This is a genomic window from Flavobacterium cryophilum, from assembly GCF_048286555.1.
Taxonomy (GTDB): domain Bacteria; phylum Bacteroidota; class Bacteroidia; order Flavobacteriales; family Flavobacteriaceae; genus Flavobacterium.
In genome coordinates this window covers 115,344-173,014 of sequence record NZ_JBLVPZ010000003.1, presented here as the reverse complement: position 1 = coordinate 173,014, position 57,671 = coordinate 115,344, and the positions used below count along the sequence as shown (strand labels likewise).

At 33.8% G+C, this 57,671-nt stretch carries 50 protein-coding genes (1 of these 50 only partly in view); 37 read left to right on the top strand and 13 right to left on the bottom strand.

Features of this window, described 5'->3' with window-relative positions; translation table 11 throughout:
• The first annotated feature begins 78 nt into the window (after positions 1-78).
• The gene (locus ACNQGJ_RS07535; protein WP_417971651.1) at positions 79-2,055 is read left to right on the top strand and encodes an alpha-ketoacid dehydrogenase subunit alpha/beta; all 1,977 of its coding nucleotides are present in this window, start codon (positions 79-81) and stop codon (positions 2,053-2,055) included.
• A 276-nt stretch (positions 2,056-2,331) separates the two neighbouring features.
• Here ACNQGJ_RS07535 and ACNQGJ_RS07530 read toward each other — a convergent pair whose 3' ends face one another.
• On the bottom strand, positions 2,332-3,876 hold the full coding sequence (locus ACNQGJ_RS07530; RefSeq protein ID WP_417971649.1) for a hypothetical protein: 1,545 nt from the start codon (positions 3,874-3,876) through the stop codon (positions 2,332-2,334).
• A gap of 154 nt (positions 3,877-4,030) precedes the next feature.
• Here ACNQGJ_RS07530 and ACNQGJ_RS07525 point away from each other — a divergent pair, with 154 nt between their 5' ends.
• The 15 genes from ACNQGJ_RS07525 (at position 4,031) to ACNQGJ_RS07455 (ending at position 21,953) form a co-directional block, all read left to right on the top strand.
• Entirely contained in the window at positions 4,031-5,206 is a 1,176-nt protein-coding gene (locus ACNQGJ_RS07525; protein WP_417971647.1) for a 2-isopropylmalate synthase, read from the top strand.
• Positions 5,207-5,244: 38 nt separating this feature from the next.
• Positions 5,245-6,360 carry a 3-isopropylmalate dehydrogenase gene (gene leuB / locus ACNQGJ_RS07520; protein WP_417971645.1) on the top strand — a complete coding sequence of 372 codons (1,116 nt, stop codon included), beginning with the start codon at positions 5,245-5,247 and terminating at the stop codon, positions 6,358-6,360.
• A 39-nt stretch (positions 6,361-6,399) separates the two neighbouring features.
• Positions 6,400-8,073 (top strand): dihydroxy-acid dehydratase, encoded by a 1,674-nt coding sequence (gene ilvD / locus ACNQGJ_RS07515; RefSeq protein WP_417971643.1) that lies wholly within the window; start codon positions 6,400-6,402, stop codon positions 8,071-8,073.
• Between the two features lie 78 nt (positions 8,074-8,151).
• On the top strand, positions 8,152-9,846 hold the full coding sequence (ilvB, locus tag ACNQGJ_RS07510; RefSeq protein ID WP_417971641.1) for a biosynthetic-type acetolactate synthase large subunit: 1,695 nt from the start codon (positions 8,152-8,154) through the stop codon (positions 9,844-9,846).
• Between the two features lie 61 nt (positions 9,847-9,907).
• Complete coding sequence (gene ilvN / locus ACNQGJ_RS07505; RefSeq protein WP_417971639.1) at positions 9,908-10,441, top strand: acetolactate synthase small subunit; 534 nt, start codon at positions 9,908-9,910, stop codon at positions 10,439-10,441.
• Positions 10,442-10,498: 57 nt separating this feature from the next.
• The gene (gene ilvC / locus ACNQGJ_RS07500; protein ID WP_417971637.1) at positions 10,499-11,968 is read left to right on the top strand and encodes a ketol-acid reductoisomerase; all 1,470 of its coding nucleotides are present in this window, start codon (positions 10,499-10,501) and stop codon (positions 11,966-11,968) included.
• A 523-nt stretch (positions 11,969-12,491) separates the two neighbouring features.
• Positions 12,492-14,399, top strand: coding sequence for an acetate--CoA ligase (acs, locus tag ACNQGJ_RS07495; protein WP_417971635.1), 1,908 nt, complete (start codon positions 12,492-12,494; stop codon positions 14,397-14,399).
• 234 nt (positions 14,400-14,633) lie between these two features.
• Positions 14,634-15,908: a mechanosensitive ion channel family protein gene (locus ACNQGJ_RS07490; RefSeq protein ID WP_417971633.1), complete on the top strand. Its 1,275-nt coding sequence runs from the start codon at positions 14,634-14,636 to the stop codon at positions 15,906-15,908.
• A gap of 265 nt (positions 15,909-16,173) precedes the next feature.
• Positions 16,174-17,304 (top strand): NAD(P)/FAD-dependent oxidoreductase, encoded by a 1,131-nt coding sequence (locus ACNQGJ_RS07485; protein WP_417971631.1) that lies wholly within the window; start codon positions 16,174-16,176, stop codon positions 17,302-17,304.
• The gene (locus ACNQGJ_RS07480; protein ID WP_417971629.1) at positions 17,305-18,051 is read left to right on the top strand and encodes a methyltransferase domain-containing protein; all 747 of its coding nucleotides are present in this window, start codon (positions 17,305-17,307) and stop codon (positions 18,049-18,051) included.
• Between the two features lie 50 nt (positions 18,052-18,101).
• Positions 18,102-19,154 (top strand): type III polyketide synthase, encoded by a 1,053-nt coding sequence (locus ACNQGJ_RS07475; protein ID WP_417971627.1) that lies wholly within the window; start codon positions 18,102-18,104, stop codon positions 19,152-19,154.
• Between the two features lie 89 nt (positions 19,155-19,243).
• Positions 19,244-19,717, top strand: coding sequence for a 3-hydroxyacyl-ACP dehydratase FabZ family protein (locus ACNQGJ_RS07470; RefSeq protein WP_417971625.1), 474 nt, complete (start codon positions 19,244-19,246; stop codon positions 19,715-19,717).
• Between the two features lie 59 nt (positions 19,718-19,776).
• Entirely contained in the window at positions 19,777-21,069 is a 1,293-nt protein-coding gene (locus tag ACNQGJ_RS07465; RefSeq protein WP_417971623.1) for a beta-ketoacyl-[acyl-carrier-protein] synthase family protein, read from the top strand.
• Between the two features lie 105 nt (positions 21,070-21,174).
• Positions 21,175-21,432, top strand: coding sequence for an acyl carrier protein (locus tag ACNQGJ_RS07460; protein ID WP_417971621.1), 258 nt, complete (start codon positions 21,175-21,177; stop codon positions 21,430-21,432).
• Between the two features lie 29 nt (positions 21,433-21,461).
• Positions 21,462-21,953, top strand: a complete 492-nt coding sequence (locus ACNQGJ_RS07455) for a 4'-phosphopantetheinyl transferase family protein (protein WP_417971619.1) — start codon at positions 21,462-21,464, stop codon at positions 21,951-21,953.
• Positions 21,954-21,961: 8 nt separating this feature from the next.
• Here the strand turns inward: ACNQGJ_RS07455 and ACNQGJ_RS07450 are convergent, their stop codons facing one another.
• Positions 21,962-22,558, bottom strand: a complete 597-nt coding sequence (locus tag ACNQGJ_RS07450) for a 3'-5' exonuclease (RefSeq protein WP_417971617.1) — start codon at positions 22,556-22,558, stop codon at positions 21,962-21,964.
• Between the two features lie 2 nt (positions 22,559-22,560).
• Positions 22,561-24,477 (bottom strand): DUF294 nucleotidyltransferase-like domain-containing protein, encoded by a 1,917-nt coding sequence (locus ACNQGJ_RS07445; protein WP_417971615.1) that lies wholly within the window; start codon positions 24,475-24,477, stop codon positions 22,561-22,563.
• Between the two features lie 184 nt (positions 24,478-24,661).
• Here ACNQGJ_RS07445 and ACNQGJ_RS07440 point away from each other — a divergent pair, with 184 nt between their 5' ends.
• Positions 24,662-25,168 (top strand): DUF2911 domain-containing protein, encoded by a 507-nt coding sequence (locus ACNQGJ_RS07440; RefSeq protein ID WP_417971613.1) that lies wholly within the window; start codon positions 24,662-24,664, stop codon positions 25,166-25,168.
• 215 nt (positions 25,169-25,383) lie between these two features.
• Here the strand turns inward: ACNQGJ_RS07440 and ACNQGJ_RS07435 are convergent, their stop codons facing one another.
• Entirely contained in the window at positions 25,384-25,851 is a 468-nt protein-coding gene (locus ACNQGJ_RS07435) for an Lrp/AsnC family transcriptional regulator (RefSeq protein WP_417971907.1), read from the bottom strand.
• A 58-nt stretch (positions 25,852-25,909) separates the two neighbouring features.
• On the opposite strand from ACNQGJ_RS07435, the gene ACNQGJ_RS07430 reads away from it, so the two are divergent.
• Both ACNQGJ_RS07430 and ACNQGJ_RS07425 read left to right on the top strand, forming a co-directional pair.
• Entirely contained in the window at positions 25,910-26,629 is a 720-nt protein-coding gene (locus ACNQGJ_RS07430; protein WP_417971611.1) for a sulfite exporter TauE/SafE family protein, read from the top strand.
• A gap of 360 nt (positions 26,630-26,989) precedes the next feature.
• Complete coding sequence (locus tag ACNQGJ_RS07425; protein WP_417971905.1) at positions 26,990-28,219, top strand: multidrug effflux MFS transporter; 1,230 nt, start codon at positions 26,990-26,992, stop codon at positions 28,217-28,219.
• Here ACNQGJ_RS07425 and ACNQGJ_RS07420 read toward each other — a convergent pair whose 3' ends face one another.
• The 4 genes from ACNQGJ_RS07420 to ACNQGJ_RS07405 form a co-directional block, all read right to left on the bottom strand.
• Positions 28,220-29,512, bottom strand: a complete 1,293-nt coding sequence (locus tag ACNQGJ_RS07420; RefSeq protein ID WP_417971609.1) for an NAD(P)/FAD-dependent oxidoreductase — start codon at positions 29,510-29,512, stop codon at positions 28,220-28,222.
• A 94-nt stretch (positions 29,513-29,606) separates the two neighbouring features.
• Entirely contained in the window at positions 29,607-30,944 is a 1,338-nt protein-coding gene (locus ACNQGJ_RS07415; protein WP_417971607.1) for a DEAD/DEAH box helicase, read from the bottom strand.
• Between the two features lie 140 nt (positions 30,945-31,084).
• On the bottom strand, positions 31,085-32,629 hold the full coding sequence (locus ACNQGJ_RS07410; protein WP_417971605.1) for a DEAD/DEAH box helicase: 1,545 nt from the start codon (positions 32,627-32,629) through the stop codon (positions 31,085-31,087).
• Between the two features lie 110 nt (positions 32,630-32,739).
• Positions 32,740-33,264: a DUF6155 family protein gene (locus ACNQGJ_RS07405; protein WP_417971603.1), complete on the bottom strand. Its 525-nt coding sequence runs from the start codon at positions 33,262-33,264 to the stop codon at positions 32,740-32,742.
• Positions 33,265-33,411: 147 nt separating this feature from the next.
• Here ACNQGJ_RS07405 and ACNQGJ_RS07400 point away from each other — a divergent pair, with 147 nt between their 5' ends.
• The 18 genes from ACNQGJ_RS07400 (at position 33,412) to ACNQGJ_RS07315 (ending at position 52,033) form a co-directional block, all read left to right on the top strand.
• A complete protein-coding gene (locus ACNQGJ_RS07400; protein ID WP_417971601.1) occupies positions 33,412-33,696 on the top strand; it encodes a DUF3817 domain-containing protein in 285 nt (94 codons plus the stop codon).
• A complete protein-coding gene (locus ACNQGJ_RS07395) occupies positions 33,689-34,942 on the top strand; it encodes a mechanosensitive ion channel family protein (protein WP_417971599.1) in 1,254 nt (417 codons plus the stop codon). The genes ACNQGJ_RS07400 and ACNQGJ_RS07395 overlap by 8 nt, the downstream gene beginning before the upstream one ends.
• A 374-nt stretch (positions 34,943-35,316) precedes the next feature.
• Positions 35,317-35,718: a glyoxalase gene (locus ACNQGJ_RS07390; protein WP_417971597.1), complete on the top strand. Its 402-nt coding sequence runs from the start codon at positions 35,317-35,319 to the stop codon at positions 35,716-35,718.
• A 283-nt stretch (positions 35,719-36,001) separates the two neighbouring features.
• A complete protein-coding gene (locus ACNQGJ_RS07385; protein WP_417971595.1) occupies positions 36,002-36,715 on the top strand; it encodes an esterase family protein in 714 nt (237 codons plus the stop codon).
• Positions 36,716-36,733: 18 nt separating this feature from the next.
• Entirely contained in the window at positions 36,734-37,681 is a 948-nt protein-coding gene (locus ACNQGJ_RS07380) for an ATP-grasp domain-containing protein (RefSeq protein WP_417971593.1), read from the top strand.
• A 277-nt stretch (positions 37,682-37,958) separates the two neighbouring features.
• Positions 37,959-39,065, top strand: coding sequence for a carboxylate-amine ligase (locus tag ACNQGJ_RS07375; RefSeq protein ID WP_417971591.1), 1,107 nt, complete (start codon positions 37,959-37,961; stop codon positions 39,063-39,065).
• 40 nt (positions 39,066-39,105) lie between these two features.
• Positions 39,106-39,936, top strand: coding sequence for a type 1 glutamine amidotransferase (locus ACNQGJ_RS07370; RefSeq protein ID WP_417971589.1), 831 nt, complete (start codon positions 39,106-39,108; stop codon positions 39,934-39,936).
• A 15-nt stretch (positions 39,937-39,951) separates the two neighbouring features.
• Positions 39,952-41,142 (top strand): hypothetical protein, encoded by a 1,191-nt coding sequence (locus tag ACNQGJ_RS07365; RefSeq protein WP_417971587.1) that lies wholly within the window; start codon positions 39,952-39,954, stop codon positions 41,140-41,142.
• Between the two features lie 487 nt (positions 41,143-41,629).
• On the top strand, positions 41,630-42,190 hold the full coding sequence (locus ACNQGJ_RS07360; protein WP_417971585.1) for a gluconate 2-dehydrogenase subunit 3 family protein: 561 nt from the start codon (positions 41,630-41,632) through the stop codon (positions 42,188-42,190).
• Positions 42,191-42,245: 55 nt separating this feature from the next.
• Entirely contained in the window at positions 42,246-43,949 is a 1,704-nt protein-coding gene (locus ACNQGJ_RS07355) for a GMC oxidoreductase (RefSeq protein ID WP_417971583.1), read from the top strand.
• A 10-nt stretch (positions 43,950-43,959) separates the two neighbouring features.
• On the top strand, positions 43,960-45,123 hold the full coding sequence (locus ACNQGJ_RS07350; RefSeq protein ID WP_417971581.1) for a Gfo/Idh/MocA family protein: 1,164 nt from the start codon (positions 43,960-43,962) through the stop codon (positions 45,121-45,123).
• Positions 45,124-45,162: 39 nt separating this feature from the next.
• On the top strand, positions 45,163-46,215 hold the full coding sequence (locus ACNQGJ_RS07345; protein ID WP_417971579.1) for a sugar phosphate isomerase/epimerase family protein: 1,053 nt from the start codon (positions 45,163-45,165) through the stop codon (positions 46,213-46,215).
• A 13-nt stretch (positions 46,216-46,228) separates the two neighbouring features.
• Positions 46,229-46,609: a c-type cytochrome gene (locus ACNQGJ_RS07340; RefSeq protein ID WP_417971577.1), complete on the top strand. Its 381-nt coding sequence runs from the start codon at positions 46,229-46,231 to the stop codon at positions 46,607-46,609.
• Positions 46,610-46,713: 104 nt separating this feature from the next.
• Positions 46,714-48,171 (top strand): Gfo/Idh/MocA family protein, encoded by a 1,458-nt coding sequence (locus tag ACNQGJ_RS07335; protein WP_417971575.1) that lies wholly within the window; start codon positions 46,714-46,716, stop codon positions 48,169-48,171.
• A 32-nt stretch (positions 48,172-48,203) separates the two neighbouring features.
• Entirely contained in the window at positions 48,204-48,941 is a 738-nt protein-coding gene (locus ACNQGJ_RS07330; protein ID WP_417971573.1) for a 3-keto-disaccharide hydrolase, read from the top strand.
• Between the two features lie 55 nt (positions 48,942-48,996).
• Positions 48,997-50,235, top strand: a complete 1,239-nt coding sequence (locus ACNQGJ_RS07325) for a nucleoside permease (protein ID WP_417971571.1) — start codon at positions 48,997-48,999, stop codon at positions 50,233-50,235.
• A 9-nt stretch (positions 50,236-50,244) separates the two neighbouring features.
• Entirely contained in the window at positions 50,245-51,138 is an 894-nt protein-coding gene (locus tag ACNQGJ_RS07320) for a hydroxypyruvate isomerase family protein (RefSeq protein WP_417971569.1), read from the top strand.
• 19 nt (positions 51,139-51,157) lie between these two features.
• Positions 51,158-52,033, top strand: a complete 876-nt coding sequence (locus ACNQGJ_RS07315) for a sugar phosphate isomerase/epimerase family protein (RefSeq protein ID WP_417971567.1) — start codon at positions 51,158-51,160, stop codon at positions 52,031-52,033.
• A 199-nt stretch (positions 52,034-52,232) separates the two neighbouring features.
• Here the strand turns inward: ACNQGJ_RS07315 and ACNQGJ_RS07310 are convergent, their stop codons facing one another.
• The 5 genes from ACNQGJ_RS07310 to ACNQGJ_RS07290 all read right to left on the bottom strand — a co-directional run.
• Positions 52,233-53,888, bottom strand: a complete 1,656-nt coding sequence (locus ACNQGJ_RS07310) for a M1 family metallopeptidase (RefSeq protein ID WP_417971565.1) — start codon at positions 53,886-53,888, stop codon at positions 52,233-52,235.
• Positions 53,889-53,939: 51 nt separating this feature from the next.
• On the bottom strand, positions 53,940-54,620 hold the full coding sequence (locus tag ACNQGJ_RS07305) for an alkaline phosphatase D family protein (protein ID WP_417971563.1): 681 nt from the start codon (positions 54,618-54,620) through the stop codon (positions 53,940-53,942).
• 54 nt (positions 54,621-54,674) lie between these two features.
• A complete protein-coding gene (locus tag ACNQGJ_RS07300; protein ID WP_417971561.1) occupies positions 54,675-54,986 on the bottom strand; it encodes a metallophosphoesterase family protein in 312 nt (103 codons plus the stop codon).
• A 144-nt stretch (positions 54,987-55,130) separates the two neighbouring features.
• Positions 55,131-56,345: an ATP-grasp domain-containing protein gene (locus tag ACNQGJ_RS07295; protein WP_417971559.1), complete on the bottom strand. Its 1,215-nt coding sequence runs from the start codon at positions 56,343-56,345 to the stop codon at positions 55,131-55,133.
• Between the two features lie 3 nt (positions 56,346-56,348).
• Positions 56,349-57,671, bottom strand: the 3' portion of a protein-coding gene (locus ACNQGJ_RS07290) for a leucyl aminopeptidase family protein (RefSeq protein WP_417971557.1). It continues 111 nt past the right edge of the window; 1,323 of the gene's 1,434 nt are visible here — the last part of the coding sequence; its start codon lies off the right edge, out of view; the stop codon is at positions 56,349-56,351.

Sequence of the window (57,671 nt, the reverse complement as noted above, 5' to 3'; positions counted from 1 at the left end):
CAAAATAAAAAAATATAACAAAATATAACTAAACTGTTATATTTTTTTATCTTTGAACCATCCATTAAATCCGAAAAAATGACCTTTGACCGAAAAAATCTTACTGATGATCAATTATTAGATTTGTACAAACGAATACTTAAACCTAGACTGATAGAAGAAAAAATGTTAATTCTTATTCGTCAGGGAAAAGTGTCCAAATGGTTCTCTGGAATCGGTCAAGAGGCAATTTCTGTTGGTGTCACAGCAGTTTTAGATTCGGATGAGTTCATTTTGCCTATGCACAGGAATCTTGGTGTTTTTACCGGAAGAGACATTCCGTTGTACCGTCTTTTTTCGCAGTGGCAAGGCAAAGCCAATGGTTTTACTAAAGGACGTGATCGAAGTTTCCATTTTGGAACACAGCAATATAAGATTATAGGAATGATTTCGCATTTAGGACCACAATTAGGCGTCGCTGACGGAATCGCGCTGGCCAATAAACTTAAGAAAAACGGAAAAGTCACAGCTGTTTTTACGGGCGAAGGCGCAACAAGCGAAGGCGATTTTCATGAAGCGTTAAATATTGCTTCTGTTTGGGAATTACCGGTTATGTTCGTCATAGAAAATAATGGTTATGGACTTTCGACACCGACCAATGAGCAATACCGTTGCGAAAACCTAGCTGATAAAGGAAAAGGATATGGAATGGAAAGTCATATTATTGATGGAAATAACATTCTCGAAATCTTTAATTTATTATCTGAACTGAAAGCTTCGATGAAAGATAATCCACGTCCGGTATTATTGGAATTCAAAACCTTCAGAATGCGCGGGCATGAAGAGGCGAGTGGGACCAAATACGTTCCGCAAGAGTTAATGGATATGTGGGCAATTAAAGATCCGGTAGAAAATTATAGAAAATATTTGGCTGAAAACGGAGTTCTTACTGCAGATTTTGACGCGACTTTACGTGCTGAAATCAAAGCAGCTATTGATGAAGGTTTAGCTGTTGCCAATGCAGAACCGGAGATCGAAGCGTCTTTAAGTGAAGAACTAAATGATGTTTACAAACCATATGTTTTTGAGCAAGTTAATTCGTCCGGAAAAAAAGAAAATATTCGATTTATAGATGCGATTTCTCATAGTTTGAGACAATCGATGGAACGCCATGAAAACTCAGTAATCATGGGTCAGGATATTGCAGAATATGGCGGTGCTTTCAAAATAACGGATGGTTTTGTAGCGCAGTTTGGAAAAGAACGAGTTATCAATACACCCATTTGTGAAAGTGCAGTAGTATCGGCAGGAATGGGATTGTCTATTAACGGATACAAAGCGATTGTGGAAATGCAGTTTGCCGATTTTGTGTCTACAGGATTCAATCCAATTGTGAATTTATTAGCTAAATCACATTACCGTTGGTTAGAAAAAGCAGACGTGGTTGTTAGAATGCCATGCGGCGGAGGAACACAAGCGGGACCTTTTCATTCGCAAACTAATGAAGCTTGGTTTACCAAAACACCAGGTTTAAAAGTAGTTTACCCGGCATTTCCTTATGATGCCAAAGGACTTTTGAATACTGCTATAAACGATCCGAATCCGGTATTATTCTTTGAGCACAAACAATTGTACAGAAGTATTTATCAAGATGTACCAACCGATTATTACACCATTCCATTAGGAAAAGCAGCTTTATTGAAAGAAGGGAATCAGGTTACGATTATTTCATTTGGAGCAGCGGTCCATTGGGCTTTGGATACTTTAGCACAAAATCCTGAAATTTCGGCTGATTTGTTGGATTTGAGAACTTTACAACCTTTGGATACCGAAACTATTTTTGCTTCTGTGAAGAAAACGGGAAAAGTAATCATATATCAGGAAGATTCTATGTTTGGTGGAATAGCCAGTGATATTTCGGCAATGGTAATGGAAAATTGTTTCAAATATCTTGATGCTCCCGTAAAACGTGTGGCAAGTTTAGACACGCCGATTCCGTTTACAAAAGCGTTAGAAGATCAGTATTTACCTAAAGGCAGGTTTCTAACTGATTTAAAACAACTTTTGGCATATTAGATATTTAAATCTTAAATTAGGTTATTTTTGGCGTTTTAACTCTAAAAGTAACCTAATATCCAGTAGATAATTATAAATATTATAATTGTCCCAATACAGCCTCCGCCTAATTTTTTGGCTCCGTAACCTGCTAGTAAAGTTTTGAAAAATCCGTTCATAAGTTCATGATTTAAGTACTCATAAATTTAAACTTTATTTTTGGAACGGCAAATTTTATTTTAATCAAGAAAAACTAGAGGTGTCTTATGATCAGATCTTTAATTAATCTTTAAAATCTTATCGGTTGATCAATTTTGCTTTTTCCTTAATAATATCGCTGATTTTCCGGTTTTCAATTTTGCTTTCCAGCCATGAGATTATATCTAAGTATAAGAAGGCTCTTTTTTCATAAGTATTTTTTTCCAATTCTATAAATCGAATTCTCATTTTAACAAATTCTTTCTTGATATCTGTTGGATAAATGGAGTTTAAATTTTTCAAAAACTTAATAATTTCTTTTTGCACTTCATGCAAATCATTCATTTTCAGGAGAAACTTGTACGTGTTTTTCAACTGGTTTTCCAGATAATAATCTTTACCTAATTCATAATGAGCAATTAAACACAATATTCGGGCAAAGCACATCAAATCTTCTCGCATAGAAAGATTTTTATTATGTATGATTTTTTCTAAATAGAAAATACAATCCGCATATTTTTCGTTCCCAAAATAAATAGACGCAAATTTATAATAAAACAACATCTCATGATGTTCATCAAGATGGTCCGTATGAATTTTTAGTTTATTTACGACTTCAGGAATTAAGTATTCGCTTTCGGCAAAGGTACCTTCCAGAATATGGTAATTCAATTTATTATTATAGACATATAAGAATGATAATGACGCAATATTATCATTTACAGGAAAATGAGGGTCTTTTATAGTGTTTTCCAGCAGTAACAAATACTTTTTGAATTTTGATTTGTATTTTAACATGTAAAAGGATTCCAACAAATAATGGTTTCCTTTTAGGAAAAATACAGGATTCAAGTAAATCATACTAGGATTATCATAAAAAAGGGTTACCCATTTCAAAGAATATTTATAGCATGATAGAAAATCTTGCACTAAAAAACTTCGCCAAAGATTGGCATTGTAAAACCAATATTTCTCTCGGAAACCAAATTTTTTCTCATCAAATTTAGATATATGTTTCGTAAAATAATCATCAATATAAGTGTATTCCGCGTCACTTTTTACATAACCCGTTTTTAGCATGATACCATACAATTGCAGCGATAAATTAGACAATTTACTGGAAATGGTATTGCGATAATTCAGTTCTTTGGCTTGAACAACTAACTCATCAGCACGTCCTTGAATACTACGAGTAATATACTGTGATTCGATTAATTTTTCGAACTCTACAATTTCGTAAGCCATTAATTTCTCGTCATTTTCTAAAGCGAGAATCTTTGTTTTATCCAAGATCTTTAAACTCTGCTTGTACAACCCCTTATTATAAAGAATCGCTGCAAAATCAATTTGTTCTCGAAGTTGATACCTAATGTTTTGACTAGGAATATTCAAACGAATACTCACTAAAATTTGTTTGTACAAGTATGATTTTAAATTCGATAATTGTACTTTTTTGATAATACCACTCTTCAGAATGAGTTTTTCATCGTAGACTTCTGATTTGTCTAAAATGTTAAATAATTCGATAAATTTTGTATTGGAATTAGTTTCCAATCTGCTCGCGAAAATCTTGAATTGTCTTTTTTCAGATTTTGAAAGTGATTTTATTAATACAAATAAGAAATCTTTTTGATGGTTAGCCATTGTAAAATATAGTAGCTTAATGTGTTATTTTTCAGTAGCTTACAAAGTTATTGTTTGTTTTATAAGCAGTATATTTCATTAAATTGAGTTTTATATTAAAGTAATGAACGATATTTTTGTTATCAAGATGTGAAATTACATTAAATAAATTAAAATGAATAGAGAGAAAGTTCAAATTTTTGATACCACTTTAAGAGATGGCGAACAGGTTCCAGGATGTAAATTAGATACCAATCAAAAACTCGTTATAGCAAACCGACTGGATGAAATGGGTGTTGATATTATCGAAGCTGGTTTTCCTGTTTCTAGTCCTGGTGATTTTTTGTCTGTTTCAGAAATAAGTAAGGTTGTTAAAAATGCAATTGTCTGCGGATTAACAAGAGCAGTGAAAAATGATATTGACATAGCCGCTCAAGCTTTAAAATATGCAAAAAGACCTCGTATACATACTGGAATTGGAACTTCTGATTCGCACATAATATACAAACTAAACACAACTAGAGAAGATATTATTGCCCGAGCAAAATTTGCCGTTTCACATGCTAAATCGTATGTAGAAGATGTAGAATTTTATGCGGAGGATGCAGGAAGAACGGACAATGAATTTTTGGCGCGAGTCTGTGAAGCGGCAATAAAATCAGGAGCTACTGTACTTAATGTACCGGACACAACAGGATATTGTTTACCGGAAGAATATGGTGCGAAAATTAAGTATCTAAAAGAAAATGTCAAAGGGATTGAAAATGTAATTCTGTCTTGTCATTGTCATAATGATTTAGGGATGGCTACCGCTAATTCTATTGCAGGAGCAGTAAATGGAGCCAGACAAATTGAATGTACCATAAACGGAATAGGAGAAAGAGCGGGAAATACTGCTCTTGAAGAAGTGGTGATGATTTTCAAACAACATCCTTATTTGAATTTGGATACCAATATCAATACCCGTCAGTTAAATGAAATGAGCCGATTGGTTTCTGAAAGTATGGCAATGATGGTGCAACCCAATAAAGCGATTGTTGGCGCAAATGCTTTTGCACACAGTTCAGGAATTCATCAAGATGGAGTGATAAAAAATAGAGCAACTTATGAAATCATGGACCCTTTAGATGTTGGTGTCAATGAATCTTCTATAGTTCTTACGGCCAGAAGTGGTAGAGCAGCATTGGCCTATAGAGCCAAAAAGGTAGGGTATGAACTTACAAAAGTGCAATTAGATATTGTTTATGGAGAATTTTTAAAGTTTGCTGATATCAAAAAAGAGGTTCTTGATGATGATATTCATCAAATAATTGAAGCCTGTAAAATGAATAGGGAATTAATCCTTAACTAAAATATTTTGATTTTTAATAAAATCTAAATCCTACGATTATGAATTTAAAAATAGCAGTACTTTCAGGCGACGGAATAGGGCCGGAGGTAATTTCACAAGCAAAAAAAGCATTATATGCAATTGGTGTCGTTTTCGATCATGAGTTTGTCTTTGAAGATGCACTTATTGGTGCTGTTGCTATCGAAAAAACAGGAAATCCGCTTCCGGAACAAACTTTGAACCTTTGTTTAAATACAGATGCGATATTGTTTGGTGCAGTTGATGAATCAAAATATGATAACAACGCTGATCCTAAATTAAGTCCTATCCAAGGGTTATTAAAATTGAGGCAAGCACTGGGATTGTATGCCAATATTAGACCTATAAAAACTTACAATGACTTATTAGATTTATCTCCTTTGAAAAGAAAAATAATTGAAGGTGCTGATTTTATTATTTTCAGAGAAATTTCGGGAGGATCTTATTTCAGTGAAAAAAAGATTAATGAGGCAGGAACGTTAGCATCTGATTTATGTGAATATTCCGAAGAGGAGATTATTAGAATCAGTCATTTAGCTTTTAGAACTGCTCAAAAAAGACAAAAAAAAGTGACTTTGGTTGACAAAGCCAGTATTCTTGAAACCTCAAGATTATGGCGAAAAGTAGTAACCGAAATTGCAGAAGGATATCCGGAGGTAATTTTAGATTTTCTTTTTGTTGATGCTGCTGCAATGCAAATAATTATAAATCCAAAACAATTTGATGTCATTCTAACCGAAAATTTATTTGGGGATATTTTATCTGATGAGGCAAGTGTAATTACGGGTGCAATAGGATTATTACCATCCGCATCTTTAGGAAATTCAAATGCGCTTTTTGAGCCTATTCATGGTTCCTACTCTGAAATAACAAGAAAAAATATTGCTAACCCTATTGCTTCAATACTATCGGCGGCGATGCTTTTGGAACATTTTGGCCTTCATATAGAATCACAAAAAGTATATGAAGCGGTACATAAAGCAGTTGAATTAAATGTCGTCACGGCAGATCTTAATCCGTATTCAAAATTTGGAACAAATGAAGTGGGAGACTTTATTTCAAATTACATTTTAAGTAAAGATGACTTATATTTTAAAAGTGACAATGTCTATATAGGGCAGTCCACAATTGTTTAAACTTTGAAATAAAATAATTTACACACAAACAATCATATAATGGAATTAAATAAATACAGCAAAACTATAACACAAGATCAAACGCAACCAGCAGCACAAGCAATGTTGTACGGAATTGGATTAACGGAAGATGATTTAAAAAAAGCACAGGTAGGAATTGTAAGTATGGGTTACGAAGGAAATACGTGCAACATGCATTTAAATGATCTTGCGAAAGAAGTTAAAAAGGGGGTTTGGGATGCCGATTTAGTCGGTTTGATTTTTAATACAATTGGTGTTAGTGACGGTATTTCGAATGGTACAGAAGGAATGCGTTTTTCTTTGGTTTCAAGAGATGTTATTGCGGATTCTATCGAGACAGTGATGGGAGCTCAGTGGTATGATAGTTTAATTGCAATTCCTGGTTGTGATAAAAATATGCCGGGAGCTCTAATTGCTATGGGAAGAGTAAATCGTCCCGCAATTATGGTCTATGGTGGATCTATACATTCTGGAAAATGGAAAGAAGAATCTTTGAATATTGTTTCTGCTTTTGAAGCGTTAGGAAAAAAATTCAGCAATACCATAACGGAAGAAGATTTTAAAGGAGTTATACAAAATTCTTGCCCAGGACCCGGTGCCTGCGGAGGTATGTACACGGCAAATACAATGTCATCAGCAATTGAAGCATTAGGAATGAGTTTACCCTACAGTTCATCAAATCCAGCTTTGAGTGCTGAAAAAAAACAAGAATGTTCTGATGCTGGCAAAGCAATCAGAGTTTTATTGGAAAGAGATATCAAACCAAAAGATATTATGACTGCTAAAGCTTTTGAAAATGCGATCACAATGGTAGCCGTTTTAGGAGGTTCAACTAATGCGGTCATGCATTTAATCGCGATGGCTCATTCAGTTGATATCGAAATTACATTAGCAGATTTTCAAGCTATAAGTAATAAAACGCCGGTTTTAGCAGATTTGAAACCAAGCGGAAAATACATGATGGAAGATTTACACGCTGTTGGCGGAGTTCCTGCCGTCATGAAATATTTATTAAAAGAAGGTTTCCTTCACGGGGATTGTTTAACAGTAACGGGAAAAACAGTAGCTGAAAATTTAGCTTCAGTTCCTGATTTGAATGATGGACAAGAAGTGATTCATGAAATCCAAAAAGCGTTGAAACCAACTGGAAATATCCAAATATTATATGGTAATCTCGCAGAAGAAGGTTGTGTAGCTAAAATAAGTGGCAACGAAGGAGAGTTTTTTGAAGGTGAAGCAATTGTTTTCGAAAGTGAATTTGAAGTTATTCCTGGTATTCAAAGTGGTTTGGTACATCCTGGAAACGTTGTCGTCATTAGAAATTGCGGTCCAAAAGGAGGCCCTGGAATGCCAGAAATGCTAAAACCAACTTCCGCAATCATGGGAGCTGGATTAGGAAAATCAGTGGCTCTTATTACAGATGGCCGTTTTTCAGGAGGAACACATGGCTTCGTAGTAGGCCATATTACTCCGGAAGCGTATGATGGCGGTGGAATTGCACTAGTGAAGAACGGAGATGTAATAACGATTGATGCAAAACACAATACCATCAATCTGAAAATTTCAGACGATGAATTTGCAGCCAGAAAAGCAAGTTGGGTTCAACCCGCATTAAGGGCTACTAAAGGTGTTTTGTTAAAATATGCGAGATCGGTCTCAAGCGCTTCAACAGGCTGTGTAACCGATAAATAATTTTAAAAAAGTAGAGGTAGAAACAAAAATGATATTTTAAATATTTGTTTCTAATGCTAAAAAATAATAAACGTACCCATGGGAACAAATAAAATATCCGGCGCCGAAGCCGTTATAAGATGTCTTTTAGAGGAAGGAGTAAATTTGGTTTATGGTTATCCCGGTGGAGCTATAATGCCAGTTTACGACGAATTATATAAATTTAAAGATCAATTGCACCACGTTTTAGTGCGTCACGAACAAGGCGCAACGCATGCAGCGCAGGGTTTTGCACGTGCAACAGGAAAAGTGGGAGTTGCGATTGCAACTTCGGGTCCTGGAGCAACAAATTTAGTCACCGGAATTGCCGATGCACAAATTGATTCGACTCCTATGGTTTGTATCACGGGACAGGTAGGAAAACATTTATTGGGTTCTGATGCGTTTCAAGAAACAGATATTATTGGAATTTCAACGCCGGTAACAAAATGGAATTACCAAATTACGGAAGCTTCAGAAATTCCTGAAATCATGGCTAAAGCTTTTTATATTGCTAAATCGGGTCGTCCAGGTCCTGTATTAATTGACATTACAAAAAATGCTCAGTTTGACGAAATTGAATTCAGCTATAAAAAATGCACCAGTATTAGAAGTTACAACCCAAAACCTATTTTAAATTTTGAAAAGATTAAGGAAGCGGCAGAGATAATCAATACTGCAAAAAAACCATTTATCATATTTGGACAAGGAATTATTCTTAGCGAAGCGGAAGCCGAGTTAAAAGCCTTAGTTGAAAAATCAGGAATTCCGGCGGCATGGACCATTTTAGGACTTTCGGCATTGCCGACAGATCATACACTGAATGTAGGTATGGTGGGAATGCACGGAAATTACGGCCCTAATGTTTTGACTAATGAATGTGATGTTTTAATTGCGCTTGGAATGCGTTTTGACGACCGTGTTACGGGAAATTTAGCTACTTATGCTAAGCAAGCCAAAGTAATTCATTTTGAAATTGATCCTTCTGAGATAGACAAGAATGTGAAAACTACCGTGGCAGTTTTGGCCGATTTAAAAGAATCTTTAACCGCTTTACTTCCTTTGATCGAAAGTAACACGCATGAATCTTGGCACAATGAATTCAAAGCTAAATATGAAATTGAATTAGAAGCAGTAATTAATGACGAGTTAAAACCCAAAAAAGAAGGCATTTCTATGGGCGAAACTATTGAAATGATTAACAAACATTCTAAAGGAGATGCGATTATGGTTTCGGATGTAGGACAACACCAAATGTTTGCATGCCGTTATGCCAAATTCAATTCGACAAAAAGTAATGTGACTTCAGGAGGTTTAGGAACTATGGGATTTGCTTTACCAGCAGCCATTGGAGCCAAAATGGGAATGCCAAATCGAGAAGTCGTTGCTATTATTGGTGATGGTGGTTTTCAAATGACCATTCAGGAATTAGGAACTATTTTTCAAACCAAAGTTCCCGTGAAAATTGTAGTGCTAAACAACGAATTTTTAGGAATGGTACGTCAGTGGCAACAATTGTTTTTTGACAAAAGATACGCTTCTACGGAAATGACCAACCCTAATTTTATCGCCATTGCCGAAGGCTATTATATCAAAGCTAAAAAAGTAACGAAACGAGAAGATTTAGATGCGGCCGTTGAAGAAATGATGGCTTCAAAAGAATCCTATTTTCTTGAAGTTATGGTAGAAAAAGAAAATAATGTATTCCCAATGATTCCAACAGGAGCATCAGTTTCAGACATTCGTTTGTGCTAAAATAGTTATTATGGATAATCGTTTATTTGATTGAACGGTTAACCAATTAAACAACAAAAAAATGGAAAATAAAACATTCACCATTTCTGTTTATTCAGAAAACAACGTGGGCTTACTAAACAGAATATCTGGAATATTTTTAAAACGCCATATTAATATATTGAGTTTAAATGTATCCGAATCTGAAATTGAAAATGTTTCTAGGTTTATCATTGTAGTGAACACCACTGAAAAATGGGTGCAGAATATAGTAGGTCAAATCGAAAAACAAATCGAGGTTATCAAAGCCTTTTATCATATTGATGAAGAAACTATTTTCTTAGAAAATGCATTATTCAAAATTCAGTCGAGTTTACTCTTTGATGAAAAACAAATTCAAAATATAATTAAAGAAAGCCACGCTGAAATAGTTACGGTTGCGAGAGATTTTTTTGTAATTTCAAAATCGGGACAACGTGCTGAAATAGAGTCGTTGTACGAAAAATTAAAACCTTTTGGAATCATGCAATTTGTGCGTTCCGGAAGAATATCAGTTTCCAAAGCAAAAATGGAGATTTCAACCTTATTAGAAGAACTTAAACAAGAACCAGTTTAATTTTCAATTAGTAAACCTTATCAATTATTAAATTTTACAATCATTAAAAAATAAAAAATGGCAAATTATTTCAATTCATTACCACTTCGATTACAATTAGAACAATTAGGCGTTTGTGAATTCATGGATCAATCTGAATTTGTAAACGGAATTAAAGCTTTAGCAGGAAAAAAAGTAGTCATTGTCGGTTGCGGAGCACAAGGTTTGAACCAAGGTTTGAACATGAGAGATTCTGGTTTAGATATTTCTTATGCATTGCGTGCCGATGCAATTTCAGAAAAGAGAGCTTCGTTTAAAAATGCTTCTGATAACGGATTTAAAGTGGGAACGTATGAAGAATTAATTCCAACGGCTGATTTGGTATGTAACCTTACTCCAGATAAGCAACATACCGCCGTAGTTACAGCGATTATGCCTTTGATGAAAAACGGGTCAACTTTGGCTTATTCGCACGGTTTTAATATTGTAGAGGAGGGAATGCAAATCCGTAAAGACATCACTGTAATTATGTGTGCGCCAAAATGTCCCGGATCCGAAGTGCGTGAAGAATATAAAAGAGGTTTTGGCGTACCCACCTTAATTGCGGTTCACCCAGAAAATAATCCTAACGGAGCAGGTTTTGAACAAGCAAAAGCATATGCGGTTGCTACTGGTGGTCACAAAGCAGGAGTTTTGAACTCTTCTTTTGTAGCCGAAGTAAAATCAGATTTGATGGGAGAACAAACCATTCTATGTGGGATGTTACAAACGGGGTCTATTCTATGTTTTGACAAAATGGTTGAAAAAGGAATCGAACCAGCGTATGCTTCAAAATTAATTCAATTTGGTTGGGAAACGGTAACGGAAGCCTTGAAACATGGAGGAATTACAAACATGATGGACCGTCTTTCAAATCCTGCAAAAATTGAAGCGTATGAATTAGCCGATGAATTAAAAGACATCATGCGTCCGTTGTTTCAAAAACACATGGATGATATTATTTCAGGTGAATTTTCAAGAAATATGATGATTGACTGGGCAAATGATGACATTAATTTATTGACTTGGAGAGCAGAAACAGCCGAAACTAACTTTGAAAAAACAGCGCCAACAGCAGCACATATCTCAGAACAAGAGTATTTTGACAACGGTGTGTTAATGATTGCGATGGTAAAAGCAGGTGTAGAACTGGCTTTTGAAACAATGACTCAAACAGGAATTATAGAAGAATCGGCTTATTACGAATCCTTACATGAATTGCCTTTAATTGCGAATACTGTAGCCAGAAAAAAATTATACGAAATGAACAGAATTATCTCGGATACTGCAGAATATGGTTGCTATTTATTTGACCATGCTTGTAAACCGTTATTGACTGCCTTTATGAAAACAGTAGACACGAATGTAATAGGAAAACCTTTTTCAACTTCAAATGGAGTTGATAATGCAGTACTTATTGCTGTAAATAATAGTATTCGTCAACATCCAATTGAAGAAGTAGGAGCATGGTTGAGAGAATCAATGACTGCCATGAAAAAAATAGGATAATTAAATAGGAATTACCACACAAAACGGTGTGTACGAATAAACACATATCATTTGATTTATAATATTTTGAATTAGTTAAAATTTATTAAAAAAAAATAAATGGATATGGATGTTTACTCATTCACTTAATTTTGAACGAGCTTAAAGTTAAGTGAAGTAATCCCTATGAAGCAGAATGGAAGTAGGAACATTTCCATTATTATTGTTAACTAAATCATGTGAAAATTCAGTAGTAAAATTATGTACTTGAACGGTAATGATCTCGGTGCACAATTGTTCAAAAATTATTATTGATAGAACTGAAATAATTATTGATACGTTTTATTGATAAAATAAAGGTGCGGCCGATTTGATTGGTCTCGCCTTTTTGTATTTTCTGTTTTTGCTAAAAACAACAAAAATCAGACAAATTACTAGTAAAAGTGCTTTAACACTTAGGAATCTATTTTTTTTATCACGTATTTATAATTTAAATAATTATAAGAATACCGAGAGATTTAATACTTTTATAAAAAATTAAAACATGAGCTACTACAAAATTGAAAATCTAGAACAATATTTTAAACATTACAATAAATCTGTTCGTGAACCTAGAAAATTTTGGGGTAAAATTGCAGAAGAAAATTTCACTTGGTACCAGCAATGGGATAAAGTTGTTGAGTTTGATATGGCTGAAGCCGATATAAAATGGTTTACGGACGCAAAATTAAATATTGTTAAAAATTGTATTGACAGACATCTTGCTAAAAGAGGAGAGAAAACGGCGATTATTTTTGAACCTAATGATCCTTCGGAAAAAGCATTGCATATTACCTATAATGAACTGCACCAACGAGTTTGTAAAATGGCAAACGTATTGCGTGATCAAGGTATAAAAAAAGGAGATAGAGTTTGTATTTATTTGCCAATGATTCCGGATCTTGCTGTTTCAATACTAGCTTGTGCTAGAATTGGCGCGATACATTCCGTTATTTTTGCAGGATTTTCAGCTACAGCTGTAGCCACTCGTATCATCGACAGTGAATGTAAAATGGTTATTACATCTGATGGTGGTTACCGTGGTAACAAAACCATTGCATTAAAAGAGATTGTTGATGAAGCCTTAGAAAAATGTACATGTGTCGAAAAAGTTTTAGTTGCGAAAAGAATTCACTCTGATATTAATATGAAAGAAGAGCGTGACCAATGGTTGCAACCGCTTTTGGATCAAGCATCAGATAATAATGTAGCTGAAATTATGGATGCCGAAGATCCATTGTTTATATTGTACACTTCAGGTTCAACCGGCAAACCAAAAGGAATGGTGCATACCACGGCAGGCTATATGGTGTACACCGCCTATACTTTTAAGAATGTCTTCAATTATGAAGAAAATGATGTTTTTTGGTGTACCGCCGATATTGGGTGGATTACCGGACATTCCTATATACTTTACGGTCCATTACTAAACGGAGCAACAACAGTGATTTTTGAAGGAGTTCCTTCTTACCCTGACTTTAGTCGTTTTTGGGAAGTAATCGAAAAACATAAAGTAACACAGTTTTACACTGCGCCAACTGCAATTCGAGCTTTGGCAAAAGAAAATGTAGAATTTGTACAAAAATATCCATTGAAGTCACTTAAAGTAATTGGATCCGTTGGTGAACCAATTAATGAAGAAGCTTGGCACTGGTACAATGACCACGTTGGGGATAAAAGATGTCCTATTGTAGATACTTGGTGGCAAACGGAAACCGGCGGTATTATGATTTCGCCTTTGGCATTTGTTACACCAACGAAACCTACATACGCAACTTTACCGCTACCCGGAATCCAGCCTGTATTAATGGATGAAAAACGAAATGAAATAGAAGGAAATCAAGTAGTTGGAAATTTATGTATTAAATTTCCATGGCCAGGAATTGCCAGAACTATTTGGGGAGATCATCAACGGTATAAAGACACTTATTTTTCTACTTTTCCAGGTAAATTTTTTACAGGTGATGGTGCTTTGCGTGACGAGGTAGGGTATTACAGAATAACGGGCAGAACAGATGATGTCGTAATTGTTTCGGGTCATAACCTTGGAACGGCACCCATTGAAGATGCCATAAATGAACATCCAGCGGTAGCAGAATCAGCAATTGTTGGGTTTCCACATGACGTAAAAGGAAATGCTTTATATGGTTTTGTAATACTTAAAGAAACTGGCGTAACAAGAAACAGAGAAAATCTGGTTAAAGAAATTAATCAACACATATCAGATCATATTGGACCAATTGCCAAATTAGATAAAATTCAGTTTGTTTCTGGTTTGCCAAAAACACGCTCCGGTAAAATTATGCGACGAATCCTCAGAAAAATTGCTGAAGGAGATTATTCTAATTTTGGAGATATATCAACGCTTTTAAATCCTGAGATTGTAGAGGAGATAAAAGAAGGAAAATTATAACATATCATTTATAAAAAAGTGTCACTCAAAACATCTTTTTATAAAATAGAGCATCTTACACTAAAACCTTTCAAGATTTAAAATTTGAAAGGTTTTTTTTATTTTAAAAATTTCTTTATTAGGCGGGTGTATTTACAGTTACTTGCGTCAGATGTTAATGTAAACACAATGCGGGCTTAGTTTTTGACAGCTTAGAATAGGAAAGCTATATTTACATATTAAGCTTAATTTCCTATGATTCAAATTGAAAAAAGATACAACATTGCGCTCTGGTTGGATAAATGGTTTATTGAAGATTTTGGTTTAGATCCATTGTTGGCTTTATATTTAAAACTTTTGACACTTATTTTAATATTGTTTATACTAAGCTTTTTTTCTTGGTATTTATCAAAAATACTCATCGTTAGGTTTGTTCATAAAATTTTTTTAAAAACAAAAGTAGTTTGGGACGATGTGCTTATCGAAAAAAAAGTTTTTGAAAAAATCTCCTATTTAGTACCTGCTTTTATCGTTGTTTTTGTTGCTCCATACATCTTTGGAGATTTTCCAAAAGTAATTGCCTTTGTAATTATTCTATCAAATATCTTTATCATTATAGTAATAATCCGCATTGCTACTGCTGTATTAACGGTTTTTGACGAAATTGTATCCAATACCTTAATATTAAAAGACAAACCTATTACCAGTTACATTCAGGTACTAAAAATTGTTGTCTATTTTATTGGAGGAATTCTGGTTTTATCTTTAATTTTAGGAAAAAGTCCGTTCTATTTTCTCGGTGCAATGGGTGCCATGACCGCTATATTACTTTTAATTTTCAAGGATACCATTTTGGGGTTTGTTGCCAGTATTCAGATGTCCGTTTACGATATGGTTCGGGTAGGAGACTGGATTTCGATGCCAAAATATGATGCAGACGGTGATGTAATGTCAATCAATTTAAATACTGTAAAAGTTCAAAATTGGGATAAAACGATTACTACCATACCTACTTATGCTTTTATTACAGACTCTTTCAAAAACTGGCGCGGTATGAGTGATTCTGGCGGGAGACGAATAAAAAGAGCTATTTATTTAAAAGTCAGCAGTTTTCAGTTTTGCGATGAGAAAATGCTTTCGCAATTCAAAAAATATAAACTAATCCAAGATTATATCATTGCAAAAGAAAATGACGTTCAAAAATCCAATTCGAAAATACTGGACAATGAAATCGTTTCCGTAAACATTCGTAGGTTGACTAACATAGGTGTATTTAGAATATATGCCGAAAAATACATCACGGCTCATCCTGATATCAATAAAGAAATGATAATAATGGTGCGCCAGTTAGAAACAACATCGAAAGGTTTGCCACTAGAAATTTACTGCTTTAGTTCTGAAAAAGAATGGTTGCAGTATGAGAATATAATATCCGATATATTTGATCATTTACTAACGATTACTTCTGAATTTGAATTAGAGGTTTTTGAAGAACCCACAGGAAATGACTTTCGAAATTTCAACAGATAATTTATAGCAACATCTTTAAAAGCGGTGACTATCTGTGACTAATACAAATTCAGTATTTGAGCATTGAATTACACGAATTCCTTCTTTTATTGGTTACGTAAACAAGGAAAACATTCGCTTTAATATCTTTCACATAAAGTTGCGCGTTTGCATCCTATAACTTTAGTCTGATTTGCGAATAATTATTAAAAATTAAATAAATATGCCTGTTTTTTATGATTTGTTATAACAGTAATGTCAAACAAATCCATAAATTTACTTACATATGAAAAATAAAGAAGTAATAATTATTGGTGGTGGGTTAGCTGGATTGACTTCGGCTATACATTTATCTAAATTAGGACTTCAAGTGACAGTTATTGAAAAAAATAGTTATCCAAAACATAAAGTCTGTGGCGAATACATTTCGAACGAAGTTGTACCATATCTCAATTGGTTGGATTTAAACATAGCAGAATTAAATCCGACACATATTACAAAACTTGAATTTTCTTCCGCTAACGGAAAAACAATAAAAAGTATTTTACCTCTTGGAGGTTTTGGAATCAGTCGTTTTACTTTAGACGAACATTTGTATAAAAAAGCATTAGATAATGGTTGTACGATAGTGCAAGACCAAGTAGAAAATATTCTTTTTGAGGATAATAAATTTATAATAACGACTACAAATTCGGCGATCTTACGATCCGAAATGGTGCTTGGCGCTTTTGGAAAACGTTCCAATATTGACCAAAAAATGAATCGGGAATTTACGCATAAAAAATCATTTTGGTTGGCTGTAAAAGCGCATTATTCGGGAAATTTTCCAAATGATTGCGTTGGTCTGCATAATTTTAAAGGAGGATATTGTGGCGTTTCTAAAGTTGAAAAAGACATAATTAACATCTGTTATTTAGCAGATTACAAAACCTTTAAACAGTATAAAAACATTACCGAATATCAAAATAATATTGTTTCTCAAAACCCACATTTACGATCAATTTTCGATAACAGCACCTTACTTTTTGAAAAACCTTTGACCATTAGCCAAATTTCTTTCGAAAAAAAACAAGCCGTTGAAAATCATATTTTAATGATTGGCGATACTGCCGGATTAATTCATCCTTTATGTGGGAATGGAATGGCGATGGCAGTTCATGGTGCCAAAATTGCTTCCGAATTAGTGGAGCGCTATTATACCAATAAAATTAAATCCCGAACGGAGTTAGAAGAAAAATACATACAGGAATGGAATTTTAATTTCAAGAAAAGGCTTAAAATGGGTCGATTGTTATCGCATCTTTTGCAAAAGCAAAAACTTTCAACAGCATTGATACGTATTTTAATTATATTTCCATTTTTATTGACTGCGATTATAAAAAAAACGCACGGAACCCCAATAACATTAAATTCATAGATGTTGCTAAATACCAAATACAGAACCGATAAGATTGAAACTATGGATGATTTTGACATGGAAGGAGAAATCTTGCGTGATGCATTAGATAAAATAGCCAAAATCAATCAACTTTTAGGTGGGAACCAGTTAACTTTACAAGGCGTTCAGGATTTGATGCACAACATTTCAAAATCAATTGAGATTGTTATTGTAGATGTGGGTTGCGGCAATGGAGACATGTTGCGAACTTTGGCTGAATTTGGAATAAAAAACAAGCTGAAATTTCAATTAATAGGTATTGATGCGAACAGTTTTACAGTTAATCATGCGCAAAAATTATCTAAAAATTATCCCAATATTAGCTACCGTTGTGAAGATATATTTGACACACCATTTAATGAAATAAAGTACGATATTGTATTGTGTACCTTGACGTTACATCATTTTAAAGAAGATGATATTATTTATTTATTAAATGTATTTCATACAAATTCAACGATTGGAATTGTTATTAATGATTTACACCGAAACGCAATAGCCTATCGGTTATTTCAGGCATTGTGTTTTGTGTTTCAATTGAATGAGATGTCTCGAGAAGACGGATTAACTTCAATTTTAAGAGGTTTTAAAAAAGAAGAGCTTATGAACTTTTCTAAAAAATTGAGTTTTAAAAACGATAAAATTAATTGGAAATGGGCCTTTAGATACCAATGGATTATAAAAAAAGACCAGGCAGCAATAGAACTAAAGATAAAAGAGGCATAAAGTTTAAAGCTATTATCTATCTGCCTTTCATCTAACAGTCTAAAAAAAATATGAGTGTAAAAATCAAAACCGTAACCAAACAGTTACCAAAATATTCCAGAACTACTGAAGAAATCATTCCTTTTTTAGATGCATGGCTCGTAGGCCAAGACGAACGTTTCATTAGAAAAGTAAAGAAAATTTTTGAAGGCGCAGCGGTTGATAAACGGTATTCCATCATGGATCCGATCGAAGTGTTTACCAAAACCTCATTTCAGGAAAGAAACGATATCTACGTTCGTGAAGTGATCGATTTAGGTGAAAAAGTTTTAGAAAAAGCCTTGAAAAAAGCAAATTGGAACCCTGAAGATTTAGATTATATAATAACCGTAAGTTGCACTGGGATCATGATTCCGTCTTTGGATGCGTATTTGATTAATACATTAAAATTGCGCCAGGATATCGTGCGACTTCCAGTAACTGAAATGGGTTGTGCCGCTGGAATTTCCGGAATTATCTACGCTAAAAATTTCTTGCAGGCCAATCCCGGGAAACGTGCTGCTGTTGTTGCAGTTGAAAGTCCAACGGCAACCTTTCAATTGAATGATTTTTCGATGGCAAATATCGTAAGTGCCGCAATTTTTGGTGATGGTGCGGCGTGTGTTTTACTATCTTCACATGTAGATGATGAGGGTCCGGAAATTTTGGCAGAAGAGATGTATCATTTCTATGATAATATCCACATGATGGGTTTTAAACTTACGAATTCTGGATTGCAGATGGTATTGGACATTGAAGTTCCAGAAACGATTGCTTCTCATTTTCCCGATATTATACATCCATTTTTAGAAAAAAACAATTTAAAAATGGAGGATATTGATCATTTGATTTTTCATCCTGGAGGAAAGAAAATTGTACAAACTGTTGAAAGTTTGTTTTCTATTTTGGGTAAAAATATAGACGATACAAAAGAAGTTTTGCGTTTGTATGGAAATATGTCCAGTGCGACAGTTTTATATGTTTTAGAACGAATAATGGACAATCAGCCTAGAAAAGGAGAGAAAGGATTAATGCTGAGCTTTGGTCCTGGTTTTTCGGCGCAAAGAGTATTGTTGCAGTTTTAAACTAATTCAACACAGATGTCACAGATTTGCACAGATTATGTGATGTCTGTATATTTTTTTATAAGTCTGTGAAATATGTATTCAAGAATATGACTAAACAGGAAATAATATCAAAATTACCGTATTCAAAACCGTTTTTGTTTGTGGACGAAATTCTCCAAATCAATGAAAATGGAGTAGAAGGAACCTACACTTTTGATGCAAACCTTGATTTTTATAAAGGACATTTTAAAGATAATCCGGTGACTCCAGGAGTTATTTTAACAGAAGTTATGGCGCAAATTGGATTGGTATGCTTCGGTATTTTTTTATTAGATGATTCGTTTAATAGAAATACTTCAATTGCTTTTACTTCAATGGATATAGAATTTTTGAAACCTGTTTTTCCTAATGAAAGAGTGAGCGTAATCTCAGAAAAATTATACTTTAGATTTGGAAAATTAAAATGCAAAGTAAAAATGATTAATCAGCTACAGGAAACCGTTTGTATGGGAACAATAGCAGGAATGATGGTTTCCTCAGCCGAAACCTCCGCAGTAGCGAGCGTGCCAAAATTAGACTAAAATACCGTATGGATTTAAACTTGTTTTAATTGCCAATGGATTTTATTAAACATCAAAATATGAACAAACGGGTTGTAATTACTGGTCTTGGTGTTGTTGCTCCAAATGGAGTAGGACTTGATGCGTTTACACATGCTATTAAAAACGGAATTTCGGGAATCAAGCACGACGCTGAGTTGGAACGATTACAATTTTCTTGTCAAATAGCGGGAAAACCAGCGATTTCTACTGCATTAGCTTTACAATATTTCTCGGAATTAGAGTTACGCAACTTTAATTCTACTGGGATTTTATACGGTGTGATTGCAGGAATAGATGCATGGAAAGATGCTGGTTTATCAATGGAAATTAAGGAAGAGCCGGATTGGGTTAGTGGAACTATTTTTGGCGCTGGAACTTCGGGAATTGATAAATTTCGTGAAAGTATTTATAAAATAGATGATTTTCAAACCCGCAGATTAGGTAGTACCGCCGTGGGTCAAACGATGAATAGTGGTGTGAGCGCTTACCTGGGCGGAAAATTAGGACTGGGAAATCAAGTCTCTACTAATTCATCCGCATGTACCACCGGAACGGAGAGTATTTTAATGGGATACGAAAGGATTAAATCAGGACAAGCAAAACGTATTTTAGCAGGAAGTACAAGTGATTCAGGGCCTTATATTTGGGGTGGTTTTGATGCTATGAAAGTATGTACTTTCAAGCATAATGAAAATCCAGAACAAGGCTCAAGGCCGATGTCAGCTAGTGCTTCAGGATTTGTTCCAGGAAGTGGAGCTGGAGCTTTGCTTTTGGAAGATTTAGAAACTGCGATGTCGCGTGGCGCTAAAATCTATGCCGAAGTTTTGGGTGGAAATGTAAATTCTGGCGGACAACGTGGGTTAGGAACGATGACTGCGCCAAATCCTATTGCTGTCCAGAAATGCATAACTGATGCCATTGCAAATGCAGGAATTACTGCTGCTGAAATTGATGCAATTAATGGCCATTTGACAGCAACAACAAAAGATAGTTTAGAAATTAAGAATTGGAGTGAAGCTCTGAGACGAAAAGGAAACGAATTTCCATACATAAACTCCTTAAAATCAATGGTAGGTCATTGTTTATCAGCAGCGGGAAGTATTGAATGTGTGGCTTCGGTATTGCAATTGCATCTGGGATTTATTTTTCCCAATATCAATTGTGCCGATTTACATCCTGAAATCACAGCGATAATTGATGAGTCAAGAATACCACAACAATTGATTAAAAAGGAATTAAATACCGTTGTAAAAGCCAGTTTTGGTTTTGGAGATGTGAATGCATGCGTGATATTCAAGAAATTTATATCCCATGAACAGTCTTTCGTGTAGAGAAACGAGGCGAATCCAAAAATCAATATTTAAAAACAGCTTGTTAACTAATAAAATATTAATTTTAACGTCTCTTAATAGCTGTAAACCAAATAATTAAGCAAAATGAATATAGAACAAACAATTGAAGAATTAAAAAACATAGTAAAACCGTATATTCAAAATCAAGAAGCCTTTGACGTGCTTACTGAAAATACTGATTTTATAAATGACTTAAAGATTAATTCTGCTAATTTAGTAGATGTTATTTTAGATATTGAGGAGAAATATGACATTGTAATCGACAATGAAGCAATGGAGCGAATGATTAACGTGAAATCGGCACTGGAAATTATTAAAACTCAATTATCCAATAAAAATTAGTAAATCAATGTTAAAAAATTCAGTGACAAATGATTGGAAATGATGTAATTGATTTGGCCTTAGCCAAAAAAGAAAGCAATTGGAAACGAAACCGATTTTTAGACAAAATTTTTACCGTAAAAGAACAATTATTTATTGTTAATGCCGAAAATCCAGAAATAATGGTTTGGAATTTATGGTCTCGAAAGGAAGCTACTTATAAAATCTACAATCGGGAAACAGGAATTAGAGGATATTTTCCTTTACAGATAGAATGTAGCTTTGAAAATGAACATTCAGGTACCGTTGCAATCAGAGGGAACACTTATTTTACAAATACTATTATTTCGGATGCTTTCATACACACGATTGCAGCATTAAAAAAAGAAAATTTTGAATTTATTGAGAAATTAAATTCAAACGACATTATTAGCAAAACAAATGGAATTCCTTTTATAATTGATATGCAAACTAAATTGATGAAGCCCGTTTCTATCAGTCATCACGGGCGGTTTTGGGAAGGAATTACGCTAACTGATTAGAGTAAAAGTTATTTTATTCCCAGTCTGGATTTTAATTTTAAAAACAATAACGCCGTTTTATAAGCATCTTCGGCAGAAGAATTTCGGTCACTTTTAGGTATATTATATACCGTACAAAGTTCATCAAGAGAAAATTGTTTATCATTGATATCATGCAGTTTTCGATGCATAATATCGACATCCAAAGCTTCGTTTTTCAATCTCCCACACTCTAGTTTTTCTAATGCTGTATTAATCATTTCAACATCAAAATCAATATGATGGCCTACTAAAACCGCATTTCCTATAAATTCAATTAACAGTTTTATAGCTTCTGACTCGCCTAATTTTTTCATTTTACTTTCTACCAAAAATTCATTGGAAAGACCATTATCATGAAAAAATTTGTATTGTAGCAAAACTGCTTCGAAACCATCGCCGATCACAATGCTGTTATCTATTACCGAAAAAGAACCAATTGATAAAATAACATCTTTGTCTGGATTCAAACCAGAAGTCTCTGTTGACAAAACAACAAATCGAGGTGATTTTTTTTCAAATTTCGAAAGATATGTTTTCCAAAATTCTGGATATTCTTTATTAATATTTTTTAACCAGTGGAACATAATTATGAAAATTGTGTAAGTTGAAATTTATTTTTTATTAACTCTTCCAAATCTTTCATTGGAGCCAAAGCATTTTTTAATTTTTCTTTATCAATTTTTGACAATTCATTCAAATTTATAAATTGGCCTGAATTATCGTTTTTTAATCCTTCTAACGTTCGGAATTTTGATAAAATCAAAAAGGCATCAGCGCAACTAAGATAAATTTCCGCATGTCTAGGATCTGTAATGACTAACTGCTTAAATCGTTGAAATGTATTATTGATTCCGCGTATATCAAAATTTAAGGTAAATAATCGGGCGGCATCAATCAGTGGCATCAAAGCACGTGTCTTTATGTCAAATTTATCTTTATTTGGGCCTTCTTCTTCTAGATTGAAATTTTTGAAAAAAGTAAGTGGTGAATTTTTTCTTAAGGCATCATTACCTAAGAAGTCAAAGAACAACGTATTGTTTTTTGCATTCTTAAAAATAACATTTGCAATCGCATCTTCAATTCTTTGTTCTCCAAAAGTGATTTCGTAATCAAAGAAAATACTGCTTAAATCAGTACTGTTTTCACCTGGAGTATTCATCCAGCTATCGTATTGTTTTGTCCAATCAGTCAGTGACTTACACCATAACATGTTACTTCCCATATGGCCATTTGGACATAATTCATAACCAATTTTTTCGAGTGTAGCAGTTGTTCTTTTTCCAAGTTTTAGGAAATAATCTTTCACTTCTCGATATTTATCCGCCGCAACATCTTCAAAAATCAAGATACTGTCTTGATCCGTTAACAATAACTGCTCTTTTCTTCCTTGGCTTCCAATGCTTAACCATGCAAAACGGGCAGGAGGGGAGCCTAACTCTAAAATTGATAACTCTACAGAACGTTTAATGATAGCTAAATTAATTTCGCTAACAATATTAAAAACGTGAGAAAGCGGAATATTTTTAGAAATTGAGGTTTGAATCAAATCTGTTAATCGCTCTCGAATTTGTTTTAATTCCTTAGCATCATAAGAACGCTTAATCTCTTTTATTAAAACACCTGGATTATTTGCTTGGGCCGCTATTAAATCGTGTTCAGAAATGACCCCTTTCACATCAGATTTATCAGTCCCGTCAAGTGTAACACATAAATGCGTCACATTATGTTTCAACATTAACAATTGCGCTTCGGCCAAGGAAACATTCTCAACAACAGTGATTACTGGATATGACATTATTTTATCTACTGAAACTGTCACAGGAAATCTACCGGTTGCAATTTTTGCGCGCATATCATTGTCTGTCACAATTCCGATAGGAAAGTTATTTTCACAAATTATGATATTGTTCTTTAATGTTTCAGTCATTAACTGGGCAACATCTTGTACAATTGCTATGCTTGTTGTTTTTAACGGTGAAACATTATACGATAAAGATTGAAAATATTGCATTTCTGATTGCTGGTCAGAATAGAAAACATTGTCAGAGATGAGTTTGCCTTTTAAATTTTCTTTATCATTTGGATTTCGTGTATTTGTAGCAAAACTCTCCAGTAAAAAATTTAAAACGTCTGAATTATTCACCACAAAAGGACGGAAAGTAGCAATTGGTATAGCGTAAACAATACTTTCTTCTCTGGCTTTGGCCGTCATCATGTAATTGTTTTTGGCAAAAAAGGGACGTAATCCAAAAATATCACCTTCATGACATTTATTTAATAAAGTTTCTTCCGCATCTGAAATTACAGACAAATTAATAGTACCTGAAGCAATAACATAAAAACTGTCATGCAATAAATCATTAATTTGGAATAAGGTTTTATGTTTTTCTAAATTTACAACGCGAATACTCGTAGCTATTTCGGATAACTCTTCAAATGTCAAATGGTTAAACGGCGGATATTCTTTTAAAAAATCGGCAATGTGCTCAGCAATTGTATTCATAGTTAATTATATCAATAAGGTATTGTTTGTAAAAATAATAAAATAAAAAATTATAATACTGTCATTATAAGAGTAAAACAACTAATTTATAGGTTTCATAATTTTTTCTTAAAATTAAGAATAATTATGCGAAATTAAATGCAGTTATTTTATTTTTATAATCAAAACTAAATCCTTTTAAATCATGAAATTACTAAAAAAAGTACACTTTTTATTTATTGCATTTTTGATTATAAATTTTGTAAATGCGCAAGATAAACCAACAAGCACAAAGGAAGAGGTTACTGGAAAAATTAATGGTGCTACAATTACAATTAAGTATGGTAGTCCATCTGTCAGAGCCAGAGAAATCTGGGGCAAATTAGTTCCGTTTAATCAAGTTTGGCGCGCTGGCGCTAATGATGCAACGACTTTTGAAACTGACAAAGACCTCACAGTTGCGGGATCAAAATTACCTGCAGGAAAATATTCTTTTTTTATAATACCAAATGACAAGCAAAGTATTATCATCTTTAATAAAGAAGCTAAGCAATGGGGCGCTTACAAATATAAAGAAAAAGAAGATCAATTACGTGTTGTTGTAAAACAAGAAAAAACTAAATCAAAAGCTGAAAAATTAGTTTATACCATTAATAAAAACACTATTTCTTTAAAATGGGATAATTGGAACATACCAATTTCTGTAAAGTAAAATACTATATAATATAAAAACAGCATTACCAAAACAGGTGATGCTGTCATTATTTTTAATAATCCGATATTATTTCATTTATCAATAAATCCTATTTTACATAATATAAATTATAGTGCATTTTAATACAGTCCGATATTATAGTTTTTTCGATCCATGTAATCCCGTTTTTAACTGTTTTAAAAAGTACAAATCGTTTTTAAGTTACAAAGAAACTATACATCCTTTAAATTTGACAAGATTAAATGTGTTGTCGGTTCCCCATACACTAAAAGACGATCAATAAATTGTTGCAAATGAAGTTGATCGATTAGAACTACTTTCATAAAAATATTATGTGTGCCCGTGATTCTATAAATTTCATATATTTCCGCAAATTCATTTAAGTGATCACTAAAGACTATAAGTTTTCCGCTAAACAATTTGAACAGAATAATAACTTCCAGACCAAAACCAAGTTTTTTATTATTAAGTTGTAGATTATATCCTTTTATAATTTCGGCATCTTCTAATTTTTGAATGCGTTCTCTTATTGAAGACGGAGATAGTCCAATTTTTTTACCAATTTCTACAAATGAAGTTCTAGAATTATGTTTAAGACTTTCAATTATTTTCAAATCAAGCGCGTCTACCATAAATAAAGTTTTAATTTGGGCTAAATTACATTTATATTTTGGAAGAATGACATTACATCCGTTGATTAAGTTTTATTATAACACAGTGTTGTTCTAATTTTGTTCTATGGATATGATGTTATTACTGCTTACAATTGGAATTTTTACCGGTTTTTTTGTTCAGACTATCACTGGTTTTGCAGGTGCTTTAATCGCTTTGCCTTTTCTATTGTTAGTTATGCCATTGCCTGATGCCATTGCTTATTTATCTATATTTTATTTTATATCAACGCCAGTTCATGTATATAAAGAATGGAAATATATAGATAAACCACTACTTAAAAAAATAGCTTTGTCATCATTTATTGGGCTTATTGTGGGAATTATCGTTTTAACGTACGGAAAACCGATGATTTTAAAAAAAGCCTTAGGTATATTTATTATTCTGTTTGTCTTAAACAGTTTAAGAACTAAAAAAGAAATACAATTAATTTCGAAAATGAAATTTATTTTAGGTTTTTTAGGTGGATTTTTTTCGGGTGTTTTTTCAACGGGCGGCCCTTTATATGTTGTTCTTGTGAATAACGAAACTTCTGATGTAAAGAAATTACGAGCTACCATGTTTGGAATTTTGGGTTTAGTGACATTAATGAGAATACCGGTTTTGGCATTCGAAGGTATTTTAACTTTAAATCAATTGTATAATTCATTTTATGTTCTGCCCTTCTTTATATTGGCACTAGTACTGGGTAAAAAAGTATATTTAAAACTAAATGATGTTCTTTTAAAAAAAATTATGTTGAGTCTGCTTTTCCTATCTGGAATCATGTTATTAATAAAAAATTAGCGGTTGATTAGATATTTAAAAAAGATATTGCCAAATACTAAATTACCATTTGTAACATTAGCTTTGCTTTTAAAGCAATAAGCCCCAGACAAGTTTATTGTTTATCCTTCCCCATATTCCTGCACCTACATTGTAAATAAGTTGAATATAATATCAGCAGCAATTTAAATTGATTTTACTTTTAATTGCATTGTTAGTGCTCTTAAATCACAAACAATTATTACATTTTATTTATTTTATTTCATCGCTAGTCTATCATTACAGAGGATGTTATTAATCATAATTCTTCTTTAATTCGGTTCTTTATTATTTACCTTTGCAAAAAATTAAAAAAGTTCAATTTTTATGATTACTACTGAAATGACAAAAAAAAAATATATCAAATTAATATTGATTTTGGGTTCATTAACTGCGCTAGGCCCATTTTCAATTGATATGTATTTGCCTGGCTTTGCAGGAATTGCAAAGGACTTAAATACTTCAGTCGCAAATGTTTCTATGACGTTATCCAGTTATTTTATCGGAATTTCAGCCGGACAATTGTTGTATGGACCTTTATTAGATCGTTTTGGTCGCAAAAAACCACTTTTTATAGGATTGTTAGTTTACATATTAGCTTCATTAGGCTGTGTTTTCGTAACGGATATTGATACTTTTATTGGTTTACGATTCATACAGGCTGTGGGTAGCTGCGCGGCTACTGTGGCTTCGGTTTCTATGGTTCGGGATTTATTTCCTATAAAAGATATTCCTAAAGTATTTTCTTTATTAATGCTGGTTGTGGGGCTTTCGCCAATGTTAGCGCCTACAGTTGGCGGTTATATAACCGAAGATTATGGTTGGCACACGGTCTTTTTTATCTTGATGTGTATGGGAATTTTGATTCTTATAGCAGCGCAAATTGGCTTGCCAAATACGTTTAAGCCAGATACTTCAATTTCGTTAAAACCAAAACCAATCATTAAAAATTTTATCAGTATTGTAAAAGAGCCTCAGTTTTATACCTATGCATTTGCGGGAGCAATAGCTTTCTCAGGATTGTTTACTTATGTAGCGGCCTCCCCTATTTTATTTATGGACATTTTTAAAGTTGGCGGAAAAACGTATGGTTGGATATTTGCTTTTATGTCATTAAGTTTTATTGGTGCCAGCCAGCTTAATTCATTTTTGTTAAGAAAATTCACGAGTGAACAAATGATTTTTGGGGCATTAATTTCACAATCGATCATTAGCATTTCATTCCTTATTTTGGCAATAAATGATCTTTTAAATTTGTATGAAACTATCGCGATGCTATTTTTATTCTTAGCATGTTTAGGAATTTCAAATCCCAATACAGCCGGACTTACCCTAGCTCCCTTTTCAAAAAATGCGGGAAGTGCTGCGGCATTAATGGGCGCTATTCAGTTAGGATTGGGAGCTTTGGCTTCTTTTGCAGTGGGAGTTTTTGTAAAAAATTTGATGCTGCCAATGGTTTTGATTATGACTGTTTCAACAATTTTGGCACTAATTATTTTAATTTTCGGAAAACGAAACATAAAAAAAACGATCACAACTATTCACAATCAAGAAAGTGCGGTAATTCATTAATTATAGATTCGTTTTAGTGTTGTTTGGTTCAGTTTTTACTTTTTTATCAGGTCTGATAATCATACGTAGAGATTGATCTTTTGAAAAATAAGCAATCATCCAATTAAAGAACGTTTTCACTCTGTTGCGATAGGTAATCAATGAAACGAGGTGAATAAAAAGCCATATAATCCAGGCAAAAAATCCTTTAAAATGCATTTTTGGTTTTGGTAAATCAACCACAGCCTTATTTTTACCAATTATAGCCATAGATCCTTTATCATTATATTTAAAGGGTTTTAATGACTTGTTTTGGTTCAGTAGCGTAAAGTTATTCGCTAAATTTATTCCTTGCTGAATCGCAACTTGCGCCACTTGCGGATGTCCATTAGGGAAATCTATATCTGTAAGTTGAATACAAGTATCGCCTATTGCAAAGATATTTGTAGTGCCATTAACTTTATTATATGCATCGGTTGCCATTCTTTTTCCGCGACCATAACTTTCGGCTGGAATTCCGTCGAAAACTCTTGCAGAAACTCCCGCGGCCCATATTAAATTTTTAGTTTGAATAGTTTCGCCATTAGCAAAATATACGGTATCATCTAAATAATCTACTACTGTGGTATTTAATTTTACGACAACCCCTAATTTTGTCAGCGCTTCAAGTGTATCTTCCTGAGAAGCTTTACTCATTGGAGACAGAACGGCATTAGCGCCATCAACGAGGTAAATATTGCTTGCTGTTGTAGTCAATTCTGAATATTCTTTCAGCAAAATATTTTTTCTCATCTCAGCGAGCATACCGGAAACTTCAACACCCGTTGGACCGCCACCGGCAACTACAATGGTTAACAATTTTCTGCGCTCGCGAATGTCTTTGCAAATAGCTGCTTTTTCTAAATTTTTCAACAATGTATTACGCATAACGATGGCATCATTCAGCGTTTTCATTGGAATAGCATTTTTCTTCACATTTTCCATCCCGAAATAACTGGTTTCAGCACCTGTAGCAAAAACCAAGTAATCGTACTCTAATTCACCATTATTGAGGATAATTTTATTTTCTGAAGGGTTTATTTTTAATAAGTTTCCCAGACGAAATTGCAGATTTTTTTTACCTGCAAAAAATTTTCTAAAGGGATAACTGATGCTGGAAGGTTCTAAAAAAGCCGTAGCGACTTGATATATTAGCGGTGCGAAGAAATTGTAATTATTTTTATCTACTAGTGTAACATGAATTCCTTTTTGATTTAAAAGTTCTTTAGCAAGATTTAATCCTGCAAATCCACCTCCTATTATTACAATTTCCATACTATTCTATTTATTGTTATAAAAAAAATATCCATAAATATACTCTATTTATGGATACGATTAAATTTAAATGGTATTGAAAAACCTGTGAAAATTAATTCATTTTTTGTCTTTTGACGGGCTTTTCTGTGGGCTCATTTTTGTTTTGAAGAATATAATTAGCCATTAATTTTTCAATTAATTCATCTTTAGTCAAATGATGAAAAACAGTTTTCACTTTTTCTTTTACTTCCGGAACGACATCATGGTTGGGTTTGGTCTTAAAAATTTGTTTGGCCCATAACAGCATGTTGTTTTCTTCGATGCTGGCAGCTGTTGGTTTCTTGAACTGGGAAAATTTTATCCCTAATTCTTTTTCAAAATCAGCTATTTCGATTACTTCTTCTTGTTGTAAAACCGTCAGCGAAAGTCCCTTTGCTCCTGCTCTTGCCGTCCTACCACTACGATGAACATATGCTTCGTACACATCCGGCAAATGATAATTCACCACATACGAGATTTCCTTTACGTCAATTCCTCTTGCTGCTAAATCCGTAGCTACTAATATATTGATATACCCTTCACGAAATTGCTCCATGATTCTGTCCCGAATTCCTTGAGATAAACTGCCGTGCAATGCTCCTGATGAAAATCGGTTGATGGCTAGATTTTTAGCTAATTTATTGACTGCTGCTTTCGTTTTACAAAAAATAATTCCGCGTTCTCCTTCTTTAGTATTCAAGAAATGCATCAAAACTTCTAGTTTTTCAATGGGATCAACGATAATATATTCATGGTCAATTTCTTGATTCCCTACCGTTTCCATGTTGGCACTAACTTGAACTACGTTTTTATTTAAGTAGTTTTGAATCAATTGTTTTATACTTCCGGGCATGGTTGCCGAGAATAAAAAAGTCTTATGAGTTGCAGGTAACTCCGCTACAATCTCATCTAAGCTTTCTTTTAAAATAGTTACCATTTCATCGGCTTCATCGAGCACAAAGAACTTGGTTTCCTTTAAATTTATTGCTTTGCGCTGAATCAAATCTATTAAACGTCCCGGTGTTGCCACAACAATATGTGTAGGAGTTGAAAGTCGTTCAATTTGTGGTTTGATTGGAATTCCTCCACAAGTTGCTGCAATAGAAACTTGAGGTAAATATTTTGAAAAATTTTCTAAGTTTCTAAAAATTTGGTGTCCTAATTCCCGAGTAGGAACCAAAATAACAGCTTGTACAACTGGTAGATCAGTATCAATTAGTTGTAAAATGGGCAATCCAAAAGCAGCCGTTTTTCCTGTACCGGTTTTTGCAAGGCCAACCAAATCTGAAGTATTTGATAAAAGTAACGGAATTGTTTTTTGTTGAATTTCTGTTGGTACAACAATTTTCAGTTCGGTAATCGCTTTTAATATTGGTGCTGAAATTCCTAAATCAGAGAATTTTTTTGGCATTTTTTTGAATTTTATAATATTATAAAAATAGTTGTTGGATAACCGTGTTTTTAGCCCCGATGGAAACGGCATCCTGTTGTGGCGGGGTTCGCCACAACAGATATAGTGTACAGCGGGATTAGCTCCTTGAAAAGAAAATATTAATCTTCATCCGGCTCATTCATAATTTTCTCACGATATTTTTTCCCGGTTAACAGTATCAGTTTTAATTTGTAATCGTCAACAAGCCACTCACGATAATTTTTACTGCACTGACTCAAACATTTTGAATAGCGCTTAATGCGACAATCGATATCATCCTCTAACAATTTCCCTAATGCTTTAGCCTCTTGTAGCGTCTCTGAATTATCAACACACATCGCAGCGTGCTGTTCTAATGATTTTTCAAGCACTTCTTTTGATCGTAAATTTTGTTTGATGATGAGTTTATGCTCTTCATCGACATCAAAAGTTACGACTTCGGTTTTGCTAAATTTAATACGTAATTCTGGTGGCATGCTGTATTTAAAATACAATTCGATTTCCGTATCATCACGCAAATTTTCCAAGTAAAATTCCGGTGATTTAAAGATGTGTTGCCAGTTTACTGGCTCACTCCACAGTCCAAATCTTGCTGCATTATTTCCTAAATCGATAACGTTAAATGTATCTTTATTAGGTAATTTTCGGGAACCACGTCCAATCATTTGATAATATAATGTCAATGATTTTGTCGCTCTGTTTAAAATTATTGTTTCTACGGTAGGCTCATCAAAACCGGTGGTAAGAATTCCAACTGACGTTAATATCGCATCCGGTGTATGCTTGAACCAATGTAAAATATCTTTTCGCTCCTCGTTATTACTGGTGTTGTCCAAGTGGCGAATTGCATAACCGGCTTCTCTAAAGGTTTCATAAACATACAATGATGTATTGATACCATTATTAAAAATTAGGGTTTTCTTGCCCAAAGATTTCTCGGTATACGCATGCAATAATTTTTCTTGCATGGCCATATTCGTGTACAGGTCATCTGATGACTTAACGGTGTAATCCCCATTAATACCTACTTTTAAGGAAGTCAAACCTACATCATAACTATAGGTGATTGCTTTGGCTAAAAAGCCATTTGCGATCAAAGAACTAATGGTGTCTCCTACAATTAATTCATCGTAGCTTTCATGCATTGGCAACTTGATATTCGAACTTAAAGGCGTTGCTGTAACTCCTAATATAAAGGCATTTTTGAACGAGCTAAGTAATTTTCTGAAGGAATTGTAATGCGCCTCATCGATGATTACTAAACCTACGTTATCCAAATGTAATTTTTCATCGTTGATACGATTTTTTAAAGTTTCCACCATGGCAACAAAACAAGAGTAATCGTTTTGATCTGGAAGTTCTTTAACTTTACTGTTGATGATTTTGTTTTTTACGTCAAAACCCTTCAACATTTTTGAAGTTTGCTTACACAGCTCTATTCGGTGTGTTAAAACAACTACTTTTTTATCGTGCTGCGATAAATAACGCCTCACGATTTCTGAAAACACCACTGTTTTCCCTCCGCCTGTAGGCAACTGGTATAACAAATGATGTTGTGGCGGTGCATTATCGATGCGTTCAAAGATGGCGTCGATGTCGCCTTTTTGGTACGCATAAAGTTCTTTTTTGTCTTCGATTTCTATTTCTAAAGTGTTTTGGGACATTGCTTGTGGTTGGATTTTTGCAAAAATACGCCTAAAAAACAGTTTAATAGTCAATTTTAAGTAAAAAAAAATGCGATTGATTAAATAAAATTAAATTAAGAAACCATATACTATTCAAATCGCTCGATAACCGCATTGAATTCAGGTTCATTGTACCATTTTTGCGTAATGGTTTCGTTGTGAATACCTATTATTCTTGTTTTGAAATCCTGTACTATTCCATTTGCAATCAAGAACATTACGGCTTGCTCAAAAGAGTTAAACATACTTTTAAAAAATAAGTCTTGTTTTATCCCGTTTTCCGAAGAGAAAGTCTGCGCAATTTCGATATTAAAGAGCATAACATCAGCAATTATAAATGAATCTACGCCCAAAAGTGTAAAATGTTTAATGTATTTTTGGGCAACGGAACGCCTCATTTTTGGTTTGCTGCGTCTTCCTGCCTTTTTCAAAGGATAATATTCATTTGAAATTTTGAGTTTGCATTCTTGCAAAAGTGTTTCTTCTTTTGGATTAAAAACAAAATTATAATAGACTTTTACCGGGCTGAATTTCTCATACAATTCGATAATTTGCGCTTCGAGTTGCTCTTTATTAAGTTCTGCTAAATATTTTTTTAAATCGCGTTTGCTCATTATCAAAGTTTAAGAATACAAAAGTAATTTACTTTCGGAATGAATGTGCCGTAAATCAATGATAATACTTAATTTTGGCGTAAAAAAAATAGTGATTTCGATTTTTCCAAACCTATTTTTTTACTTTTATTATCTAATTTCATTTTCATGCTTAAAATTTTCAAGGTTATCGCTTTACTAGAGGGAGTTTCTTATCTAGTTTTATTTTCGAATATGCTTTTTATAAAACCTACCAATCTTGTTCTTTATAAAACATTATTATTCCCAATAGGAATGGCACACGGGATTTTGTTTGTCACTTATATTATTCTGGCTGTGATGCTAAAATTTGAGCAGAACTGGGATTGGAAAAAATTTGGAATAATTTGTCTAGCTTCAATACTTCCTTTTGGAACGTTCTACGTAGAAAAGAAATACTTGAAAAATGTATAAATTAATAGAAAAAATGTTCACTTTTCTATATACTATACTAAGAAAATGGGGATTGGGGAGCAGTTTGGCTTCTTACCTAAGTCTGATTATAAATATTATTATGCTTTGCGTATTTGCTTATGCTATATATGTGGTCTTTCGTCTTATTTTAGTAACAATTATGGCGGTAATCGCCCAGAAAACTAAAACCAAATTTGATGATTTACTCGTAACCAATAAAACGGCTAAATACATCGCACATTTAATTCCGCTATTGTTTATATATAAATCGGTTCCAATAATTCTAGACCGGTATGAATATTGGGAAGGCGTATTTGGTAAGCTGGTAGGGATTTACATTGTAATGCTTGTTCTATGGATTATCCGAACTATTTTCAATGCATTACGTGATTATTTAAAACTAAAACCGAGATACAGCGATAAACCTATTGACAGTTTCATTCAAGTGATCATGATTGTGCTGTGGGCTGTTGGTATAACGGTTATTATTTCTAAATTATTTAATATTGATCAGAAAGAGCTTTTAACCATTTTAGGAGCTGTTTCGGCGGTGATAATTTTAATTTTCCGAGATACAATTTTAGGTTTTGTCTCCAGCGTTCAAGTCTCTATAAACGATATGGTTCGAATTGGCGACTGGATTACGATGGATAAATTTGGAGCTGATGGCGATGTAATTGAAATTAATCTGGCAACCGTAAAAGTTCGAAACTTTGACAATACGACTACCACAATTCCAACATACAGTTTAAGTTCCGATTCGTTTCAAAACTGGCGCGGAATGCTGAATTCAGATGGAAGACGTATCAAAAGACACATTCTCATTAAAACCGGCAGCATTCGATTTTTGGAAGAAGCCGAATTAAATGACTTAAAAAAAATACATCTGATATCAGATTATATCAATACTCGAAAATTAGAAATTGACGACTATAATTCTACTAATAAAATTGATAAATCAATCGCGATCAATGGTCGAAATTTAACTAATTTAGGCTTATTTCGAAAATATATAACGGAATATTTATTTAATTATCCTGGATTAAACCAAGATATGTTGATGCTTTGTAGGCAATTGCAATCTACTTCCCATGGAGTTCCGCTTGAAGTTTATGCATTTTCACATGACAAACGATTTGAGAACTATGAATTTATCATGTCAGATATATTTGATCACATAATTGCTTCTGTAAAATATTTTGATTTGGAAATTTTTGAAACGGTTTCTGAAAATGAGTTTAATTAACAAAATTACTTTTTATTTTTTGTTTCGTCAGGCATCATATTTCTAGCTTCACATTGTGGCGCTAGTCAAGCAGTTTCCAGATTTAAAATATTATAATTTACCAAATCCTATTTGTTGCTAGCTTTACGGATCTTATAAAGTAGATTACAATGAGCTTTTGCGAAATATTCGGATTTACTCTGATTGAATAATTGTATGTAAAAGCCCATTTATTATCGATTACAAATAATAATTTACTTACAAAGTAAGTTGACTTTACGTGCAAATTTTATGTTTTTACCTATTTTCTCGTGTGGTAAAGCATAATTTTTCATTATATCTGCAAAAACAAACCGTACTTATGGCTATTTTTCTTTATTTTTAAGGAAAAAATCATGAGCGAACGCGATACTTTTTTAAGCGAATTCCGAGGAAAAACAATTGGTTCTGTTACCACTCAATCGTCAACCGAAGAATCATTTCAAAATGAGGTTCTCAGACCTATTTTAAAATTACAAAATGATTTATTTATAGCTTCTTTCATAAATTATGCTTTGAAAAACAAGATAGACTTTTACAGCTACACTGCTGAAAAGAAAGTATTGGTTATAGAAAATGCAATCCAAAAAGACATCAAGTTTAGAAATGCTTTAAAAGGAATGATAATCGCATTATTTACTTTAGATGAGTATACTGTTTATATAAAGAACTCGTCAAACATTAATAAAAGAATGATGAATATGCTAACTGAAAGACTAAAAAGTCAAGTCCAATTGTTTGAATCATATAAACAATAAAAAAGCAACTCTAATTTGACGTTGAATTAAAAAGAGCGTAAATCCTTATTTCTGTTACAATCTCATCAATTTGTGACACTGTTAGTTTTTTTTCATTTTAGAAATATGTTAAAAGAAACTCATATGTTGTTTATAATTTAAAAAATAGCTGCAAATTGATTTAAATTTTACAATTTAATTACGATTTGACATTAGTAATGTTTTATATAATAAATCGTAATTAGGCATAAATAGTTGTGTCATTTGCACGAATTTTTTCCTTATAATTGTTAAAAATAAAGTTATGAAGGAAGAATATTTCAAATGGCACTCCCCTAATCTTAACAAGGATATTGAAATGTTAGTTTTTGGACACGCTGGGTATCCTGTTATTTTATTTCCCACTTCGATGGGCAGTTACCATGAAAATAAAGATATGGGATTAATTGGTTCTGCAAAATGGTATATCGATCAGGGATTAATTCAAATATTTTGTCCAGATAGTATCGACAAAGACAGTTTTTACAATAAAAATATTCATCCCATACATCGCATAGAAAATCATGTCAGATACGATAAAATGATTTGTCACGAAATTGTTGAAAAGGTAAAAAACAATACTCCATCAGGAAAAGTTGTTGTGGCAGGATGCAGTTTTGGAGGATATCACGCGGCAAACTTTGCTTTTCGCCATACAGGTTATGTCAGTCACATGTTCTCGATGAGCGGAGCTTTCACTGTTAAAAGTTTTATGGATGGATTTTACAATGACGACGTGTTTTACAACAGTCCTGAAGATTATCTGTATGGACTAAATGATGCTGAGTTGTGGAACATGGATATTGTCTTAGGAACTTCTAATTGGGATATTTGTTTTGATGCCAATCTAAAATTAAGCAAAATTTTAAGCGACAGGAATGTTCATCATTGGTTAGATATTCGTCAAGAAGAAAAACACGACTGGCCTGTTTGGAAAGAAATGTTTCCCCATTATTTATCAAGAATTAAATTTTTATAAAATTATAAACAGATCAAGATGAAAAAAATCGGAATTTTATTTGGAATGGAAGACACCTTTCCACAAGCATTTATTGATCGTGTCAATTCAAAAAACGAAAAAGGAATTGTTGCTGAAGCTGTTGTTATTGATAAGGTAGTTCAAAATCAAGACGGAGAATATGCGGTAATTATTGATCGGATTTCGCAAGATGTTCCTTTTTATCGTGCGTATTTAAAAAACGCCGCTTTAACAGGAACCAATATAATAAACAATCCTTTTTGGTGGAGTGCAGATGATAAATTTTTTAATAATTCGTTGGCTGATACCCTTGGAGTTCCGCTTCCTAATACGGTACTACTTCCTTCAGCGGAACATCCTACTGATACAACCGGACAATCATTTCGAAATTTAAAATACCCAATGGACTGGGAAGGAATTTTTAATTACATTGGATTTCCAGCGTATATGAAACCCTATGCCGGCGGGGGGTGGAAAAACGTATACCGATTAGAAAACAAAGAAGAGTTTTGGGAAAAACATCAGGAAACAGGACAATTGGTGATGATGTTGCAAGAAGAAATTGTTTTTACTGAATATTTCAGGGTGTATTGTTTGGGGTGCAAAGCAGTTCGAATTATGCAATATGAACCAAGAAATCAGCATCATTTACGATATGTAATTGATGGACCTCCAGTAGATAAAAAGTTATTAGCCACCATAAAAGATTATACTTTACGGCTTTGTAAAGGGTTGGGATATGATTTTAATACCGTAGAATTTGCGGTACGCGACGGGATACCTTATGCTATTGATTTTGGAAATCCTGCACCTGATGCTGAACTAACTTCGGTTGGTGCAGAGAACTTTGAATGGGTGGTCGAAGAATCGGCAAAAATGGCTATCGCTGCCGCAAAAAAGCAAAAACCAGGAAAAATAAATTTGACTTGGGGAACTTTTATAAAAGATGCCGCCGGAGGAAAGTAATCAGTATTCAGTTGTTCAGTTTGTCATTTCGACGAACGAGGAATCTTAACCATCTATAAGGAAAAGTAAACAGAGATTTCTCATTCCACGGAATTGTAAAAGGGAAGAAAAATATAATTTTAAATAAAAGTTTTATTGATTACGAAATGCCCTAGCCCCGATTACAGTGAAAATCCTTTTTTGTCCTGAGATTTTTCAGGACAAAAAGATTGAAGCGGAAAGCGGGACACGAGCGAATCGAACTGACGAAGTAATTAGCTCCTAAAAAAATAAATTAATGAAAAAACTACCCGTTTTTACACTTGGTGTAGAAGAAGAATATCAAATTATTGATCCTGAAACAAGAGATTTGCGGTCCCATTTATCAAAAATTGTGGATGGTGCCAAAATAATTCTAAATGAGCAGGTGAAGTCCGAAATGCATCAATCAGTAGTGGAAGTGGGAACTAATATTTGCCACAGTGTTAATGATGCCAAAAATGAGATTCGATTTTTACGTTCTAAAATCGTTGAATTAGCGGACAAACAAGATCTTATTGTAGGTGGTGCCGGAACGCATCCATTTTCAAAATGGCAGGATCAACCCATAACTGACGATCCCAGATACCACGATATTGTCAACGAATTGCAGGACGCGGCTCGTTCCAATTTGATTTTTGGAATGCATTGTCACGTGGGTATTGAAAACCGTGAAATTGGTTTGCAATTGATGAATCAGGCCACGTATTTCCTGCCTCACATATTTGCCCTTTCGACAAATTCACCTTTTTGGGAAGGTAGAAAAACAGGGTATAAATCATTTAGAACCAAAGTTTTTGACAAGTTTCCAAGAACGGGTTTACCGGAATATTTTGATTCCGTAAGTTCATATGAGAATTATTTAGATACGTTAGTGAAAACAAATTGTATTGATAATCCAAAGAAAATTTGGTGGGATTTACGCTTGCATCCATTTTATAATACGATAGAATTTAGGATTTGTGATATGTGTTTGACGGTCGATGAAACGATTTGTATTGTAGCAATTATTCAAGCAATTGTAGCCAAACTCTATAAATTAAACATGAATAATACGAGTTTTAATATTTATCGATTGGCATTGATTAAGGAAAATAAATTTCGTGCTGCTCGTTATGGAATTGATAATACTATGATTGATTTTGGATTGCAAAAAGAAGTGGAAACCAAAATGCTAATTTTGGAATTATTAGATTTTATTGATGATGTAGTGGACGAGTTGGGTAGCCGTGAGGATATTAATTATGTACATGAAATTTTGAAAAATGGAACTGGAGCCGACAAACAATTAACCGTTTTTGAAGAAACAGAGGATCTTTGCAAAGTGGTAGATTTTATAACTGGCGAATTTACAAAGGGATTGTAAAATATAAATTATCTTTGCACATTGTTTTTTAAAAATAGTTATGCCAAATAAAATTATAAAAATAGCACTTTTAGACATGTACAAAGGAGAACCTAATCAGGGGATGCGTTGTATTATTGATATTGTAAACAGGTTTAGTCCTGTCGTTAGTTTTGAAATATTCGATGTTCGGGTGAAATGTGAATTGCCGGACATTAACAAATTCGATATTTATATTTCCACCGGAGGTCCTGGAAATCCAATGATTGGCGATGGAAATTGGGATGTGAAGTATTATGCATTTATTGATTCGTTGACTAAATGGAATACTGAAAATGCGGTTAAAAAGCATGTACTGTTCATCTGTCATTCTTTTCAAATGGCGTGTTTACATTTTGGGTTGGCCACAGTGACTCGAAGAAATGACACCTCTTTTGGTGTAATGACCATTCATAAAACCAAAGAAGGGCTCAAAGATCCTTTATTTGCAGGACTCGCAGATCCTTTTTACGGAATTGATTCCAGAGATTACCAAGTCGTACAACCAAAACTTAGTGTTTTTGCTAAAAAAGGAGCTAAAATTATTTCATTGGAGAAAATTAGAGATCATGTTCAATACGAACGTGCAATAATGGCAGTTCGTTTTACGGATTATTTTGTAGGGACTCAATTCCATCCCGAAGCTGATCCAATAAGCTTTGTAGCACATTTAAGAAACAAACAGGCGAAAGAAAAAATTAGGGCTATGAAAGGAAAAAAGAAGTTTAGAAACATGCTGGAAGATTTATTAGATGATGATAAAATTTACCGAACGAATGAAACCTTGATTCCAAACTTTCTAAGATCTGCTATTAATGACTTGATGAAAACCAAAAAAATGCTTTCTAACTAATAAATTCATTTCGAGATGATTTCAAAATATCGGGAGTTATTTAATGCTCAATTTACAGCCACTAAATATCAGGAATTTAAAGATGATATTGCTTCTGATTTTGATTATTTGCCTACTTTTCGAGTAGCTGAAACTCCATTTTTTATTTCAAATGAACTAAAAACACAATTGATTGAAGGCTGTAATGAACTTATAGCTTTTATTCAAAACGAAGACTTTAAAGATCTCACAAATAAATCATTAGAACTAAATAATAAGGTTCCGAATGAAGATAATCATACTACTTTTCTAGCAATTGATTTTGGGATTTGTGAAGAAGATGGGCTAATTATTCCCAAATTAATTGAAGTGCAAGGATTTCCTTCTTTGTATAATTATCAGATAAATTTGTATGAAAAATTCAAGAATCATTACCCTTTTCTAAATGAATTAACCCCGTTTATCACCAGTATTGAACCACAAGAATATCATGATATTCTAGAAGAAGCGATTTGTAACAAGCATCCAAAAGAAAATGTTATTCTCCTAGAAATTGAGCCCGAAAAACAAAACACCAAGATTGATTTTTATTATTGCCAAAGAGATATTGGCATACCGATAGTTTGCGTTACTGAACTCATAAAGAAAGGCAAACAACTATTTTATAAAAACGAAAAAGACGAAGAAATTCGGGTTAAAAGAATTTATAATCGGGTGATTTTTGATGAATTGGATTTGCGAACTGATTTAAATTTAAACTTTCATTTCTCAGATGAACTTGATGTAGAATGGGCTGGACATCCCAACTGGTTTTTTAGAATCAGTAAATTTATTCTACCTTTCTTGAAAGGCCAATATTTCATTGAAACTACATTATTGAGTGAACTCAAAGAAATTCCTCTTGATTTAGAAAATTATGTTTTAAAACCGCTCTTTTCTTTTTCGGGAACAGGAGTTATTTTTCATGTAACAAAAGAGGATATTGAAGCTGTTGTCGAAAAAGAACTTTATATACTTCAAAAAAAGGTTAATTACCTACCTATCGTACAATCCCCGGATGGAAAAGTAAAAACCGAAGTCCGCGTTCTTTGTGTTTGGAAAAAGGAAGATGCTGCTCCTACTCTACTTTGTAACTTAGTCCGATTGAGTCGTGGTGAAATGATAGGTGTAAAATTTAATCGTGACAAAGATTGGGTTGGCGGAACATTTGGTTTATTTGAAAGGTAACTTCTTTTTATTACATCAAGTTATAACGTTCCTATTTGTAGTTCTCTTTTTTTATCTCTAATTTTAGGTTTTAAATTAACTATTTAATCTTGTTGCATTAAACGCTTCTTATTGTTGGTGCTATTTAAAATTAAAATGGACCAATTAAAATTCATTTTTAAGTTTAATTTTTCGTTATAATGTCATTTTAACGCATTGAAATTTCTTAAAATGGAAATTGAATGAAATCTTATAGGTTATAACTGATTAAATTAAACAAAAAACAATAAAATAAAGGATTTTTAACCCTCCACTACCTTTTTTTTTTGTCGTTATAGTAGATTTCAGATGGTGTTTAATGAATTTTATAAAGCGATTCCCTTAATAATTTGAAATATATGGAATTATTCAATAATTTAACATAAAAAAAATTAAGCTATTTTTTTTTTCTTTATTATTGTAAAGTTATAATAATTTAAAAATAATAAATAATTTTAATAATTAACAAATGAATAGAAGAGAAGCACTTAAAAGCGTTGCGTTTTTGATGGGAAGCGCAATCTCAGCAACTACAATGGGCGTTTTATTTGAAAGTTTTACTTTGCCTGAAAAAGAAAAGAATCGAGTATTTTTTTCGGCTTCGGATGAGGAAGTTTTAGCTGAGTTTGCCGATATCATTTTGCCGACGACAGCATCTTCACCAGGAGCTAAAGCAGCAGGACTTGGCGCTTTTATTCCAATGATGATTAAAGATTGTTATCCTGCAGTACTACAGGAAAAGTTTGCTTCAGGAATGAAAGAGATGCAAGCAAAATGTTTGAAAGATTTTAGTAAAGATTTCTTGGCAATGTCAATTGAAGAACGTCAGAAAGTAATGGGAGCTTTAAAAGAGGAAACAATTGCGAATAAAAAAGCGCCTTCTTTCTTTTTGATTGCTAGAGACTTAACGTTGCTAGGCTATTATTCTTCAGAGATTGGTTGTACACAAGCACGTGAATACCTTCCTGTTCCGGGAAGATATGATGGAAGTGCTGAATATAAACCTGGACAAAAAGCTTGGGCTACCTAATCGGTGATGAAGCCTTTTGTCTGATACTATTTTATTAAATAAAAAACACTTACACGTGAATATAAATACAAATTTAAAAGAGGAAAATACATATGATGCTATTGTAATAGGATCAGGAATTAGCGGTGGCTGGGCAGCAAAAGAACTTACCGAAAAAGGTTTGAAAGTTTTGATGTTAGAACGCGGAATGAACATTGAGCACATTAAAGATTATGAATCTGCAATGCAAGCTCCTTGGGAAATGCAGCATGCAGGTAACCTTACTGAAGAACAAAAAAGGACACATCCTGTACAAACGCGTGATTATCCGTATAATGAAGCTACCGAAAAATGGTGGGTTAATGATTTAGAATGCCCTTATACTGAAGACAAACGTTTTGATTGGTACAGAGGATTTCATGTGGGAGGAAAATCGTTAATGTGGGGACGTCAAAGTTACCGTTTTAGTGACCATAATTTTGAAGACAACATTAAAGATGGTCATGGTAATGACTGGCCTATTCGCTATAAAGATATTACTAAATGGTATGATTATGTTGAAAAATTCGTTGGAATAAGTGGACAAGCTGAAAACTGGCCTCTTTTACCAGACGGAAAATTTTTGCCTCCGATGGATTTAAATTGTGTTGAAAAATCAGTTAAGGAAAGATTAGAAAAGCATTATAACAAAACACGTATTTTAACGATTGGGCGTACCGCTAACTTAACTGTGCCTCATAACGGTCGTGGAAGTTGTCAATACAGAAATTTATGTAGCCGTGGTTGTCCATTTGGTGCCTATTTCAGTACACAATCATCTACATTACCAGCAGCTATGGCTACTAATAGATTGACAGTAAGACCTTACTCCATTGTAAATCATATTATTTATGATAAAGATACCAAAAAGGCAAAAGGGGTAATGGTTATCGATGCAGAAACAAATGAAACTATGGAGTTTTATGCTAAAATTGTATTTGTAAACGGTTCCACTTTAGGATCAACATTCATCTTATTAAATTCCACTTCAGAAGCCCATCCGGAAGGAATGGGAAATGCCAGCGGTCAACTGGGACATAATTTAATGGACCATCATTTCCGTTGTGGTGCTGAAGGAACTGCCGAAGGTTTTGAAGATAAATACACTTACGGAAGACGAGCCAACGGAATTTATATTCCAAGATACCAGAATGTCGGCGGTGATAAACGAGATTATTTAAGAGGATTTGGTTACCAAGGAGGTGCCAGTAGAGGTTTATGGCATAAGGAAGTTGCTGAATTAGCTTTTGGTGGTGATTTCAAAGATACTATGTCTTTACCTGCCGATTCATGGAGTATGGGATTGGGCGGATTTGGAGAAATGTTGCCTTACTATGAGAACAAAGTCTATATCGATCATACAAAGAAAGACAAATGGGGACAACCTATTTTGGCTATTGATTGTGAATACAAAGAAAATGAAGCTAAAATGCGGGAAGACATGATGTATGATGCTGCCGAAATGCTTGAAGCTTCTGGAATCAAAAATGTAAGAACCTATGATAACGATTGTTATCCTGGAATGGCTATACACGAAATGGGTACTGCCAGAATGGGTAATGATCCTAAGGATTCAGTTTTAAATAAATGGAATCAAATGCATGAAGTTAGTAATGTATTTGTTACCGATGGTTCTTGTATGCCTTCCATCGCTTGTCAAAATCCATCATTAACATTTATGGCTTTAACGGCACGCGCTTGCGATTATGCAGTAAAAGAATTAAAAAAAGGAAATATTTAGGTTCATCATTATGAGAAAATTAAGAATGGGAATGGTCGGTGGTGGCCAAGATGCGTTTATAGGTGCAATTCACCGATTAGCTGCCAATATGGATGGACTAATTGAATTAAGTTGTGGTGCACTGAGCATAAAACCAGAAACAGCAATAGCCTCTGGTAAAGCCTTGTTTCTTCCAGAATCAAGAACGTATTTAACCTATGACGAAATGATTAAAGCAGAAGCGGCTTTGCCTGCTGACGAAAGGATCGATTTTGTTACTATTGTTACACCAAATTTTGCCCATTTTGCACCTGCTATGATGGCTTTAGATTATGGTTTTAACGTTGTTATCGAAAAACCAATGACTTTTTCACTGGAAGAAGCAAAACTATTGAAACAAAAAGTAGAAGAAACAGGATTAATACTTTGTATAACGCATACTTATTCCGGATATCCAATGGTCAAACAAGCGAAAGCTATGGTCACAGAAGGAAAACTGGGTAAGATCAGAAAAGTTTGGGTAGAGTATCCACAAGGTTGGTTGAGTAAACTTTCCGAAAGAGAAGGTAATGCGCAAGCCGCTTGGAGAACTGATCCTACTAAATCCGGTAAAAGTTCAGTAATGGGTGACATTGGAACGCATGCGGCACATTTAGCTGAATATATTACTGGCGCTAAAATTACAGACGTATGTGCAGAATTGAACACCCTCGTTGAAGGCCGCGTAATGGATGATGATGGTGCAGTACTACTAAAGTTTGACAATGGAGCAAAAGGAGTTTTAATGGCTTCACAAGTAGCTGCCGGAGAAGAAAATGCTTTGAAAATCAGAATCTATGGTGAAAAAGGTGGGATTGAATGGTTGCAACATGATCCAAACACTTTAACGGTTAGGTGGTTAGACGAACCAGCTCAAATATTAAGAGCGGGATCTAATTATGGAGCTCATTTATCTTCATTTGCAACACATAATTGCCGTACTCCAGGCGGACATCCAGAAGGTTATTTAGAAGCCTTTGCTAATATTTACCGCAACTTTGCCTTAACGCTCAACTGCAAATTAGATGGTACAACACCTACTCCTGAAATGTTAGACTTTCCTTCTGTTGAAGATGGATTGAGAGGAATGGCATTTATTGATAACGTAGTAGCATCATCTCAATCTGATAAAAAATGGACTCCTTACGTTTTATAATAAAGTAGGAATTCACAAAAGTTTTAGACAAAATATAATATGACAACAATACAAGGTCCAGCAGTATTTTTAGCCCAATTTATAAGTAATGAAGCGCCTTTTAATTCCTTAGATGGGATTTGTAAGTGGGCCGCTGATTTGGGTTTTAAAGGTATTCAAATGCCAACATTAGATACCCGTTTCATTGATCTACAAAAAGCCGCCGAAAGTAAAACCTATGCCGATGAACTTAAAGGTACCATTGCTTCTTATGGATTAGAAATTACAGAATTATCCACGCATTTACAAGGTCAGTTAGTCGCAGTTCATCCTGCTTATGATGACTTTTTTGATGCATTTGCGCCGGCAAATGTACATGGTAATCCTAAAGCAAGACAACAATGGGCTGTTCAACAATTAAAATATGCGGCAAAAGCATCCCAAAATTTAGGCCTAAATGCACATGCAACGTTCAGTGGATCTTTGCTTTGGCAATATTTTCACCCATGGCCACAAAGACCTCCGGGCTTAGTTGAAGACGGTTTTGCTGAATTGGCAAAACGCTGGTTACCAATTTTAAATGAGTTTGATGAAAATGGGGTCGATCTTTGTTATGAAATACATCCTGGCGAAGATTTGTTTGATGGGGAAACCTATGAAATGTTTTTAAAGGCGGTAAATAATCATTCCAGAGCTTGTTTGCTTTATGATCCTTCCCATTTTGTATTACAGCAATTAGATTACATTCAATACATTGATTTTTATCACGAGAGGATTAAAGCTTTTCACGTAAAAGATGCCGAGTTTAACCCTACAGGAAAGCAAGGGACTTTTGGAGGATATCAAAGTTGGGTAAACCGTGCGGGACGTTATCGTTCCCCTGGAGATGGTCAAATTGATTTTAAAACTATTTTCAGCAAACTGGCACAATATGATTTTAAAGGCTGGGCCGTTATGGAATGGGAATGTTGCATTAAAAATCAAGAAGATGGTGCCCGAGAAGGCGCTGCATTTATAAAAAATCATATCATAAAAGTTACTGACAAAGCATTCGATGATTTTGCCGCTGTTGAAACAAATAAAGCTTTTAACAAAAAAAACTTAGGATTATAAAACTTAAATATAAATGAAAATGAAATTAAAATATTTGCTTTTTGGGGTTGCTTTAATTAGCTTAACCTCATTTTCTAATGATAATTTAGACACAAAATATATTAAAGCTACTAAAAAAACAACCGCCATTTTTCAAACATCGGATGGTGAAAAATTAATCGCTAAATCGGATTGTGTTGGATGTCATAAACTGGACAAGAAACTAATAGGTCCCTCCTATTTAGATATTGCAAAAAAATATCCTTCGAACGATAAAAATATTGCTTATTTATCTGGTAAAATAATAAAAGGTGGTTCGGGAGTTTGGGGAACACTACCTATGTCTGCACATGCATCGCTTAAAAAGAATGATGCAAATTCTATGGTAAAGTATATTTTATCCCTAAAAAAATAAATCAAAAGGCACTTTTAAATATTCCATATAATTTTAGAATGCCGAAAATAAAGTCACGATGTGACACAATTTTATTGCTATTAACTAAACTAGATTAAAAATAAATGAAACAAGAAGAAGAAGAAAATAAGAACACAAATAACCGTCGTGATTTTATAAAAACAACAGCTATAGCTGCCGCAGCTTTTATGATTGTCCCACGACATGTTTTAGGAAGAGGATTCGTTGCACCAAGCGATCGTTTATCAATAGCCAGTATTGGCGTTGGAGGAAAAGGTAAATCTGATATCGCTATGTTTGCCAACAGTGGTAAAGCTGATATTTCTTTTTTATGTGATGTGGATACCAGAAGAGCCGCTGCAAGTGTAAATGCATTTCCTAAAGCTAAATTTTACACCGATTGGCGCGAAATGTTAGACAAAGAACATAAAAATTTCGATGCAGTTTCTGTTTCAACTCCGGACCATAACCATGCTATTCAAGCGCTTGCTGCTATGCAATTAGGGAAACATGTATATGTTCAAAAACCTATGGCACATGATATTTACGAAGCTCGTATTTTGACAAATGCGGCCAAAAAATATAAGGTGGTTACCCAAATGGGAAATCAAGGTTCTTCAAATGATGGTACTCGAATAATGAAAGAATGGTATGATGCGGGTCTAATAGGCGATGTTCATACGATACATGCATGGACAGACCGCCCGGTTTGGCCGCAAGGTATTCCGTGGTCTGCCAATAAAGCCGCCGTTCCAAGTGAATTAAATTGGGATTTGTGGTTGGGAACTGCTCCTTACAAAGAGTATGTAAATAAATTAGTGCCCTTCAACTGGCGAGGATGGTGGGATTATGGCACTGGTGCTTTAGGAGATATGGGTTGTCACCTACTAGAAGCTCCTTTTAGTGTATTAAACTTAAAATACGCTAAAGATGTACAATGTAGTGTAGGTTCTGTATATGTAGATGAATTTCAAAGAGGGTATTTTCCGGAGAGTTGTCCACCTTCTAGTCATGTTACATTAACTTTTCCAAAAACTGATAAAACAAATGGTGACATAGCTGTGCACTGGATGGATGGAGGAATCCAACCTGAAAGACCTTCTGAATTAGGTTCAAATGAAATCTTTGGAGATGGTGGAAATGGAACATTGTTCACAGGTACGAAAGGAAAAATGATGTGTGACACCTATGGTTTAAATCCTCGTTTGCTTCCTCTAAGTAAAAATGAAAATTTACAAGTTGCTCAAAAATATGCAAGAGTGATCGATGGTTCCGAAGGACATTACAAGCAATGGGTCGAAGCTGCAATTGCAGGTTATGGAAAAAAAGAGTTAAGTTCTCCTTTTGAAATTGCCGGTCCATTAACAGAAGCATTATTGATGGCAAATCTTGCTATCAGAGGATATGATGTAATGAGAGAAGAGCTTGGAGAAGAAGTGTATCCAGGCCGTTCAGCAAAATTACTATGGGATAATGATGCCATGAGAATAACCAATTTTGACGAAGTTAATCAATTTGTGAAACGGGACTATCGCCAAGGTTGGAAAGCTTTAACTTTATAAACAAGATTACCTAATAATTTAAAAACTTAAAAATGATTAAAAATATTTGTACTTTATTAATTATTATACTAATGATTCAAACCGCAAATGCACAACAAGCACCAATAGCCAGAGGATTTAAATCAATATTTGACGGACAATCAACATCAGGATGGCACAGTTACGGAAAAACAACTGCGGGATCGGGTTGGAAAGTTGAAGATGGTGTGTTGCATTTTGATCCTACTGCGGCCAAAAACGGTCAAGGCGGTGATCTTGTAACGGATGCAGAATATACGAATTTTCATTTAAAATTAGAATGGAAAGTGGCTGCAAATGCAAATAGTGGGATTATTTTCTATGTCAAAGAGGATTTGGCAAAATTCAAAAATACCTATGAAACAGGTTTAGAAATGCAAGTATTAGATAATGAGAATCACCCTGATGGAAAAATTGAAAAACACCGTTCAGGAGATTTGTATGATTTAGTAAAAAGTACTTCAGAGCCTGTTAAACCTGTTGGAGAATGGAATGCTGTTGATGTTGTATGTAAATTCGGAAAACTGACAATGTTACTGAATGGAGTAAAAGTAGTTGAAACTACACTCTGGGATGCTGATTTTAAAACATTGGTAGCAGGTAGTAAATTTGCTTCTTGGCCTGGTTTTGCTGCATTCAAAAAAGGTAAAATTGCACTACAAGATCACGGAAATAACGTATGGTTTAGAAACATTCAGATAAAAGAATGGAATACTATGAAAATTACAACTGGATGTGAGGCCGGAATGTAATACACTGGTCAACATTAAAAATTAACTAAAACCAAAAAAATAAACCAATTAACCAATGAATAGCACGATCCGAATTAAATTATCCATCATGATGTTCCTAGAATTTTTTATCTGGGGCGCATGGTTTGTAACCCTTGGTACATTTCTAGGGAATAATCTTAAAGCATCTGGATCAGAAACTGCCGCAATTTTTTCTACACAATCATGGGGAGCAATTATTGCACCTTTTATTATAGGTTTAATCGCTGACCGTTATTTTAATGCGGAGAAAATTTTAGGAATACTTCATCTTATTGGAGCGTTTTTAATGTATCAAATGTATCAGTCGGAAGAGGTTGGGATGTTTTATACTTACGTTCTGAGTTACATGATTTTATACATGCCAACATTAGCATTAGTCAATTCAGTTTCTTTTAATCAAATGAAAGATCCCGAGAAAGAGTTTGCAAATATTAGAGTTTGGGGAACAATTGGCTGGATTTTAGCCGGATTGTCTATTAGTTTTATATTTCATTGGGATTCTGCGGAAGCAATTTCTGAAGGATTTCTTAAAAACACGTTCCTTTTAGCAGGAATAGCCGCTTTCATTTTAGGAGTATTTAGTTTTTCATTACCAAAAACGCCACCAAAAGTGAGTGGCGAGAAAATAAAAATAGGAGATATTATTGGTCTTGATGCTTTAAAGTTGCTTAAAGATAAAAACTTCGCTATCTTTTTTATATCCTCAATCCTGATTTGTATTCCTCTTGCCTTCTATTACCAAAATGCACATCCTTTTTTGACACAAGCAGGTGTTGAAAATCCAACGGGGAAAATGGCAATAGGTCAAATATCTGAAGCCTTATTCTTATTATTAATTCCGGTATTTTTTACCCGTTTTGGTTTCAAGAAAACGATTTTGATCGGTATGCTTGCATGGGCAATTCGCTACGTTTTATTCGCTTATGGTAATGGCGGAGATTTAAGCTTCATGCTTATTATAGGTATTGCTTTACACGGTATTTGTTATGATTTTTTCTTTGTATCAGGTCAAATTTATACCAACTCAAAAGCGGGAGAACAATATAAAAGTGCCGCTCAAGGTTTAATCACATTAGCAACTTATGGAGTTGGTATGTTGATTGGTTTTGCTGTTGCAGGTTGGATCACAGATAATTATAAAATGGTTGATGGAGCAATAAATTGGGAAATGGTTTGGATAATTCCTGCCGGAATTGCGTTTGCTGTTTTCTTACTTTTTGCACTTTTATTTAATGAAAAAAACAAAGTAGAAAAATCCACTTCCGCTGTATAAAAATTAAAAATGAGTACTAATTTAAATAGAAGATCTGCCATAAAAGGAATAGTAGCCGGAACAGTTGCAATGGGAATTCCTTCTGGATTTTCTGCTTTGGCTATGCCAAAAAAGGAAACAGAAACACAATTGGGTAAATTGAAAGGAAATATAAATCACTCCGTTTCTCGGTGGTGTTTTAATGACATAGATTTAGATACTCTGTGCATCGAATCAAAAAAAATGGGAATTACTGGGATTGATTTAGTGGGTCCTAAAGATTGGCCAACCTTGAAGAAATATGATCTTGTTTCTACCATGTGCAACGGTGCGGAGATTAATTTGGTGGATGGTTTCAATGATATTAAATTTCATGAGACACTCTTAAAAAATTATATCGAAATGATTCCGCTGGTTGCCAAAGCCGGTTATAAAAACCTAATTTGCTTTAGCGGAAGCCGAAGAGGAATAACTGATGAAGAAGGTTGGAACAATTGTGTTATTGGTTTGCAAAAACTAATTCCATTGGCTGAAAAACATAATGTGATTCTAGTAATGGAATTGCTAAACAGCAAAATTGATCATAAAGATTACCAATGTGACAGAACATCCTGGGGAGTAGAATTAGCAAAACGCTTGAATTCTGAAAACTTTAAACTTCTGTACGATATTTATCACATGCAAATTGATGAAGGTGACGTGATTAGAAACATAAGAGACAATCATCAGTATATTGCACATTATCATACGGCCGGCGTTCCTGGACGAAATGAAATTGATGATACACAAGAATTAAATTATGAGGCAATAATGAAAGCAATTGCAAAAACTGGTTTTAAAGGTTATGTAGGACAAGAATTTGTACCTAAAAACCCGGACAAACTAGCTTCTTTGAAGCAGGCTATTGCAATTTGTGATATTTAACTAATCTAAAAAATAAACCATGATAAAAAGAAGAGAATTTTTAATTAATGCTAGTTTAGCGTTAGGCGCATTAGCCATTGCTCCTTCATTTGCTTTTGACTCTAAAAGAAGAGCCATAGGAATTCAATTATATACACTTCGGGATACGTTACCAAAAGATGTTAAAGGCGTTTTGACTCAAGTTGGAAAAGCTGGATTTACAGAAGTAGAAACTTTTGGTTATTCAGTTGATAAAGGCTTTTTTGGAACTTCAGTACGTGATTTTAAATCGATGCTTGACGATAATGGTTTAAAAGCTACAAGTAATCATTTTGATTTCAATTCGATGATCAAAAATGGTTCCACTGATCTTGTAAAATCATATGTTGAAACAGCAAATCAATTAGGAAGTGAATATGTGACGGTGCCATATATCGTTTCAGAATTGCGCGGAACTACTGGTGATGCCTATAAAAAATTAGCCTTGCAAATTAATAAAGTAGGAGAACTTTGTAAAGCAGGAGGTTTGAAATTAGCCTATCACAATCATGATTTCGAATTCACAAAATTTGGTTTAACCAATGGATATGAGATTTTATTAAATGAAACTGATAAAAACTTAGTTGATTTTGAAATGGATTTATACTGGGTAGTACGCTCTGGAAATGATCCGCTGCAATTATTCAAAAAATATCCGGGACGTTTTTCAATGTGGCATGTAAAGGATATGGATAAAAGTAATCCAGATTGGAATGCAGAAATAGGAACTGGATCAATTGACTTCAAATCGATTTTTGCTCAAGCTGAACTTGCTGGAATGAAACGTTTCTTTTTGGAGCACGAATCAAACTATAAACCAAATCCAATAGAATCTGCGGTAACAAGTTTTAATTACATTAAGAAAAATTTAATCTAAGTTGGTTTTTTTTAAATAATTATAAAAAAGGGATATATTAAATATCCCTTTTTTTATTTATACTTCCCATCGCTTAATAATTTTTTACGCAACGCACTCATTTCTGTGGTTTTATTTTTTTTAGGAAAACCATAAAAGTTTTCATTCTTTCTTTAAAATTGAACATACCATCATAAAATTCAGGTCTTAATTTTTGGATTTACTCCGTTATATTAAAACTGGCGACGTAAAAGTTTTTGTCTATTTCTAATTTTGAATTTTCAGTATTTGCTGGAACACTCTTCCATTTTATTTCCGGTTGCAACAATTCTTCTTTTCCGTTCAGCATTACTTTCACAGGCATATTAAAACCAGCTACACAATTTGTCCAGCGGTACCCCAGCTGATTATCCTTGAAAAAATATTCCAGTGTAGGTATTCTGGTGTCTCTTAAATACTGATTAAAAACTGTCGATAAATCGATTCCAACTTGCTGACTTAAATAATCTTCAATTTGTTTTGTAGTTACGGTTTGATGATAAAAAGTACTGTTCAAACCTCTTAAAATTCCTTTCCATTTCTCATCATTATTTACTATTTGACGTAATGTGTGCAACATGTTCGCTCCTTTTGAATACATATCCCCCGATCCTTCATTGTTAACACCGTAGTTTCCAATAATAGGTTTGTCATTGTTTATTCCTTTTCTGGTTCCTCTAACATATTCAAATCCAGCATCTTTTCCATAGTAAAATTCGACAAAAAGACTTTCGGAATAGTTTGTAAAACTTTCGTGAATCCACATATCAGCAATATCCTTATACGTAATATTATTTGCAAACCACTCATGTCCAGATTCATGAATAATAATAAAATCAAATTTTAATCCCCAACCCGTTCCGCTTAAGTCCCTGCCTCGGTAGCCGTTTTGAAAACCATTTCCGTACGTTACACTACTTTGATGTTCCATTCCTAAATACGGAGCTTCAACCAATTTGTAACTGTCTTCATAAAATGGATAAGGACCAAACCAATGTTCAAAAGCCTTTAGCATTCTTGGAACATCTTGAAATTGTTTTTTGGCTTTCGCCAAATTGTCTCTCAAAACATAATAGTTGCAATCTAAATTGCCTTTTTCTCCCTTATATTTTTCTGAAAATGAAACATAATCTCCTATGTTTATATTTACACCATAATTATTGATTGGATTTGAGACATACCAATTAAAGGTTTTTGTTCCGTCTTTTAAGTTGGTAACGCTTTTTAAACGGCCATTGGACACATCCGTCAAATTTTTCGGAACATTTACACTAATCAACATAGCATCCACTTCATCATACATATGATCTTTATTTGGCCACCAAACACTGGCTCCCAATCCTTGACAAGAAGAAGCAATAAATGGATTGCCATTACTATCTTTTTTCCAAGTGATTCCTCCATCCCAAGGTGGATTTACAGCAACTTTTGGTTTTCCCCCGTAATGTATAGTCAGTTCTTTTATTGCACCTTTTGTTTGAAGAGCAATTAATTCAATAAAAAATGCATTTCCTTCCCTTCTATATTTTAAAGTTTTACCATCTTGAATGACTTTAAAAATTTCCATAGGATTTTGTAAGTCAATTTGCATCGTGCTATACTCCTGAAGAACTTTATATTTTATTGTATTAGAGCCTGTAATTGTGCTATCTGCAGGATTTACTTTAATATTGAGATGGTAAAATTTTACATCCCACCACACTCTTTCTTTTGTGATGCTCCCGCGCAAAGTATCTTGTCTCGTGAATATTTGCGCTGATTTATTTAATAAACCTTGTGCAGTTATACCATTAAAAAATAGAAACATAATCAAAATAACACCTAACTTTTTTTTCATAATTAATCATTTTAAGCAAAAATAAACTTTATAAATATAGCATTCTAAAAATCATTTTTTAGAATATATTTGGACATATTGTTGTAATAATCTATTTTCTTTTCCACGAATTTCCATTATCACTTTATTGTTTTTAAAATCAAATTTTAAAAGTCCAAAGTTCAGCTCTTTAACTACTTCCCCTTTAACATACGGGTTTTCTTCCCCTGAAAAAGAAGCGTACGTATGAGTCAATCCACTTGAAGTAAAATCTATTAACGGATAGGGTAAACCTGCGACATTTTTAGTAGAAAAAGTTGCTATGTGGCGATCTCCAGAAATTATAAAAGTGCCTTTTGCTTTCGTCGAGACAATCAGTTTCTCTAGTTTTTCTATTTCATGAGGAAAATTTCCCCATGCTTCAAATCCGTGTTTACCAGATAAAAACTGAATGCTGCTGACGATCACATTAAATTGTGCTTTGGAATTGCTAAGTTCTTTTTTCAGCCATGTCCATTGCTCCTTCCCTAAAATAGTACCTTCACCATATTTATTGGGTTTAAAACGCTTATTTAAATCGGTGGCTTTGGTCAGTGCCGTTCTAAAAAAACGGGAATCCAATACAATGACTTTTATTTTATTGCCATTTACAACAATAGTTTTAGCGGTATAAACTCCATCTCTTTTTCGCTCTGAAGCATTCCTTGGAGTCTCTAAGAAATCTAATAATAATTGTTGGCTTTTTCTTTTCAAAGGATATTCTTCCCCACCATCATTAGCGCCATAATCGTGATCATCCCATGTTCCTTATATTGTTTTGTCTACAATAAACTTGAGATAATCAGGATCTTGTTTCTGAATTTCATAATTACTTTGAAGAAGATTCATATCTTCAGTATCTGAATATACATTATCACCTCCCCAAATCCAAACTGATGGATAATTTTTGTCTATCGCGGGCCACAGTTCATTTTTAATCTTCTGGTTATCGCAGGAACCAAAAGCAATGGTGTAATATTCATTTTGAGCCGGTTTTTGAGACTCAATTAAACTGGCGTTATCATACGATTTACAACTAATTATTGCTAATAAGCTACATATCAAAATTATTTTTTTCATGAGAGAGAGATAGAAACCGTTATTTTATTATAAAAATTTTGTTCAAGATATAAAAATTTATTCACTTGTAGATTAAGTAAACTTTAATAAAAAAGCGACTATCTCCACTGAAATAGTCGCTTTTTTTTAGTTTAGTGGTAGTATTTAATGCAAGTTAGTTACTTTGTTTTGTTCTATTACTGCAGTAAAATCATTGGCTAATCGATTGCCATAATCTTCTAGCAGGCCTAAAACTCTTTGCTGTTTCTCCGATTTTACAATCAATCCTGCATGATATTCTAATGGAACTTTGAAGCAAACTTCCGGATCTGAAAACGAAGATAAATTAGGATGCTGGAATTTTGACAAAGTCAAAACGATACCCGCATATCCTTTTTTTACTTTTGGTAAAGCGTATTTATTTTTTTTTACCAAGGCGTCTTCAATTGCCGCCCATTCTTTCCATAAATTAATGTTGGAAGCTTCGACAACCATTTCGGCTAAATGTGCCCCTCCTACTCTTGACGAAGTTTCCAGAAAATAAATCTGACCATCTTCCTTGCTTTTTATAAACTCCGTATGTGCTGCACCATGTTTCAATCCAAAGCCTTTCATCACTTGTTCATTCAACTTTTTTATCGCGATATCATCTCCTGAATTGTATTTAATATTAGCCGAACGGAAAACACCGCCATCCTGAGAAATTTCCATTGGTGTGGCTAAATATTTTGAAGATAAACTAAAAATTACTTTACTGTCTGAAATCAAACTATCACAATGATACACATCGCCAGGTTTGAATTGTTCTAATAGATATTTGAATCTATTATTCCCCATTTCATTAATATGAATCCACAAACTCTCTTTGTCATGTATTTTTATAATTCCTGTTGCCGAAGCTTCTGATCGTGGTTTCAAAACCCATGGCGCTGAAATCGTGTCCGCAAAAGTATTAATATCAGGATCATTAAATAATGAACAAAAAGAAGGAATTGGAATTCCGCAACTCTTCGCTCTCATGCGCATGGCGAGTTTATCTCTAAAATAACGTCCCGTAGTTTGTCCCATCCCATCAATGCGCAGGTTTTCCCTAAGGTACGTAGCTTTTTCGACATCATAATCATCTAAGGCAACAATGGCATCAACTTTAGTGGACTTCATAAAATTACCCACACCTAACAAAAGATGTTCTAAATTCCAATCTACATCTTGGCCTTCCATATAAAATATTGCATCAATATATTGATGTGGCCATGGTTTGTCTCTCAGTTTTTCACTCGTCACTAAATAAACTTTGTTTCCTAACTTCTTTAAATTAATTAAAAAATCGGCACCTTTAAAATAATTTGAAATACAGAGGAATGTTTTAGAGTTTTCCATACGTTATAGATTTTCAATAAATTTAGTTAATAAATGAACTCCATATGCTGTGGCATGTTTACTTTTAGCAAATTCATCATCGCCAAAAGCTACACCTGCAACATCAAGATGTGCCCAAGCTTTGTGTTCTTGGGTGAAATATTCTAAAAATTTTGCGGCGCTTATTGCTCCGGCAACGGGTTTTCCACTATAATTTTTCACATCGGCAATATCGCTTTCAATATCTGATTTATAGGCATCCCAAAGCGGTAAAGGCCACAAACGCTCTCCAATTGCATCGCCGCTTTCTTGTAATTTTTTAGCCATTTCGGCATTATTGGTAAACAAAGCACCACATTCATAGCCAAAAGTCCCCACGCTGCTTCCGGTAAGTGTAGCAATATCAACGATATATTCCGGTTTATAATTTTTAATCAAATACGATAATCCATCGGCTAAAACGAGTCGGCCTTCGGCATCTGTATCAATGATTTCTATTGAATGTCCGCTGTAACTGTGAATCACATCACTCGGCAAAAACGATTTGGCATCAACAGAATTTTCGGCACAGGGAACAATTGCGGTTACTTTAACAGGTAACTGCAGGTCGGCAATTAATTGCATCGCACCTAAAACTGCACCGCCACCAGCCATGTCACATTTCATGTGAACCATTCCCGCTGTTTTTATATTTAGTCCACCGGTATCAAAGGTGATTCCTTTCCCTACTAATCCAACGTGTTTTAGCTGCTTTAATTCCACTACAGGAGTGTAATTGATTATGATGAATTGGGGTTCATTCTCGCTACCTTTTCCTACCGCCAAAAATGCGCCTAGACCCGCTATTTTTGACGCTTCATAACCAAGAATTTCTACCTCAAATCCATATTTTACTCCAGTCTCCTTAGCCCAATTTGCCAAATATTTTGGAGTAACAGTATTAGGAGGCAAGTCGACCAAATTATAAGTTGCTAATTGTGCCTTGGCAATTTTAATTCCTTTTTTGGCTATAGCCAAATAATCTTTTTCAGAAACCAAATTCAAAATGAAATCAGGATCTAAAAAAGGATGCTCAATTTTATCCGATTTAAAATGGCCTAAATTATAAGTTCCTAAAAGCAGTCCCGAAACCATGGCTTCAACCTGATCCTCAGTAAATTGTTCCAATACAACTAACGCTACATTTGAACTAAAATTATCTTTATGTTTCGAAGAAATCCGCCGAAAAGCAGTTTTTAATGATTTATAATCTATCTCTTTTCCTAAGCCAATAAAAATATAGGTGTTGTTATTTTTTTCGACTAAATAGTACGTGTCTTTTTTTCCAAAAAAAACTTTTGAACTAAT

Excerpts from the sequence above, each read along its gene's own strand:
- ACNQGJ_RS07390 (WP_417971597.1), top strand. The coding sequence starts at position 35,317 with ATGAGCGAACGCGATACTTTTTTAAGCGAATTCCGAGGAAAAACAATT.
- ACNQGJ_RS07395 (WP_417971599.1), top strand. The coding sequence starts at position 33,689 with ATGTATAAATTAATAGAAAAAATGTTCACTTTTCTATATACTATACTA.
- ACNQGJ_RS07490 (WP_417971633.1), top strand. The coding sequence starts at position 14,634 with ATGATTCAAATTGAAAAAAGATACAACATTGCGCTCTGGTTGGATAAA.
- ACNQGJ_RS07325 (WP_417971571.1), top strand. The coding sequence starts at position 48,997 with ATGAATAGCACGATCCGAATTAAATTATCCATCATGATGTTCCTAGAA.
- ilvN (WP_417971639.1), top strand. The coding sequence starts at position 9,908 with ATGGAAAATAAAACATTCACCATTTCTGTTTATTCAGAAAACAACGTG.
- ACNQGJ_RS07535 (WP_417971651.1), top strand. The coding sequence starts at position 79 with ATGACCTTTGACCGAAAAAATCTTACTGATGATCAATTATTAGATTTG.
- ACNQGJ_RS07415 (WP_417971607.1), bottom strand. The coding sequence starts at position 30,944 with ATGCCAAAAAAATTCTCTGATTTAGGAATTTCAGCACCAATATTAAAA.
- ACNQGJ_RS07380 (WP_417971593.1), top strand. The coding sequence starts at position 36,734 with ATGAAAAAAATCGGAATTTTATTTGGAATGGAAGACACCTTTCCACAA.
- ACNQGJ_RS07425 (WP_417971905.1), top strand. The coding sequence starts at position 26,990 with ATGACAAAAAAAAAATATATCAAATTAATATTGATTTTGGGTTCATTA.
- ACNQGJ_RS07330 (WP_417971573.1), top strand. The coding sequence starts at position 48,204 with ATGATTAAAAATATTTGTACTTTATTAATTATTATACTAATGATTCAA.
- ACNQGJ_RS07345 (WP_417971579.1), top strand. The coding sequence starts at position 45,163 with ATGACAACAATACAAGGTCCAGCAGTATTTTTAGCCCAATTTATAAGT.
- ACNQGJ_RS07375 (WP_417971591.1), top strand. The coding sequence starts at position 37,959 with ATGAAAAAACTACCCGTTTTTACACTTGGTGTAGAAGAAGAATATCAA.
- ACNQGJ_RS07295 (WP_417971559.1), bottom strand. The coding sequence starts at position 56,345 with ATGGAAAACTCTAAAACATTCCTCTGTATTTCAAATTATTTTAAAGGT.
- ACNQGJ_RS07340 (WP_417971577.1), top strand. The coding sequence starts at position 46,229 with ATGAAAATGAAATTAAAATATTTGCTTTTTGGGGTTGCTTTAATTAGC.
- ACNQGJ_RS07470 (WP_417971625.1), top strand. The coding sequence starts at position 19,244 with ATGACTAAACAGGAAATAATATCAAAATTACCGTATTCAAAACCGTTT.
- ACNQGJ_RS07410 (WP_417971605.1), bottom strand. The coding sequence starts at position 32,629 with ATGTCCCAAAACACTTTAGAAATAGAAATCGAAGACAAAAAAGAACTT.
- ACNQGJ_RS07360 (WP_417971585.1), top strand. The coding sequence starts at position 41,630 with ATGAATAGAAGAGAAGCACTTAAAAGCGTTGCGTTTTTGATGGGAAGC.
- ACNQGJ_RS07300 (WP_417971561.1), bottom strand. The coding sequence starts at position 54,986 with ATGAAAAAAATAATTTTGATATGTAGCTTATTAGCAATAATTAGTTGT.
- ACNQGJ_RS07480 (WP_417971629.1), top strand. The coding sequence starts at position 17,305 with ATGTTGCTAAATACCAAATACAGAACCGATAAGATTGAAACTATGGAT.
- acs (WP_417971635.1), top strand. The coding sequence starts at position 12,492 with ATGAGCTACTACAAAATTGAAAATCTAGAACAATATTTTAAACATTAC.
- ACNQGJ_RS07450 (WP_417971617.1), bottom strand. The coding sequence starts at position 22,558 with ATGTTCCACTGGTTAAAAAATATTAATAAAGAATATCCAGAATTTTGG.
- ilvB (WP_417971641.1), top strand. The coding sequence starts at position 8,152 with ATGGGAACAAATAAAATATCCGGCGCCGAAGCCGTTATAAGATGTCTT.
- ACNQGJ_RS07525 (WP_417971647.1), top strand. The coding sequence starts at position 4,031 with ATGAATAGAGAGAAAGTTCAAATTTTTGATACCACTTTAAGAGATGGC.
- ACNQGJ_RS07465 (WP_417971623.1), top strand. The coding sequence starts at position 19,777 with ATGAACAAACGGGTTGTAATTACTGGTCTTGGTGTTGTTGCTCCAAAT.
- ACNQGJ_RS07530 (WP_417971649.1), bottom strand. The coding sequence starts at position 3,876 with ATGGCTAACCATCAAAAAGATTTCTTATTTGTATTAATAAAATCACTT.
- ACNQGJ_RS07485 (WP_417971631.1), top strand. The coding sequence starts at position 16,174 with ATGAAAAATAAAGAAGTAATAATTATTGGTGGTGGGTTAGCTGGATTG.
- ACNQGJ_RS07440 (WP_417971613.1), top strand. The coding sequence starts at position 24,662 with ATGAAATTACTAAAAAAAGTACACTTTTTATTTATTGCATTTTTGATT.
- ACNQGJ_RS07455 (WP_417971619.1), top strand. The coding sequence starts at position 21,462 with ATGATTGGAAATGATGTAATTGATTTGGCCTTAGCCAAAAAAGAAAGC.
- ACNQGJ_RS07365 (WP_417971587.1), top strand. The coding sequence starts at position 39,952 with ATGATTTCAAAATATCGGGAGTTATTTAATGCTCAATTTACAGCCACT.
- ACNQGJ_RS07405 (WP_417971603.1), bottom strand. The coding sequence starts at position 33,264 with ATGAGCAAACGCGATTTAAAAAAATATTTAGCAGAACTTAATAAAGAG.
- ACNQGJ_RS07445 (WP_417971615.1), bottom strand. The coding sequence starts at position 24,477 with ATGAATACAATTGCTGAGCACATTGCCGATTTTTTAAAAGAATATCCG.
- ilvD (WP_417971643.1), top strand. The coding sequence starts at position 6,400 with ATGGAATTAAATAAATACAGCAAAACTATAACACAAGATCAAACGCAA.
- ACNQGJ_RS07460 (WP_417971621.1), top strand. The coding sequence starts at position 21,175 with ATGAATATAGAACAAACAATTGAAGAATTAAAAAACATAGTAAAACCG.
- ACNQGJ_RS07370 (WP_417971589.1), top strand. The coding sequence starts at position 39,106 with ATGCCAAATAAAATTATAAAAATAGCACTTTTAGACATGTACAAAGGA.
- ACNQGJ_RS07320 (WP_417971569.1), top strand. The coding sequence starts at position 50,245 with ATGAGTACTAATTTAAATAGAAGATCTGCCATAAAAGGAATAGTAGCC.
- leuB (WP_417971645.1), top strand. The coding sequence starts at position 5,245 with ATGAATTTAAAAATAGCAGTACTTTCAGGCGACGGAATAGGGCCGGAG.
- ACNQGJ_RS07350 (WP_417971581.1), top strand. The coding sequence starts at position 43,960 with ATGAGAAAATTAAGAATGGGAATGGTCGGTGGTGGCCAAGATGCGTTT.
- ACNQGJ_RS07335 (WP_417971575.1), top strand. The coding sequence starts at position 46,714 with ATGAAACAAGAAGAAGAAGAAAATAAGAACACAAATAACCGTCGTGAT.
- ACNQGJ_RS07430 (WP_417971611.1), top strand. The coding sequence starts at position 25,910 with ATGGATATGATGTTATTACTGCTTACAATTGGAATTTTTACCGGTTTT.
- ACNQGJ_RS07385 (WP_417971595.1), top strand. The coding sequence starts at position 36,002 with ATGAAGGAAGAATATTTCAAATGGCACTCCCCTAATCTTAACAAGGAT.
- ACNQGJ_RS07400 (WP_417971601.1), top strand. The coding sequence starts at position 33,412 with ATGCTTAAAATTTTCAAGGTTATCGCTTTACTAGAGGGAGTTTCTTAT.
- ACNQGJ_RS07475 (WP_417971627.1), top strand. The coding sequence starts at position 18,102 with ATGAGTGTAAAAATCAAAACCGTAACCAAACAGTTACCAAAATATTCC.
- ACNQGJ_RS07310 (WP_417971565.1), bottom strand. The coding sequence starts at position 53,888 with ATGAAAAAAAAGTTAGGTGTTATTTTGATTATGTTTCTATTTTTTAAT.
- ilvC (WP_417971637.1), top strand. The coding sequence starts at position 10,499 with ATGGCAAATTATTTCAATTCATTACCACTTCGATTACAATTAGAACAA.
- ACNQGJ_RS07315 (WP_417971567.1), top strand. The coding sequence starts at position 51,158 with ATGATAAAAAGAAGAGAATTTTTAATTAATGCTAGTTTAGCGTTAGGC.
- ACNQGJ_RS07420 (WP_417971609.1), bottom strand. The coding sequence starts at position 29,512 with ATGGAAATTGTAATAATAGGAGGTGGATTTGCAGGATTAAATCTTGCT.